Annotated in this window: 43 protein-coding genes and 2 tRNA genes (2 of these 45 only partly in view); 18 read left to right on the top strand and 27 right to left on the bottom strand. The window is 38.8% G+C overall.

The features are described 5' to 3' along the window. The 4 genes from trxB to infA form a co-directional block, all read left to right on the top strand. On the top strand, nt 1-260 hold the 3' end of the coding sequence (gene trxB / locus D172_RS07890) for a thioredoxin-disulfide reductase (RefSeq protein ID WP_007375668.1). 691 nt of this gene lie to the left of the window's left edge; the window shows 260 of its 951 coding nt (coding positions 692-951); its start codon lies beyond the left edge, outside the window; its stop codon occupies nt 258-260. A 97-nt stretch (nt 261-357) separates the two neighbouring features. After that, entirely contained in the window at nt 358-1,074 is a 717-nt protein-coding gene (gene aat / locus D172_RS07885) for a leucyl/phenylalanyl-tRNA--protein transferase (protein WP_007375667.1), read from the top strand. Further along, the gene (locus D172_RS07880) at nt 1,067-1,771 is read left to right on the top strand and encodes an arginyltransferase (protein WP_033015719.1); all 705 of its coding nucleotides are present in this window, start codon (nt 1,067-1,069) and stop codon (nt 1,769-1,771) included. The genes aat and D172_RS07880 overlap by 8 nt, the downstream gene beginning before the upstream one ends. Before the next feature lie 90 nt (nt 1,772-1,861). After that, nucleotides 1,862-2,080, top strand: a complete 219-nt coding sequence (gene infA / locus D172_RS07875; RefSeq protein ID WP_002962494.1) for a translation initiation factor IF-1 — start codon at nt 1,862-1,864, stop codon at nt 2,078-2,080. Nucleotides 2,081-2,293: 213 nt separating this feature from the next. Here the strand turns inward: infA and clpA are convergent, their stop codons facing one another. Continuing rightward, nucleotides 2,294-4,555 carry an ATP-dependent Clp protease ATP-binding subunit ClpA gene (clpA, locus tag D172_RS07870; protein WP_007375664.1) on the bottom strand — a complete coding sequence of 754 codons (2,262 nt, stop codon included), beginning with the start codon at nt 4,553-4,555 and terminating at the stop codon, nt 2,294-2,296. 95 nt (nt 4,556-4,650) lie between these two features. Next, a complete protein-coding gene (gene clpS / locus D172_RS07865; protein ID WP_007375663.1) occupies nt 4,651-4,959 on the bottom strand; it encodes an ATP-dependent Clp protease adapter ClpS in 309 nt (102 codons plus the stop codon). 209 nt (nt 4,960-5,168) lie between these two features. Between clpS and cspD the strand changes: the two genes are divergently transcribed. Beyond that, complete coding sequence (gene cspD, locus D172_RS07860) at nt 5,169-5,387, top strand: cold shock domain-containing protein CspD (RefSeq protein ID WP_002962500.1); 219 nt, start codon at nt 5,169-5,171, stop codon at nt 5,385-5,387. Between the two features lie 517 nt (nt 5,388-5,904). Beyond that, nucleotides 5,905-8,127, top strand: coding sequence for an NADP-dependent isocitrate dehydrogenase (locus tag D172_RS07855; protein ID WP_007375662.1), 2,223 nt, complete (start codon nt 5,905-5,907; stop codon nt 8,125-8,127). A gap of 291 nt (nt 8,128-8,418) precedes the next feature. Here the strand turns inward: D172_RS07855 and D172_RS07850 are convergent, their stop codons facing one another. The 3 genes from D172_RS07850 to D172_RS07840 all read right to left on the bottom strand — a co-directional run bounded on the left by D172_RS07850 (nt 8,419) and on the right by D172_RS07840 (nt 11,947). Further along, a complete protein-coding gene (locus D172_RS07850; RefSeq protein ID WP_007375661.1) occupies nt 8,419-9,666 on the bottom strand; it encodes an amidohydrolase family protein in 1,248 nt (415 codons plus the stop codon). A 12-nt stretch (nt 9,667-9,678) separates the two neighbouring features. Continuing rightward, complete coding sequence (locus D172_RS07845; RefSeq protein ID WP_007375660.1) at nt 9,679-11,061, bottom strand: amidohydrolase; 1,383 nt, start codon at nt 11,059-11,061, stop codon at nt 9,679-9,681. A 100-nt stretch (nt 11,062-11,161) separates the two neighbouring features. Further along, nucleotides 11,162-11,947: a hypothetical protein gene (locus D172_RS07840; RefSeq protein ID WP_007375659.1), complete on the bottom strand. Its 786-nt coding sequence runs from the start codon at nt 11,945-11,947 to the stop codon at nt 11,162-11,164. Nucleotides 11,948-12,197: 250 nt separating this feature from the next. On the opposite strand from D172_RS07840, the gene D172_RS07835 reads away from it, so the two are divergent. Beyond that, a complete protein-coding gene (locus D172_RS07835) occupies nt 12,198-12,557 on the top strand; it encodes a DUF3718 domain-containing protein (protein ID WP_007375658.1) in 360 nt (119 codons plus the stop codon). A 58-nt stretch (nt 12,558-12,615) separates the two neighbouring features. On the opposite strand, the gene D172_RS07830 is transcribed toward D172_RS07835, so the two are convergent. Further along, nucleotides 12,616-13,308, bottom strand: coding sequence for a hypothetical protein (locus D172_RS07830; RefSeq protein WP_007375657.1), 693 nt, complete (start codon nt 13,306-13,308; stop codon nt 12,616-12,618). 124 nt (nt 13,309-13,432) lie between these two features. On the opposite strand from D172_RS07830, the gene D172_RS07825 reads away from it, so the two are divergent. Beyond that, nucleotides 13,433-14,305, top strand: a complete 873-nt coding sequence (locus D172_RS07825; protein WP_007375656.1) for a fructosamine kinase family protein — start codon at nt 13,433-13,435, stop codon at nt 14,303-14,305. A gap of 115 nt (nt 14,306-14,420) precedes the next feature. Next, the gene (locus tag D172_RS07820) at nt 14,421-14,624 is read left to right on the top strand and encodes a CPXCG motif-containing cysteine-rich protein (RefSeq protein WP_007375655.1); all 204 of its coding nucleotides are present in this window, start codon (nt 14,421-14,423) and stop codon (nt 14,622-14,624) included. Between the two features lies 1 nt (nt 14,625). Here D172_RS07820 and D172_RS07815 read toward each other — a convergent pair whose 3' ends face one another. Continuing rightward, entirely contained in the window at nt 14,626-15,252 is a 627-nt protein-coding gene (locus D172_RS07815; RefSeq protein ID WP_033015721.1) for a riboflavin synthase, read from the bottom strand. Nucleotides 15,253-15,380: 128 nt separating this feature from the next. Here D172_RS07815 and D172_RS07810 point away from each other — a divergent pair, with 128 nt between their 5' ends. From D172_RS07810 to D172_RS07795, 4 genes are all read left to right on the top strand, one after another. Next, nucleotides 15,381-16,736 carry an MATE family efflux transporter gene (locus D172_RS07810; RefSeq protein WP_007375653.1) on the top strand — a complete coding sequence of 452 codons (1,356 nt, stop codon included), beginning with the start codon at nt 15,381-15,383 and terminating at the stop codon, nt 16,734-16,736. Continuing rightward, nucleotides 16,714-17,766 carry a DUF3080 family protein gene (locus tag D172_RS07805; RefSeq protein ID WP_007375652.1) on the top strand — a complete coding sequence of 351 codons (1,053 nt, stop codon included), beginning with the start codon at nt 16,714-16,716 and terminating at the stop codon, nt 17,764-17,766. Before D172_RS07810 ends, D172_RS07805 begins: the two co-directional genes overlap by 23 nt. Before the next feature lie 112 nt (nt 17,767-17,878). Beyond that, nucleotides 17,879-17,955, top strand: a tRNA-Val gene (locus D172_RS07800). A 357-nt stretch (nt 17,956-18,312) separates the two neighbouring features. Next, nucleotides 18,313-18,389, top strand: a tRNA-Val gene (locus tag D172_RS07795). Nucleotides 18,390-18,538: 149 nt separating this feature from the next. On the opposite strand, the gene D172_RS07790 is transcribed toward D172_RS07795, so the two are convergent. The 4 genes from D172_RS07790 to D172_RS07775 all read right to left on the bottom strand — a co-directional run bounded on the left by D172_RS07790 (nt 18,539) and on the right by D172_RS07775 (nt 23,528). Further along, nucleotides 18,539-19,306: a hypothetical protein gene (locus D172_RS07790; RefSeq protein ID WP_007378513.1), complete on the bottom strand. Its 768-nt coding sequence runs from the start codon at nt 19,304-19,306 to the stop codon at nt 18,539-18,541. 473 nt (nt 19,307-19,779) lie between these two features. Then, the gene (locus tag D172_RS07785; RefSeq protein WP_033023827.1) at nt 19,780-20,733 is read right to left on the bottom strand and encodes a hypothetical protein; all 954 of its coding nucleotides are present in this window, start codon (nt 20,731-20,733) and stop codon (nt 19,780-19,782) included. 80 nt (nt 20,734-20,813) lie between these two features. Beyond that, a complete protein-coding gene (locus D172_RS07780; protein WP_007378515.1) occupies nt 20,814-22,016 on the bottom strand; it encodes a family 16 glycosylhydrolase in 1,203 nt (400 codons plus the stop codon). Between the two features lie 243 nt (nt 22,017-22,259). After that, entirely contained in the window at nt 22,260-23,528 is a 1,269-nt protein-coding gene (locus tag D172_RS07775) for a helix-turn-helix transcriptional regulator (protein ID WP_007378516.1), read from the bottom strand. Nucleotides 23,529-23,831: 303 nt separating this feature from the next. Here D172_RS07775 and D172_RS07770 point away from each other — a divergent pair, with 303 nt between their 5' ends. The 3 genes from D172_RS07770 (at nt 23,832) to D172_RS07760 (ending at nt 28,354) form a co-directional block, all read left to right on the top strand. Beyond that, nucleotides 23,832-26,663, top strand: coding sequence for a TonB-dependent receptor (locus D172_RS07770; RefSeq protein WP_007378517.1), 2,832 nt, complete (start codon nt 23,832-23,834; stop codon nt 26,661-26,663). Nucleotides 26,664-26,813: 150 nt separating this feature from the next. Then, nucleotides 26,814-27,551 carry a FadR/GntR family transcriptional regulator gene (locus tag D172_RS07765; protein WP_007378518.1) on the top strand — a complete coding sequence of 246 codons (738 nt, stop codon included), beginning with the start codon at nt 26,814-26,816 and terminating at the stop codon, nt 27,549-27,551. 68 nt (nt 27,552-27,619) lie between these two features. Next, nucleotides 27,620-28,354 carry a FadR/GntR family transcriptional regulator gene (locus tag D172_RS07760; RefSeq protein ID WP_033023829.1) on the top strand — a complete coding sequence of 245 codons (735 nt, stop codon included), beginning with the start codon at nt 27,620-27,622 and terminating at the stop codon, nt 28,352-28,354. Nucleotides 28,355-28,451: 97 nt separating this feature from the next. Here the strand turns inward: D172_RS07760 and D172_RS07755 are convergent, their stop codons facing one another. The 10 genes from D172_RS07755 to D172_RS07710 all read right to left on the bottom strand — a co-directional run bounded on the left by D172_RS07755 (nt 28,452) and on the right by D172_RS07710 (nt 39,857). Next, the gene (locus D172_RS07755) at nt 28,452-29,072 is read right to left on the bottom strand and encodes a 2-dehydro-3-deoxy-6-phosphogalactonate aldolase (RefSeq protein WP_007378520.1); all 621 of its coding nucleotides are present in this window, start codon (nt 29,070-29,072) and stop codon (nt 28,452-28,454) included. Next, nucleotides 29,063-30,070 (bottom strand): 2-dehydro-3-deoxygalactonokinase, encoded by a 1,008-nt coding sequence (locus D172_RS07750; RefSeq protein ID WP_007378521.1) that lies wholly within the window; start codon nt 30,068-30,070, stop codon nt 29,063-29,065. Before D172_RS07750 ends, D172_RS07755 begins: the two co-directional genes overlap by 10 nt. 18 nt (nt 30,071-30,088) lie before the next feature. After that, the gene (locus tag D172_RS07745) at nt 30,089-31,252 is read right to left on the bottom strand and encodes a mandelate racemase/muconate lactonizing enzyme family protein (protein ID WP_007378522.1); all 1,164 of its coding nucleotides are present in this window, start codon (nt 31,250-31,252) and stop codon (nt 30,089-30,091) included. 10 nt (nt 31,253-31,262) lie between these two features. Further along, complete coding sequence (locus D172_RS07740) at nt 31,263-32,690, bottom strand: NAD-dependent succinate-semialdehyde dehydrogenase (protein ID WP_007378523.1); 1,428 nt, start codon at nt 32,688-32,690, stop codon at nt 31,263-31,265. Nucleotides 32,691-32,812: 122 nt separating this feature from the next. Continuing rightward, complete coding sequence (locus tag D172_RS07735; protein WP_007378524.1) at nt 32,813-33,751, bottom strand: hypothetical protein; 939 nt, start codon at nt 33,749-33,751, stop codon at nt 32,813-32,815. Nucleotides 33,752-33,797: 46 nt separating this feature from the next. Then, nucleotides 33,798-34,577 (bottom strand): SDR family NAD(P)-dependent oxidoreductase, encoded by a 780-nt coding sequence (locus D172_RS07730; protein WP_007378525.1) that lies wholly within the window; start codon nt 34,575-34,577, stop codon nt 33,798-33,800. An 11-nt stretch (nt 34,578-34,588) separates the two neighbouring features. Then, complete coding sequence (locus D172_RS07725) at nt 34,589-36,160, bottom strand: sugar porter family MFS transporter (RefSeq protein ID WP_007378526.1); 1,572 nt, start codon at nt 36,158-36,160, stop codon at nt 34,589-34,591. 200 nt (nt 36,161-36,360) lie between these two features. Further along, complete coding sequence (locus tag D172_RS07720) at nt 36,361-37,236, bottom strand: SMP-30/gluconolactonase/LRE family protein (protein WP_007378527.1); 876 nt, start codon at nt 37,234-37,236, stop codon at nt 36,361-36,363. A 16-nt stretch (nt 37,237-37,252) separates the two neighbouring features. Further along, entirely contained in the window at nt 37,253-38,416 is a 1,164-nt protein-coding gene (locus D172_RS07715) for a mandelate racemase/muconate lactonizing enzyme family protein (RefSeq protein ID WP_007378528.1), read from the bottom strand. 19 nt (nt 38,417-38,435) lie between these two features. Beyond that, a complete protein-coding gene (locus D172_RS07710; protein ID WP_007378529.1) occupies nt 38,436-39,857 on the bottom strand; it encodes a sulfatase in 1,422 nt (473 codons plus the stop codon). A 345-nt stretch (nt 39,858-40,202) separates the two neighbouring features. On the opposite strand from D172_RS07710, the gene D172_RS07705 reads away from it, so the two are divergent. Both D172_RS07705 and D172_RS07700 read left to right on the top strand, forming a co-directional pair. Continuing rightward, nucleotides 40,203-42,338 (top strand): multiheme c-type cytochrome, encoded by a 2,136-nt coding sequence (locus D172_RS07705; RefSeq protein WP_007378530.1) that lies wholly within the window; start codon nt 40,203-40,205, stop codon nt 42,336-42,338. Between the two features lie 348 nt (nt 42,339-42,686). Further along, nucleotides 42,687-45,218, top strand: coding sequence for a TonB-dependent receptor (locus D172_RS07700; protein WP_007378531.1), 2,532 nt, complete (start codon nt 42,687-42,689; stop codon nt 45,216-45,218). A 63-nt stretch (nt 45,219-45,281) separates the two neighbouring features. On the opposite strand, the gene D172_RS07695 is transcribed toward D172_RS07700, so the two are convergent. From D172_RS07695 to D172_RS07670, 6 genes are all read right to left on the bottom strand, one after another. After that, the gene (locus D172_RS07695) at nt 45,282-47,210 is read right to left on the bottom strand and encodes a CRTAC1 family protein (RefSeq protein ID WP_058230548.1); all 1,929 of its coding nucleotides are present in this window, start codon (nt 47,208-47,210) and stop codon (nt 45,282-45,284) included. A 12-nt stretch (nt 47,211-47,222) separates the two neighbouring features. Then, complete coding sequence (locus D172_RS07690; RefSeq protein WP_007375138.1) at nt 47,223-48,263, bottom strand: family 16 glycosylhydrolase; 1,041 nt, start codon at nt 48,261-48,263, stop codon at nt 47,223-47,225. Nucleotides 48,264-48,414: 151 nt separating this feature from the next. Continuing rightward, the gene (locus tag D172_RS07685) at nt 48,415-50,202 is read right to left on the bottom strand and encodes an Ig-like domain-containing protein (RefSeq protein WP_007375139.1); all 1,788 of its coding nucleotides are present in this window, start codon (nt 50,200-50,202) and stop codon (nt 48,415-48,417) included. Between the two features lie 62 nt (nt 50,203-50,264). Next, nucleotides 50,265-53,975: a TonB-dependent receptor gene (locus tag D172_RS07680; protein ID WP_007375140.1), complete on the bottom strand. Its 3,711-nt coding sequence runs from the start codon at nt 53,973-53,975 to the stop codon at nt 50,265-50,267. A gap of 623 nt (nt 53,976-54,598) precedes the next feature. After that, nucleotides 54,599-55,729 carry an SMP-30/gluconolactonase/LRE family protein gene (locus tag D172_RS07675; protein WP_007375141.1) on the bottom strand — a complete coding sequence of 377 codons (1,131 nt, stop codon included), beginning with the start codon at nt 55,727-55,729 and terminating at the stop codon, nt 54,599-54,601. Between the two features lie 92 nt (nt 55,730-55,821). Continuing rightward, on the bottom strand, nt 55,822-57,671 hold the 3' portion of the coding sequence (locus D172_RS07670; RefSeq protein WP_007375142.1) for a CRTAC1 family protein. It continues 22 nt past the right edge of the window; 1,850 of the gene's 1,872 nt are visible here — the last part of the coding sequence; its start codon lies beyond the right edge, outside the window — the gene reads right to left on this strand; its stop codon occupies nt 55,822-55,824.

Genomic DNA, 57,671 nt, shown 5'->3' with positions numbered 1-57,671 from the left:
CTGAAGAACTAGATTTAGCCGGTGTATTTATTGCTATTGGCCATAAGCCAAATACAGATATGTTTGTTGGCCAACTAGAAATGAAAGATGGCTACTTAGTTGTAGAGTCTGGATTGAACGGTAACGCGACTCAAACAAGTGTAGAAGGCGTTTTTGCTGCTGGTGATGTATCTGACCACATTTACCGTCAAGCAATCACATCAGCGGGTACAGGCTGTATGGCTGCCCTTGATGCAGAACGTTTCTTAGATAATTTATAAGCAATTAAATAAATTATTATAGGGCTGATTATTCAGCCCTTTTTTTATGCCTAAAATATAGTTACACTTTTACGATCAATTATAAGATAAGTACTGTATGAGAAATCAGCTATACCAATTAAGCGAAAACGATATAGCATTCCCCAATCCGGAATACGCATTAGAATCCCCTGATGGCTTACTCGCAATTGGCGGAGATTTAAGTTTACCTCGCCTAAGTAATGCCTACAAAAGCGGAATATTCCCTTGGTTTAGTGAAGATGAGCCTATTATGTGGTGGTCGCCGAGCGAACGCGGGATTTTTGAACTGGATGATTTTCATATAAGTAAGAGTCTGCGTAAGCATTTAAAAAAGCACCCTGTGAGAGTAACCATTAATAATGCCTTTGAAGAGGTGATAGAAGCATGTCGCGATCAACGCCTTGACACCGATGGTACCTGGATCACTTCTGACATGCTCAGCGCTTACGTTAATGCACACAATGCGGGCATTGCTCATAGTTTAGAGGTGTGGAGTAACGGAGAGCTTGCAGGAGGCTTATACGGTATTATGCAAAATGGTGTATTTTGTGGCGAGTCGATGTTTCATCATCAAACCAATTGCTCTAAGCTTGCGATGTGGGCACTGGTAAATTGGCTTAAACGTCACAATGCGCATTTTATTGATTGCCAGTTAGAAAACCCTTATTTAATGACCCTAGGTGCACAAGTAATTCCTCGCTCAACATTTTTGACTAAACTAAAAGCTGCACATAACTATATCGTTAACCCTATTATGTGGGAGCCACAAGAACTTGACGCAATCTATGAATGAACAACTTCCTGCACGTGTTGGTTTAACCCAAGAGTTTGACTGTAGTTATTTGCCCAACAGACAAGAACAACTTTTAGTTATTCTAGATCCTAGTTGCTACAGTACCGACAAATTTGAGTCATTATTAGGTTTGGGGTTTCGTCGCAGTGGTAACCAAATATACCGTCCGCATTGCCCAATATGCAGTGCATGTAATTCTGTACGTGTATTAGCACAAGACTTTATCCCCTCAAAATCGCAAAAACGTAAACTAAACAAAGCAAAAAGCCAGTTTGAAGTGAAATATTCGACGCAAGAGCGACCTGAGTACTATCCGCTTTATAGTAAGTACATAACAATGCGTCACCAGGATGGAAGTATGTATCCTCCTGAAAAAGAACAGTTTCAAAGCTTTTTACTTTGCAGTTGGCTCAAAATCACATTTATTGAACTATGGCACCAAGATACTTTAGTCGCAGTTGCCGTAACTGATTGTATGAATAGCGCTATTTCTGCAATCTATACCTTTTTCGACCCCGATTTTGAACACTATAGTTTAGGCTCTGTGATGATATTAGAGCAGCTTAGATTTGCAAAAGAGCAAAATAAGCAATACGTGTACTTGGGCTATCAAATTGATGAATGCAACAAAATGAAGTACAAAACTCAGTTTTTACCAGCTCAAAAACAGCTTAATGATGAGTGGGTGGCTATTTAATTTGCAAATATAGCCCCTGCGCCTTTACTTATTGGTGTATTTTGGGCAAAATCTGCAGCGTTTAACTATTAAAGAGGTGTTACGCTAAACATGGCGAAAGAAGACGTAATCGAAATGCAAGGGACAGTCCTTGATACTTTACCAAATACAATGTTCCGAGTTGAGCTAGAAAATGGTCACGTAGTTGTGGCTCATATTTCAGGCAAAATGCGCAAAAACTATATCCGTATTTTAACCGGCGATAAAGTAACGGTAGAAATGACTCCTTACGATTTATCGAAAGGTCGTATCGTATTCCGTGCTCGCTAAGTAAGTGCGTAAACGAGATTTAGTTTTTGGCTAGTGTTTTACTAGCTTTAAGCGTTTATTAAATGTAATTGATAGACATTGACTAGCAATTACATTTAATAAACAAAAAGCCCAGTTTTTACTGGGTTTTTTGTTGCCTATAAAAAGGGCAAAAAAATGGCCCGCTATTATGTAGCGAGCCATTTTATTTAACTAAACTTTTTAATTAACGTTTTACGCTGGTGTTAAGCTACTCTCGTAATCAAACCGAATCTTCTTGTCTTTAACCGATACTTTAACCGTACCGCCATCAACAAGTTCACCAAACAGTATTTCGTTAGCTAATTGCTTTTTAAGCTCTTCTTGAATAACACGTGCCATTGGTCGTGCACCCATTGCTTTATCGTAGCCTTTATCTGCGAGCCATTCACGCGCTTTAGACGTAAGCTCAAGGTTAACCGATTTTTTATCAAGCTGGGATTGCAGTTCCACAATAAATTTATCAACCACCATTAAAATAACTTCACGTTCAAGGTGATTAAACCAAATGATGTTATCTAAACGGTTTCTAAATTCTGGCGAGAATACTTTATTAATTTCGCCCATTGCATCATGCGTGTGATCTTGCTCTGTAAAACCAATCGACTTGCGTGTGGTTTCTTGCACACCAGCGTTAGTTGTCATTACCACAACTACATTTCTAAAATCGGCTTTACGACCGTTATTATCGGTTAACGTACCGTGATCCATTACCTGTAGTAGGATGTTATAAATGTCTGGATGCGCTTTTTCAATCTCATCTAAAAGTACAACTGCATGTGGGTTTTTAATAACAGCTTCTGTTAATAAACCGCCTTGCTCAAAGCCAACATATCCTGGTGGAGCACCAATTAGCCGACTAATAGCATGGCGCTCTACATATTCAGACATATCAAAACGAATAAACTCAACACCCATGCATTTAGCAAGCTGTTTAGTGACTTCTGTTTTACCTACACCGGTAGGTCCTGCAAATAAGAACGAGCCAACTGGTTTTTCTTCGCTTGATAAACCAGAGCGAGATAAACGAATAGCTGATGTAAGCGCGTCAATAGATTGATCTTGCCCAAACACAAGCATTTTAAGATTACGGTCTAGGTTTTTAAGCGTTTCTTTATCTGTTGACGATACGCTTTGCGCTGGGATACGTGCCATTTTAGATATAATTAGTTCTATATCTGCCACTCCAATGGTTTTTTTACGTTTAGAGCTAGGTTGCAGGCGCTGACTTGCACCAGCTTCATCAATTACATCAATTGCTTTATCTGGCAAGTGGCGTTCATTAATGTATTTAGCACTTAGCTCTGCTGCTGCTTTTAATGCTTTTTGAGTATAACGAATACCATGGTGCTCTTCGTAACGCTCTTTTAAGCCATTTAATATTTTGGTGGTATCGGCAACACTTGGTTCAAGTACATCTATTTTTTGAAAACGACGTACTAGTGCACGATCTTTCTCAAAAATATTTTTATACTCATTGTAAGTTGTTGAACCCATACAACGTAACTTTCCACTTGAAAGCAGTGGTTTAAGCAAGTTTGATGCATCCATAACGCCACCAGACGCTGCGCCGGCACCAATTATGGTATGTATTTCATCAATAAATAAAATAGACCCAGGCTGTGCTTGTAGCTCTTTTAATAAGCTTTTAAAGCGCTTTTCAAAATCTCCACGGTATTTAGTACCCGCAAGCAATGCCCCCATATCTAGCGAGTACACAACTGCATCTGCAATTACTTCTGGTACTTGCTCGTTAACAATACGATACGCTAAGCCTTCGGCAATTGCTGTCTTACCAACACCTGCTTCACCAACTAGTAATGGGTTGTTCTTTTTGCGACGACACAATACTTGTACCGTGCGCTCTACTTCGCTGTCGCGCCCGATCAGTGGATCTATATTACCTTCACGTGCTTGAACGTTTAAGTTGGTTGTAAAGCTGTCTAGCTTGCTTGCTTCTTCATTTTGAACTTCTTGCACTTCTTCATGAATATCATCGGTGTCATCCCCTAACTCATCATCGGCTTTAGAAATACCGTGTGAAATAAAGTTAACAATATCTAAACGCGATACATCGTGCTTTTTAAGTAAATAAACAGCTTGGCTCTCTTGCTCAGAAAAAATAGCAACTAGCACGTTTACGCCAGTAACTTCATTTTTACCTGACGATTGCACATGAAACACCGCACGCTGTAATACACGCTGAAAACCAAGCGTTGGCTGAGTTTCACGTTCTTCTTCTAGATCTGGGATGACGGGTGTTGTTTCGTCAATAAATTCTAATAATTCGGTTTTTAAGCCAGAAAGATTAACACCGCACGCATTTAGGGCTTCTCCTGCTGAAGGATTATCTAACAGCGCAAGTAAAAGGTGCTCTACGGTCATAAACTCATGACGGCGAGTGCGCGCTTCACGAAACGCGGCATTTAATGTGAGTTCTAAGTCTTTGTTTAGCATTGGCAACCCCTTACTGAGATAATAATTTATACCACAACAATCGGATGTTTGATCACCCTAGATTGGTATTTATACCAATTGTATAAAATTGGTATTTATTCCTGCTCACAACTACAAAGCAGTGGATGCTCGTTATCACGCGCGTAGCGGTTAACTTGTTCGACCTTAGTATGGGCTACATCGGCGCTGTAAACACCGCAAATACCCTTACCTTTTTCATGAACCTGAAGCATCACGTCGGTTGCTCTATCGCTATCCATATTAAAAAACGTCGTTAAAACTTCTATTACAAAGTCCATCGGCGTGTAGTCGTCGTTATTTAAAACAACTTTATATTTTCGCGGTGGTTGTAGCTTTTGCTTTTCACTGTCGCGAACTGTGTCAATTACACCTGAATCTTTCATACCACTCATAATTAAATATAGTCTTGTCTTTGTAACTCAAGCAAACTTGAATAAAAAATAAATAAAATGTTAAAAAAATAACTCAAAACACTTGACTGGTTGGCTAAATAAACTACAGTCAAACATAGATTGATTAAACCTTAATCAGTCTAGCAAATTATACGGTTTAGAATAACTAAATTAGTCAACTTATTGAAGGATGTAGAAGTATGGCTTGCGGTAAAGTTAAATGGTTCAACAACGCCAAAGGTTTTGGTTTCATCGTAGAAGACGGCTGCGAGAATGATATTTTCGCTCATTACTCAACTATTGTAATGGACGGATATAAAACACTTAAAGCTGGTCAAGATGTAACTTTCGAATTAGAACAAGGGCCTAAGGGCCTCCACGCTAAGAATATTGCCCCTGATGGCGACATTATAGAGTGAACAATGTTCTGTTCGACTAAAGCGAGTGACCTTTTTAGATCCTCGCTTAATTCCTTAAGCATACTTTTTATCTCTTCATCCTTATTTATTGCCTCTTTTTGTCCAAATTCAACCCTTTTCCTTGAATTTATTTTATATACCCCAATGTTCTAAGAGTTAATTGTTTAACTGAGTATTGAGCTCGTTCATACTCTAGCCCTTTTTATTTAAGCTTGTTACACTCTTAATGCTAGAACAGCGCATTAACACAACAGTTATCATACTTTTGCCAGTTTTAAATGTACTAGGCTAAAGGCTGATTTATTTTTGTTGATTTTTTAGCTATAAATACAATTCTAGTTCGTCAGGTGTGACTATTCTGCTTTTATAAAAAAGCAACGCTGAGTACCAACACCTAACAAACTATTCATTACGAACGTACGTGTTTATTAACTTGTTTAATAATATTTACTCATTAGTAATGATTTTCTTTGCATTGTTGAATAAGACCTTATCGGTCGACTATCTAGGAATGATGATGACATCAAAAATTATCTATACAAAAACGGACGAAGCTCCGGCACTAGCAACTTACTCGTTGCTACCGATCATCCAAGCATATACAAATGCGGCCGGTGTTGAAGTTGAAACTCGCGATATCTCATTAGCAGGTCGTGTAATTGCTAGCTTCCCTGATTATTTAACACAAGAACAACGCATTGGCGATGCACTTGCTGAACTTGGCGAGCTTGCTAAAACACCAGAAGCGAACATCATCAAATTACCAAACATCAGTGCATCTGTTCCACAGCTGCGTGCTGTAATTAAAGAGCTTCAAGCAAAAGGTTACGCGCTTCCAGAATACCCTGTTGAACCTAAAAATGATGAAGAAAAAGCAATTCAAACTGCTTACGACAAAATTAAAGGCAGTGCAGTAAACCCAGTACTACGTGAAGGTAACTCTGATCGTCGCGCACCAGGTTCTGTAAAAGAATATGCACGTAACAACCCACATTCAATGGGGGCGTGGAGCAAAGATTCTCAGTCTTACGTTGCAAGCATGAGCGAAGGTGATTTCTTTGGGTCTGAGCAATCAGTCACTGTAGATACAGCCACTGATGTGCGTATTGAACATGTTGCAACTAACGGTGACGTTACTGTTCTTAAACAAAGCACACCTCTTTTAGCTGGCGAAGTAATTGATGCATCAAGCATTAGCGCTTCTAAGCTTCAAGCTTTCTTGGCTGCTGAAATTGATGCTGCTAAAGAAAAAGGTGTTTTATTCTCGCTTCACATGAAAGCGACAATGATGAAAGTATCTGATCCAATCATCTTCGGTCATGCTGTAAAAGTATTCTACAAAGATGTGTTTGCTAAACACGGTGAGCTTTTTGAAGAGCTAGGTGTTGATGTAAATAATGGTTTAGGCGACGTATATTCTAAAATTCAAACATTAGACGATGCTAAGCGCAAAGAAATCGAAGCAGACATTCAAGCTGTTTACGCTAACCGCCCTGCTATTGCTATGGTTGATTCTGACCGTGGTATTACAAACTTACACGTACCAAGTGACGTGATCATCGATGCATCGATGCCTGCAGCAATCCGTTCAAGCGGTCAAATGTGGAATAACGATGGTAAATTACAAGACACTAGCTTTGTAATTCCTGATCGTTGTTACTCAAGTGTTTACCAAGCAACTATCGATTTTTGTAAAGAAAATGGCGCGTTTGATCCAACAACAATGGGTAGCGTTCCAAACGTTGGCCTTATGGCTCAAAAAGCTGAAGAATACGGTTCACACGACAAAACATTTGAAGCTAAAGCGGACGGTTCTATCCGTGTTGTTGATGCAAATGGTAATACATTACTTGAGCACAGTGTTGAGCAAGGCGATATCTGGCGTATGTGTCAGGTTAAAGACGCACCAATCCAAGATTGGGTTAAGCTTGCAGTAAATCGTGCTCGCGCAACAGGCGTTCCAGCTATTTTCTGGTTAGACGAAAACCGTGCACATGATGCGCAGCTAATCAAAAAAGTAAACAAATACCTACCAGATCACGATACCGCTGGCCTAGATATTCAAATTTTAGCACCGCTTGAAGCAACATTGTTCTCATTAGCGCGTATTAAAGAAGGTAAAGACACGATTTCTGTAACAGGTAATGTATTACGTGATTACCTTACAGACTTATTCCCAATTTTAGAGTTGGGTACGAGTGCTAAAATGCTTTCAATTGTTCCACTTATGAACGGTGGTGGCTTATTTGAAACTGGCGCGGGTGGTTCTGCACCTAAGCATGTTCAACAATTCGAAAAAGAAAATCACTTACGTTGGGATTCTTTAGGTGAATTTTTAGCACTTGCTGCATCACTTGAGCACCTTAGCGTAACTACGGGTAACAACAAGGCACAAGTACTTGCTGATACGCTTGATAAAGCGACTGGCACATTCCTTGCTGAAAACAAGTCTCCTTCACGTAAAGTGAAAGAAATTGATAACCGTGGTTCTCATTTCTTCCTATCTTTATTCTGGGCACAAGAACTTGCTAAGCAAAATGATGACAGTGAACTTAAAGCACAGTTTACTCAAATTGCTAGCGACCTTGAGTCTAATAAAGAGCAAATCGTAAGTGAGCTTAACGATGCGCAAGGCCCTGCAGTTGATTTAGGCGGTTACTTCCAGCCTAACGATGATGCAGCCTTTAAAGCGATGCGTCCAAGCACTACATTTAACGATATTCTTGCTAAATTAGTATAAATATCGGTTTAAATTTAAAAGCCGCTTACTTGCAAAAGTAAGCGGCTTTTTTATGTCTAAACTTTACAAAAAAAGGCCGCTATTTATAAAATAGCGGCCTTTGAATAATTAAATTTATTTATTTAATTAATTAATTATTTAGTATCATACCAATTCGCTTAATTAAGTGATCAACTTTGAGGCAAGAAAATCTTGTCGATAACAAGGCAAAAATTTCGTTATTTAGTTGCTCTATATCAGAAATTTTTAACGCAGTTACCGTCAGATTTAATCCCTCAAATTGATTAAGTATTATTGCGGGTTGGTATAAGCACGTGGCATTTTTGAATCTGTCGTATAGCGGTCACGCAGTTTATCTTGACGAGATTGTGTAGATACCTCAACCCCATTGATAAACATTTTGCTCACATGACTGCTTAGTTCAAACGGGTCATTACTCCACATTACTACATCAGCGGCTTTACCAACTTCAAGGCTACCTGCATTAATACCAAATACATCAGCAACGTTTGATGTAACCGCTTTTAACGCACCTTCTTGGCTCATACCGTACGACACAGCATTACCAGCATCAAAACGTAGCTGATAAATGTTGTGGCTTGCATCGCCGCCTACTGTTAGTAATACTTTAACGCCCGCTTTTTCAAGCACACTAGCATTATCTAAACTCGCATGAAGCGAATCAAAGCTTCCTGGTAAGCTATCCATTGCACTAATGATCACTGGGATATTTGCTTTAGCAACGCGCTCTTTAACTACAACAGCATCTTGCGCACCGTTAAGCACTAAATTAATGCCAAATTGCTCTTTTACTTTAATGAGCTCAATAATATCAGCCGCACGTGATACGCCAACCACTAATGGCATTTCGCCAGTGAGTACTTTTGCCATGACTTTATCTTCAGTACTTGGTTTGTCATCATCTTTTTTGGCTTTTTTACCAGCTTTAGTTTTGTGCTCATCAAGCTTATTAATCAGTGTTTGCAAAGTAAAAGCACGAGAGCCTTTGCTGCGCTCACCTAAGTAAACAATTAAAGCGGCCTGTTTTTGTATGTCGCTGTCAAAACTACCACTTAAATCAACAACACTCGCAAGGCCTGAAAAAATGCTATCGCCGCCATGTGGAGTAATTACATCGCGTGTTACGCCGCCTTTACGAGCATAAGGCACTAAGCTTGAATGAGCGTTGTAAGCCAAGCTTACGTCAAAATCGATACCGGCTTTATCCTCGCCTGCATCGCGTGAGCCCGCAACTGCACTTACTTCAACTAAACCAAGTTGATTAATACTTGCAATAAAGCCAGGGGTTACAATTTGACCTTTTGCATCAATAACCTTATCGGCTTTCACTTCAGTTGGGTTAATCGCGGTGATTTTACCATCTGTCATTACAATGCTTGCCGCTTCTAATACACCTTGATCAGATGACGTATGTAATGTTGCATTAATAATTGCTAGCGATTGTGCGCTTACAGCACCAGATGCTAATAATCCTGCAGCAACCAGAGAAAGCGAAAACGAACGTGATAAATTTTTCATTCTGGGTGCTCCTTATTGTTGACCTAACATAAAATCACTTACTGCTTGATACGCGCTGTCGTTTCTATCGTAAACTTTTGCACCATCAACAAACACTTGTTCAGCTTTAGCATAAACACTAAATGGGCTTTGATTCCAAATAACAACATCGCCCTGCTTACCGGCTTCTAGTGAACCTGTTTTGTCATCAATACCTAACGATTTAGCAGCGTTAGACGTGATCCATTTAATAGCGTGTTGCTCAGAAATATCAAAACCATTTTCGTTAGCGCGGTACATAACCTTGCCCGCTTCTTGGTTTAAACGCTGAATAGTAGTATCTGAATCTGAGTGAACAACTGCACACGAGTTTTTAACCGCATCAACAATAGCCACGTTTTCTTGTACCATATCGTAGGCTTCCATTTTAAAGCCCCACCAGTCTGGCCAAAGTGCAGCACACGAACCATTTTGGGCAAGTAAGTCAGCAATTTTATATGCTTCTACACCGTGATGAAAAGTACCCGCGTGGTAACCAAATTCTTTTGACAGGTCAATCATCATTGCCATTTCTTCAGCTTTATAACAATGATTATGAATCATCACTTCGCCTTCAAGCACACCGCGTAGCGTATCGTGTTTAATATCACGTACTGGTGCTTCTGGGTTTAAACCTGCCGCGTAATCGGCATCGTACTTATCCCATGCACGTTTGTATTCAGCAGCCTCAGCCCATGCCATACGGTAACCAGCCATATTACCCATACGAGTTGAAGGCAGCACGCCTTTGCGACCATAAACACGTTTAGGGTTTTCACCACATGCCATTTTTAAACCATACGGCGCGCCAGGAAATTTCATGCCTTGCATAGTGTGTGCAGGTACATTTTTAAGCGTAACACCGCGACCACCAAATAAGTTAGCTGAGCCTGGTAAAATTTGCAGAGAAGTAATGCCGCCTTCGCGGGCGCGGTTAAAGCCTGGATCTTGTGGCCAGACAGAATGCTCAACCCACACTTCTGCAGTGTTAGGGCTGGTCATTTCGTTACCATCTTGATGCGACTCAACCGACGGGCTTGGGTATGCGCCTAAATGTGAATGTACGTCAATAATACCCGGTGTTACCCATTTGCCTTGTGCATCAATTGTAATATCAGCAGTGGCTGTTAAGTCTTTACCGACTTGTTGTACTTTGCCGTCAACAAGTAATACATCTGTTTCATCTAAACGCTCACCAGTACCTGTTAAAACGGTGGCATTGGTAATTAATGTGCTAGATGTAGAAACTGGCTGATAAGTACTTGGGTAAGGGTTTTTGTTAATTGTTATTTTATCGTCTTGCGGGCCGTTTTCTTGGCAACCTACAAGTGCAGCAGCTAAGCCCACTGCTAATAAAGAAGGTGCAAATTTTTGCATGTTGTTTGGATCTCCTGTTTTTTTGCTACTTTAGCGAAAGCTAAGGAATAAAGCCAAAAAAACAGGTGAAAACGCAGTTAATTAAGATGAATATCTGTAATTATTTCTTTATATAATTGTTATACAACTTTTCAAGCGCACCTTCGGTGGTAAGCGAGGGGTCTTTGCTTATAAAGTGCTTTACCGTACGCGTCACAAAATCAGAGTTTTGCTTATGTAGCTTTGAAAAATCTTTAATAAGTGTATTACCGTCTTTAGCTGCAGTTACTTTGTCATGACGGTGACGATACTGGCTCAATGCTTTATTAAAATCACCTTGGTAGTCTTCAACCAAAATTTTATAAAAGTCACTTTTTTGTACGTTTAAATCATTAATGCAGTAATTTAGCGCTTCTTTAAAGTCGGTAAATATCATGCCCTCTACATCAAACTCTTTCGTTTTTTCACGCACAGCTACTTTGGCATCTTCTGTGGCATAGCTAAAACCCGTAAAGGCTAAACGCTCAGCGGCTTCTTTTCCTAATTTCATACCCGCTTGAATACTATGGGCAAACTCGTCGCTAATGTCGCCAAGTTCGCTTTCTTCCCACATGTTATAAACGCGCAGTGGTTTAGCATATTTATTTGAGAGCTTTTTTTTAAGCTTGGTAAAACGCTCATCAATCGTCATCAGTCTTTCGTTATGTAAAAGTGCATGACACTCATAACACGCAGGGATAGAGATAAAGTCAGCCTCTTCACCTAAATCAACAATGCTTTGTAGCATATGCAATGGTGGACAATGGTCGCGCTCTGTTGCTTCACAACCACAATAAAAACACTGGTTAAAATGCTGCTGATCGCAAGCGTATGCTTGCTGATAATAACTGGCTAACGTTTTGCTCACCGTTGCTCCTAAAAAAACACGACTAAATTATGGGGGCGATAATAACAGCCTGAAAAAATAAATCAGCTGTAATAAAAAAATTTATATAAGTGTGTCAAAAAACATACTTAAATTGCTATTAATTCATACATCTAATTATAAGTGTGTATTAATCACATACTTGCTTACAGCTTGTTGCATTTGGTTAACAGCTTTTTTATTCAATTCGTTTAATACTTACCCTGCACCCGCAAATAATGAGGAATAAATTATGAACATATTAAAAGCAACTTTATATACTGGCTTAGTATTAAGCGCGGCACTTATTACAACGCCAACTTTAGCAGCAAAATTTGTTGCTGCTGATACAAGCCCAGGTACACAGGCTTGTATGGCTGTTGCGTCTAATAAAGCCTATAAATTGCGTGCAACACTGCGTGATTTACGTACCAGTAAAGCCGCCATCAACAAACTGCAATGTAATAACTTACCAATAACAGAATTTGTATCACTTTATAATTTAGATAAAAGCGCTAATTATCTAAATATTGAAGCGACAACACGCACATCAATTAAAGATTTAGCCAAAGTAAACATGCCTACAGTAACTATTATTACAAGCCCTAAATAAATGGCAGCTAAAAAGCAATTAAGCAGGCTGTTAAACCGCTTGCTTAATTCATTTTAAGTTAGATAATCACCGCTATTAAGCCAAATAAACCACCAAATACACCGCCCCACACAACAAGCCAGCCTAGGTGCTCGCGGATCATAGTTTGAATAATCTCTTTCACCATCTTAGGGGTAAGCTCATCTAAGCGCTCATCAACTAGTTTAAGCACTGTTTTATATAAACTCTCTGCGCTGTTACCTTGTGAAAGTGTTTGGGTTACTAATGCTTTAAAATCGTCAGTTTGAGAGATCTCACCAAGCGACAGTTGCATTTTTTCAATAAACTTTTCACGCATTGGCTCTATTGCCGCTGTACCGCCAAACATTCCTAGCATACTGCCAAACTGAGATTGCTCTATTACTTCTAACAAATTGTCAAAAGCAGGGTTTAAATCAACATTGCTAATTATTGGCTCAAAGTCGATATTTGGCTGTGCTTTATTTAGTAAATTATTAATTTTTTGCTCTGAAAAAAACTCCGTTAATATTAAGTTTCTTATGGCCACTTTAAAACTTTCAAATTTAAGTGCTATAACGCCTGAGCCATATAAAAACGGAACCTTTTCGAATAACATATGAATAGCCAATAAATTAGTTACCGCACCAGAAAGTGCAAATAAACCAACAGATAGCACAATTGCTTGGTTAAACACAAAACCTACAACAACACATAAACCTGCTAGCGAATTGGTTATTAAACTTTTGTTCATTCTTACTCCATTACAGTAAATGTAGTTTTATGCAATATAGCCGTTAATTTTACAACGTTTAGATTGTTAAATTAATTCCTTTTTGCCATAGTTTAACTATCTGTTTAAAAGGTGAGCAATTGTTATGTGGAAAACAGTAAACGAGCACATCAGCCAAGCTATTCATTATGATTTTAAACACACCCACAAACGCCAACTACAAAGTTCCAGCTCCGATAAACTATTTCATTTAAGTAACGGTACACAAAACTACTTAGTAAAAGTAGCATTAAAAAATGAACTCGAACGTTTTGAAAGTGAAGCTATCGGTTTAGAACTTTTAGCACAAAATAGTGTATTTATGGTGCCCGATTGCATTGTAACAGGTGCAAACATAGAATTTTCGTTTATCGTTTTAGAATGGCTAGTACTTGATAAACAACCTCATGATACGTGGTCTGCTATGGGTAAAAACTTGGCTAAAATGCACACCATACATGAACAGGCTATGTTTGGTTTTGATGTAGACAATTATTTAGCTACAACCATACAACCTAACCGCTGGCATAAAAAATGGGACGTATTTTATGCCGAAGAACGTATCGGCTGGCAATTACAGTTACTCGCTGAAAAAGGCATTAACTTTGTTGAACCCGAACGCTTAATAAATACGATAAAAGAACAACTCCATAGCCATCAAGTAAAGCCATCATTACTGCACGGTGATTTTTGGCGCGGAAACATGGGGTTTATCAATATGCTTCCAACCGTATTTAATCCAGCTTGTTATTATGGTGATCGGGAAGTTGATATTGCGATGAGCGAGTTGTTTGCCCCGCTCCCTGAAAATTTTTATACTGCCTACAATCAGCAATATCCGCTTTCGCAAAACTATCAAAAACGAAAATTGATTTATCAATTATACCCAATTTTAAATCACGCTAACATTTTTGCTGGACACTATCTCACTGAAGCAAAACAACATATAGAAATGCTCACAGCAACCAATGTAAAATAAGTGTCACAATCCTCCAGACCGACTATATTTAGTAAAGTAAGGAGTTCAGCTTTGATCCATTAAGTTTTTGCTAGAGTTATTTGCAACCACTTAATTATTTATAACTGGAGTGATTATGAAAGACTTTTTGTCACAACGAATCGCCTGCCCACATTGCGGACACCACATTCATTTAGACTTAGATGCAAGTATGGGCGATCAAGATTATATAGAAGACTGTGCAGCCTGCTGTAACCCAATTCATTTAAACATGCATATAGACTATGCTAACAATAAATTAGAGCTACACGTAGACAGCGACGACGAACAAATATTTTAATTTAAACTTGATGGCGTAAGTAATTTTCTACCGTGTTTACAATAGTATAAGTTTGCTGATCTACTTCAATATTTAGCTTATCACCTACTTGTGCTGCACCAATGTTTGTAATAGCGAGCGTTTCGGGAATAAGGTGTAACCAAAATCCTTGCTCGTCAATTTCACCCACGGTTAAGCTTGCGCCATTTATAGCAACAAAGCCTTTATATAACACATACTTTTTCCACTCTTTTGGTAAGCTTAATTGAATTTTACAGTTATTCTCAAGCTTCACAATTTGAGAGATTTGTGACGTACAATGAATATGCCCAGACACTATATGCCCACCCAATTCAGTACCAAACGTAACTGAGCGCTCGTAATTAACTAAGCTGCCTAGCTCAAGCAACCCTAAATTAGTTAGCTTTAGGGTTTCGTCAATCACATCAAAATGTACTTGCGCCACCACATCATGGTTACTTAGTTCAACTTGCACAACAGTTAAGCAACACCCGTTAATAGCTATACTTGCGCCTAAATCTAGGTGTTTTACATATTCATCACTTACCGATATAACTAAACGTAGAACGCCGGCTGTTTGAGTTTTAGAAACCACTGTTGCTTGCGTTTGCACTATTCCTGTAAACATAAAATCACTTAAAATTATTACAAAGTGATAGTTTAACGTATCAACTAATAAAATCATTCACAACTGAGATTTTTATTTGAAACACAATAGATTACAATTGTGTTCTGTTTTATTAAATAGCTGTTTTTATGACCTTTTGTAATTGGGAAGCTAAACGCTTACTCTCTCTTGCTCTTCCTGTTTTTTTAGCTCAAGTTACCCTTGTTTTAATGTCGGTGGTCGACACTATTATGGCCGGTCAAGTAAGTCCTACAGATTTAGCGGCACTGTCTATTGCCACAGGTATTTGGAATCCTTTGTTACTTGCATTACAAGGCATTTTATTAGCGCTCACCGGTATCATTGCTCAGTGCGCAGGTGCGAATGACAAAAAAGGTATTAGCCATTATTTTCAACAAGCCCTTTATTTAACCGTACTATTGAGTGCTATAGGGTTCGGTATCACTTATCTAGCCGACATAATTATATTAAGGCTCGATACCAGCCCAGCAATTGCAAGCCTTGCTTTTGACTACATTCATTTTGTTAAATGGGGTGTATTCGGCTTTTTAATTTTTACCACTTATAGAAACATGACCGAAGGCATGGGCATGACTAAACCCGCTTTTTACATAAGCTTGCTGGGTTTAGCTGTGAATATTCCGGTAAATTATATTTTTATAAATGGTTTGTTTGGTTTACCTGCCTACGGCGGCGCGGGTTGTGGTATTGCAACAGCAATTGTTTTAACTGTTATGGCAATTGCACAAGTGACTTACTGCCAACTAAGTAAAAAAGTAGACGCTAAAGGCCTGCTTACTCCATTTGAAAAACCTAACCTAGCCACCATTGTAACTATTACAAAATTAGGTATTCCAATTTCATTAGCCACCTTTTTTGAAGTAACCTTATTTGCCTGTATTCCTCTATTTATAGCGCATTTAGGCGCTGTGGCTGTATCAGGTCATCAAATAGCAGCCAGTGTAACTACATTATTGTTTATGATGCCGCTAAGCCTTTCTATCGCTATTAGTATCCGTATTGGTAATCTATATGGTCAAAATCATTTAAAGCAATTAAGGGTCGCCGTGTCGACCAGTTATATTTTAGCGATTGTTATCGCACTGTTTTTAGCACTTATTACATTTACAGGTCGTGATTTAATTAGCCAGTTGTACACAGATAGTCCCGAAGTAATTGCCCTTGCTACCTCAATTATGATTTTAGCCTGTGTTTATCAACTACCTGATGCTCTGCAAGTAGCAGCAAACGGTGTATTACGGGGTTTAAAATACACAGCACCTATTTCCTATATCACCTTTATATCGTATTGGTTAATCGGCTTTAGCTTAGGTTACGTATTGGCAAGAACAGACATAATAGTGCCAGCAATGGGGCCACACGGTTTTTGGGTCGGAATAATAGTCGGGCTAACCGTTGCCGCCGTATTGTTGATGCTCACAGTAAATAAGCGCTTTAAACGTGAACCATTCATTACCGAGTAAATTAATAATAAAGCGCTCACTACCAGTCGTTATATTGCTGTTAGTGAGCGTTTTTACGCTAACTAGTTGCAGTAAAGCACCTAGCTCAATAAATAATACCTACATAACGCGTTTAAGTGACACACTTAACACCTCACCCATTACACCGGTAGTGCTTGAGCAATTAAAACTAACAAGACCGTCAGTGCTCAGCGAGAGCAAAATTACCCTAAGCATAGTTGAATTTGCTGGGCTTACCCGCTGTAGGCTTAATGTACTTATAAGCGAGCACAATAATCAACTTGGCAAAACAGCAACTGCGGCGAGCCAACTAAAGTACCAAATAAATTTCATTCAAAGCGCTGATAATTGCTTAAATACACTTGATGACAATACCGCTATTTATAGCAAAATAAGTGACGCAAAAAAACAAAAGCAAGCACACTTAATGCACTACTTTAATACCATGCTATTTAAAGAGCCTGAGCTCAACCGCACTTGGTTACTCACATCAAACGAGCTTTCAATGCAACCTGCAGGGTATAGCGACACTGTAGAGGCGCTTACGCAACTTGTTACTATAAAAAAACAGATAAAATCTCAGCAATTTAGTCAAGTTAATACTGACAGCCTGTTTAATGCATTAGAGCAACTCAACAAATACAGATTTAACCAAGCGCTTATTCAATCCGCTAGGCAACAAATAGCACTCAACAACAGCGCAACACAGTTTGTAAAAACAATAAGCTTCGGCGATCTTTGCCCTACGGGTAAAAATAAAAAAGAAGCTAAAATAATAAGTAATGTATTTCAAAAATATTATTTAAAACAAATTCAGCCATACCAAGCACAACTGACCGGATACCTTGAAGTATTACAACCACTTTACAACCGACTTTGGTTTGAAGAAAATATAACGGTTAAGCAAATTAATTATTTAATAGATGAAAACTCACCCAACAATTTACTAAATCAATTAAAAGGCTCAGCAGTAGATCATGTAGTTTGGTGGCAAAAATTTTATAAAACGTGTGAAATAAGCCCAATATGAATAAAAAAACGGCAAATAAACTCAAAAATAACAAACTTGCTTGATTCACCACCCGCCACGCTATATATTAGCCGCCGTTGTTAAGTAATTAACAACTTACTTAAACAGTAATACGACTGTAGCTCAGTTGGTTAGAGCACTACCTTGACATGGTAGGGGTCGGTGGTTCGAATCCACTCAGTCGTACCAACATTGATGAAACGTATAATTGAAGGAAAGAGCACTACCTACTCTTGACCACCCGGTCCAAGGGTCAGTAACTCGAATCCACTCAGTCGTACCAACATTTAAGTAAAATAAATAAAAGTACATCTGAAGGAAAAAGCACTACCTACTCTTGATCACCCGGTCCAAAGGTCAGTAGTTCGAATCCATTCAGTCGTACCAACGTTTAAGTAAAATAAATAAAAGTACATCTGAAGGAAAGAGCACTACCTACTCTTGACCACCCGGTCCAAGGGTCAGTAACTCGAATCCACTCAGTCGTACCAACATTTATTCTTAACTTAAAGAGTAAATCTATTTAAGTTAAACCTCAAAAATTGTACGACTGTAGCTCAGTTGGTTAGAGCACTACCTTGACATGGTAGGGGTCGGTGGTTCGAATCCACTCAGTCGTACCACTTCAAAGTAATAAAAAACCAAAAAAACACTTCCCACTCTTGATCACCCGCTCCAAAGGTCGATGGTTCCAATCCACTCAGTCGTACCAATTCAAAGTAATAAAAAACCAAAAAAAGCACTACCCATAGGTTCTGCTTTAGGATTTGCTCTAATTATTAGAAACAAATTCGACTTTAAACTCGCCTAAACCTTCATATTTAATTGACGTTACCTCATTTATATCTAACTCCATCACACCGTTATAAGAACCGGTAATGAAAATTTGATCTGTTTTTAATTCAAAGCCATTAGCCGCTAAGAAATTTATAGCCCAATAAAGTGGCTCCTGTGGCAAGTGAGCTGGGTGTTTACCAATATGATTTGACTCCCTATCGCCTTGCTTAACAGTAATATGTATGTTGCTGCTCTCATATACTTTTTTAATGTCTACTTTAGGGCCTAAATAAACACCTTGATTAGACAAACCATCCGCTAATTTTTCGAAATGTGTAGCCGAATAATCGTCTGTGAATCTATTTTGAATAAGCTCTAAAGCAAGGTGGGCACTACCAATTGCATTATCTACCTCTTCATTTTTATATTCTTTAAAGATATCTAAATTTTTATTCAACACAAAGGCAATTTCAGGCTCCATTAATGCTTTATCGTTCTTTGTAATAAGCTCGCAATGTTCGATCGATTTAATTGGCATGTGAAGAAGAGGAGCTAAAATGTATGCACCATTGTCTAATGGCAACATACATTTCCAGCCATAAACCGTGTTATTATTTAGCTTAATCATTAATTTTTGTACATTAATTACGTCATTCATTGAGCTAATAGTCAGGTTTTCAGGGAAATCTGAAACTTCATTATTGTGCCCTCTTTTATTCAATAAATACTTTGCAATACTGGTAAACTTTGATGAGTTAGTCATTTTATTCCTATTAAATCAATTTATAACAAGGCTTAATCACGGCGTGAAGTTTGTAACCTAGTGAGCTCGATAACTGCTCCTGCGTTACTCTACTGGCTTACATTCATGTAAGAATAAGTAAAAACCGAGTAAAGCTTCCGTGTCCTGCTCACGCCCCTTATCTGCATCAATATAAGCAACAAAGAGTTAATCATCCCTAGAAAGAACCCAAGGGCGCGAATGTTTGGTATTTATGCTGCGTTATCAACTATTTATTGGGAATAACCACACTACACAGGCTCTGCGCCGCCTAAAAACCAAACAAATTGCTGTAAATTCAACCTCCCAAGTTCAACACGACCTAAGCATTTTCTATTCAAAGTACGGCTTTTAGATTAAGTATTTCCTGATAATCATGCAGCAACATACACACCAAAACATACTACATTTACATACATTAAGTGTATTGTTTAGCTTTGCTTATTATAGGTTTATTACAATTTATCAAACAAACGGGCACGCAATGTTGGGTTGTGAATTTGCTCTATTAGCGGAGTAAGGCCAACTATGGATGAGCCTGTATAGTCAATATAGCTCTGTATCGCGTAAAATTTTGCTTCCTCACCCTCTAACATATGTATCCATTCTAGTGCCTTATTAAGTTCACCTTCTGGCCATTGACTAATAATAGAGTACGCTAAATCTGGCTGTAATAATGATGGGTAAGTATAAAATTCATCTTGTAGCTTTTGTGGGTTTTGACTCGTTAATTGTAGCGCTAGTTCATGTTGAATTAGTTTACGATCATTCGCTTTTATTTGTGTATTTATTTCAAGGTATTCTAGTAACTGAATAGGATCGTGTTTTGCCCACACTTTTAACAAGCTGAGTTCAGCCTCTTTTTTGATATTGGAATTATCTAATGCATTTAGCCAATCAATTGCATAATAAGGATTTACTTTCGCCTGTGCATTTAAGTATTCGTTAACAATATTCAAATTTGAATAAAACTCTTGTGTACTTAAGATGATGTCACTTGCTATTGATAAATTTTCTGAGATTAATATACGCATTACTTTACTGATATATAACGTACGTTCCTTAGTAGCACGTTGCTGATTAAGCCAACTCAAACAAGAATAAGGCGCTTTTTTTATCCACATTTTTAAAATGTCGCTTATTTTTTCTATACGTTGTTGTTGAGCGCCTATTAATAACGCTTTATTCAACATAATTATATATTGCGGCTTTTTAACTATAGACTTAGAGGCACTGTTGCTATTAAGTATTTTTTTTGTAAAACGTGGGGGAACGTCTACTTTATAAAATTTAATATTACCATCTTCTATTGGCTTATCATTAGGGCTATTTGCCAAATGTATACATACACAAGCTATTATTAAGCACATAAAAGTAAGACCCAAGCGGCGTAAATTTGTATTCGTCATATTATTAAGTCCCTAAAATCATTGCTCTGCGACTTGAAAATAGCATGCCTCAAATCCTTTTGAGGCTAATTAGTTTTAATTTATATTACACTCACGGCTAAAGTATCTATTTTGCCTTTATTTTTAGTTTTAACCGTAATTGTCGCGCTGCCTTTATTTTTGGCTTTAACAACTCCGGCATTATTCACGGTAGCTACATTTTTATTGCTAGTAGAATAAATAACATTTTTGTTCGTTGCGCAGGCAGGTAACACCGTCGATTCAATCGTTGCTGACTGGCCTTTTCTCAACGCTTGTGTTGGTGAACTTATACTCACACTGTTAACACCAACCCACGTATCAGGGCATGAATTCCCGCCCTGAGAATCCCCTCCATCTGGATTTGTATTATTCCCAACTTTTACCCATGATCTAACATAATCAACTTCCATAGACGTTGGAAAACCTTGCTCTGAGTTATTAGCTGATGGATAAAATTGATTACACTTCCACTCGGTATGCGGGGCGCGAAGACCTTGCGATAGAGTTAGATTCATTTGGCGATGCCAATAAAGATTTTTTTTCTGACCTACAACAACGCCATCTACATACCACGTAATGTCATCTTTAGTTACATTAACTCCATAGGTATGAAAATCATTACGCGGATCAAAAGGTAGGTGGTAGCCGCTATGGTTTGTATCAGGAAATGTACCAGGGCGCATCCAAGTAGGCTTGCCATTTTTTACTACAATATTATGCAGATCATGGTCTGACTCTCTTACCGAGCGTTTTTGAGTTAGCTCCACTACATCTATTTCGCTGTACTGCACATCGCCTTCTTCAGTTAAAGAGCGGTCAATTGTGCTGTACATCCAAAATGCAGGTGAAACACCAGGAAACGTACTTGCGCCTTTAATGCGCGCTTCATAATATCCGTAGTTGCCTGTAGCTCTAGACTTAGCTACCCCTGATGTATAATAAAGTGGATAATTAGTCAGTTGTTTTTGATTACATCCATCCCAAAAGTTACGCTGATGCGTTTCACGCTTAGTTGTAAGCTTTAATTTTCCATCGGAGACGGTTGCATTTTCATTCTTCCAAGACCAAACACCGTAGTTTTCAGTTTGAAAATTCCACTTAGTCGCGTCTTTTACATCGAACTCATCCGAGCGCTTAACTTGTAAAATCCATGTTTCGCCAGGTTTTGCTATAGGTGGTTGCATGTCTGCTTGGGATGCTGAACTTATTAGTAGCATACCTAACGCTGATACCGGTAAAATTACTGTATTTGTAAGGTTCATTATTTATCCATTAGTTGTCAGTATAAACCGAATCTGTAAACACATAAAAACTGTGTACAGAATTGCGTGGTCAGGCATTAATTTACACAGGGAAACAAGGTTATTTAACTGCATAATTTAATGCCTAACATCAGCCGATAAATTGCACGAATGCAACATGGCCGATTAGCTAATTTAATATGAAAATAATGGTATAAACCTCAAAATATGGGTACTAAGTTCTCTAAAAACGGCTTTTACCCATTATTTAGTTGTAGTTTTCCCAGTAAAAATATCTTTAAATTGCCTCGGGGTAAAGTTTGTTCTTTTTTTGAAAACCGTAGCAAAATAATTTGAATTATTAAAACCAACCTCAAAGGCCGTTTCTGTTACGGACTTTTCAAGCAACATAACCTTTGCTTTTTCTATTCGTATATCAATTATTTGATTGTTAATTGTATTACTTGTTGCCTGCCTAAATTGCTTTATTAAGTAAGAACGACTTACTCCAATGGCACAGGCAATTATGTCAATGTTAATGTTTTTAGAGTAATTTTTGTCGATATATCGCTGCGCAGCTCTTACAACATCTTCATTAACACTAACCCCTTTGGTATTAGTGTTATGCTTTACTAAATGTTTGTCGGATAGAAAAATGTAAGTAACTTGGGAAAAATATTTATTAACGTATTTAAAGACCGAGGCTAAGTAACGTTTATTTAGCTGTGATTTTACGACGCCGAAACATACTATTAAATTAGCTTTTTTAAGCTTATTCTTGAGCAAAAGAGAGCTATTTATAAACTTATTTTTATCCAATGTATGATTTTTTTCAGGTTTAAAGAGTGACGCTGGCGCAGTATTTAACCTAAGCGCGTTATTTGTAATGTATATATCTTTAAATATTGCTGCAGCCCAAATTAGACCACAAACACTTGTACCCGCATAATAGAATACCCAATGCTGGTAAACACTCCCTAGCACAGCGACAACACCTAAACATAATGCACTGTATATATAGCCATGGTTTTTCAGATTTTTCCCATGCAAAAGCAAATATCCACATGGCAAAATTAATAACATCATAATAGCCACTACCTGTAAGTAATAAACATGGTTTATTACCAGCCAAGTAAAAGGTCCAATAACGACCCCAAAATCTAAAAGCACGTTTATTTTAGGGTGAGTCAAATCAGTTAATACCAAATAACTAAGTGAAAATACAAAGCCAAAAGCGTAGCTGAAATATTGTACTGCATGGGGCAGCAATATGTCTGATTGTCTAAAAAGGGCAACCAATAAAGAAGGAAGTCCGAACCAAAAAAATAAAATAGTACGCCCGAGCTGCAGGTAAGGTTTAGTATGCTCAATAGGAAGTGCGTTAAGTAAAGGCCCGCACAAATAAAAAATAAATGTAATAAAAAATATTACATAATAGTTATAGGCAGTACCAAAACGTTTACGTACGAGAGAGAAGTAAACCAGTGCCATAAAAAATATATTAGCTACCAATAACGGAATAATACAACGCATAAATATATCCCACGTTAATAGGTTTTCTATCAAACTTTACCCTACCTTTTATGTATTCAATTAACTAACATATTATGTTTATATAAATAACACAAATAAGCCAGTTTAATTTTGTGTTTAAGTAGCATGTGGGAACTAAAATCGCGAATACAAAATGTGTTTTACAAATTTAACTTGACGCCAATACATGTGATGTTTAGATTCGTATGACGTAACATTGCTTTAAGTTTATTTATCAAATATACGGGGTCATTAGTAAATACCTTTAATCTGACACAACTACACACCAATATGGAGATCACTATGTATCATAAGAAAAAGATTGTGCTTGCTATTTTAGCTACCCTTTCAAGTTGCTCTTTTGCACAAGCGGCTACACAAAGCGAAGGTAAAGGTGACACTGAAATAATTGTAGTTACGGGCGTTCGCTCAAGTTTAGAGGCCGCGTCCTCATTAAAACGTTACAGCGATAGTGTTCAAGATAGTATTGTTGCTGAAGATATTGGTAAGTTTCCAGATCAAAACGTTGCCGAATCCTTGCAGCGTATTCCAGGTGTTTCAATTAACCGTGTAAATGGTGAGGGCTCAAAAATAACAGTTCGTGGTTTCGGCCCAGAATTTAACGTTGTTACTTTAAACGGACGTACATTAGCAACCTCTGAAATTGGTCGCTCATTTGATTTTCAAGTATTAGCAGCAGAGCTAATTTCGGGGGCTGATGTAGTTAAGTCTCCCACCGCTAAAACGCCTGAAGGCAGTATTGGTGCTTATGTTAACGTTAAAACAGCACGCCCTTTAGATAATCCAGGATTGCATGTGCTGGGCTCTATAAACGCTAAATACAGTGAGCTTTCTGGCGAAACAAGCCCTGAATACTCTGCATTATTTAGCAATACGTTTGCTGATGAAACATTCGGGTTTAATATTGCTCTTTCGCAACAAAAAAGTGATAACCGATACGATTCAATGGGTACAACTCGCTGGTTATTACTTAATAATGAGCCAGGTGTTATTGAAGGCGACATTCATAATTTAGATGGAAATGTGGTGACGCCGAGCATGCTTCGCCATGCAGGTCGAATTGAGTACGCATTAGGACAAGAGCATCGCGAACGTATTGGTATTAATACCAGTTTTCAGTGGGCGCCAGATTCAAGTTTCACTAATACATTTGATTACATGTATACCGACCTCTCGGTAGAAACTCAAACTCAAGGTTTACAAGCCGGTTTACAATATCCTAATTGGCGAAATGTGGTCGTGTCAGACAAGGGTACAATTTTATCAGGCACTAAGTTTTCGGGAAGAACACTGGGCGGAACCGGTGACAATGTAGATTTTAGAATTGATGGTTTATTTCAAGAGCTTGAATCAAAATCAAAAACACAGGCGTTTGGATTTAATTCTGTAAAAGAGTTTGATGTATTAACGCTTGAGTTTGATATAAGCCATTCAACATCTAAATCAACGCCGCGAAATGACTTATTAGTTCCTAATTATATCTCACCTGAGCGAAACGACAGTTTAGATTTTGATTTTAGAAACACTGATACCGTTAATTTAGACACAACCATTGATTATGCTTCGCCGACAAGCGTAAGAGCACATTGGAATCAAGTTTCACATTACGAATTGCAAGACACGATTACGGAGCTACAAACAAAAGGGAAATACCTACTCGACTTAGAGTTCACTAAAAGCCTAACCTTAGATTCAATCGATTTTGGTATTGCGTATTCAGATCGTGAAAAAATAAGAGATCGCTTTGAAACATTCCATGAAGATAACTGTGGCTTAGTAGCACCCGATGCCGATATTTGTGGCGAACTTAGAGACATGCCTGATGACATATTTTCAGCAAGTCCCTATTCAGATTTTTTAAGCAGTGAGCCGGGTAATTTTCCGCGTGACTTTTTGTTTGCTGATATAAATAAATACCATAGCGCTATTCGTGATATGACCAAAAACCCAAATTGGCCAAACGAGCAATATAACGAAATTGCATCATCAAGTGTGAAAGAAGAGAAAATAAGTGCTTATTCGCAGTTGAACCTAAGCGGCTTAATTAGTGATTACGATTGGCGCGGTAATGTAGGAGTTCGTTACGTAAAAACTGATACAAGTTCAAGTGGTTACGGTAAACGACGTTTAGGTTATACCGGTGAACTTGATAATGGCCAACCTTTACTAGTAGTTGATTACACAGACCCAGGAAGCCTTAAAGCAAAAAATAGTTACACTAACTGGTTACCTAGTGTTAATTTTAGTATTAATTTAAGTGATAATTTATTGGTAAGAGCCGCAGCTGCTAAAGTAATGTCGCGCCCTGCCATTGACGACATTGGTGTACAAACAACGTATACAGATATGCAAGCAGGTAGCTTTTCTCAAACAGGTGGCAATCCTTATTTAGCACCCTATAAGGCTGATCAATACGATTTATCTTTTGAATATTATAGTGATAGCGGCGATGCTTACGCAGTTAACTTTTTCAAAAAGGATATATCTAGCACAATTGCACAAATAACTTATTTAGATAATACACCCGACATTTGGGATGGGTCGCAATATATTGATTCATCAGTAAGTATTGATGGATACGGCAATGTAAACGAAACCATTAATACGAAGCAAAACCAATCAGGCGGCTCAATTAGTGGGGTAGAACTTGCTGTACAACATAACATGGATTATTTACCGAGCTTTTTAAATGGCTTAGGTGTGCAAGCAAACTATACATGGGCTGATACAACAAATAAAAACACACAAAAAATAGAGCTTCCAGGTGTCACCGACCCTGGTGATAAATTGGAGGGATTTGCCGAAAACTCTTATAACATTGTTGCCTACTACGATAAAAATGCATTTCAAGCGCGTTTAGCCTACAACTGGCGAGATGACTTTTTAAGTAGCCGAGCAGGTATACGCAGTGGTGGATTACCAGAGCATACTGCAGCCTATGGTCAGCTCGACTTTAGTATGTCTTATGTGGTTAACGATAACTTTACGCTTACGGGCGAAGCAATAAATATAACTGATGAACGTACCTACCAATATGCCGATGTAAAAGAGCGTGTAATTAATACCCAATATACTGGTCCGCGCTACCGTATAGGTTTACGCGCTAAGTTTTAACGCTTTATTGCAGTAACCCAAATTGTTATAAAGATCGCTCATCAGCGATCTTTATTATATTCCCACTATGCAACGTTTAAAATTAGTTACCCCCCCTATTTTGTACACATTACATTGACCAGCCAAACATAATATGTTTATATTGAAGGTATGAGCGAACTTATATATTACGACCTAAAACAAACATCAGGAATGGCAGCGAGCCTTTCTGTTCAAGTGGCTAAAGAAATTGGCAGACGCATTGTGTCTGGATCATTTGAAGCCGGCAGTTTAATTGATGATGAAGATGCACTCGCTAAACGCTACCAAGTAAGCCGTGTGGTAGTACGCGATGCGGTAAAAATCTTAGTAAGCAAAGGTCTACTTGATGTACGCAGAGGTATTGGCACGCGTGTACTACCTCGAGATAGATGGAACATGCTGGACGATGACGTATTAGCATGGCATTTGTCAGCACCACCTAATCGTAAGTTTTTAGAGCAATTAATGGATGTTCGTTTGGCTTTTGAACCAAAAGCTGCTCGCTGGGCTGCAGAACGCGCACGTCCCGAAGATTTAATTGAAATTGCAGCTGCATGCGATCGCATGGCTGAAACAGATAATAGCGCAGAAGATTTTATTATTGCTGACTCTTTATTTCATAAAGCCATTATAAAAGCAGCTCAAAATAGCTTTTTAGCCTCAATGGAAGGCGTTATTTATTCTGCACTTTTAGTCAGTATTAAAGTAACAAATAAAGACCCCCGCGATAACGGTGCATCCATTCCATTTCATCGTGAAGTCTACGAAGCAATTGCTGCAAAAGATGCCGATAAAGCCGAATTACTCACCGAAAAACTCCTCAAAGATGCCAGCTTTCGTCTTTCTGCTACAGTAAATAGCAAATAGCCATTGTTTATTGTCGCAAATTCGTATAAATAGTATGTATAAATAAATAATACGGACACTAAGATACTATGAGCGAATTAACGTACTACGATCTAAGACGCAGCAGCGCCATGTCACCCAGCTTACCGGTGCAGGTAGCTAAAGAATTAGGCCGTAGAATTGTTGCTGGCACATATACTCCTGGCTCGCTAATTGATGATGAAAACCGTTTAGCTGAACGCTTTCAAGTAAGTCGAGTTGTTGTTCGTGATGCAGTAAAAATTCTTGTCGGTAAAGGACTTTTAGATGTCCGCCGAGGCATTGGCACTCGTGTAAAAACGCGTGATAACTGGGCTTTACTTGACGATGATGTTCTTGCATGGCATTTAAGCGCCCCACTTAACCCCGAGTTTTTAACTCAATTAATGGAATTTCGATTAGCATTTGAACCAAAAGCAGCCAGTGTAGCAGCCCAACGCGCAAAGCCTGAGGATATTAAAGCAATTGAAAATGCATTAAATGAAATGCAAAGTTCGGTAAGCGATTTAGATAAATTTGTTATTGCTGATGCACATTTTCATGGCGCTATTTTACGGGCTTCTCATAATGAATTATTCATTTCGATGGAATGCGTTATTTTTTCAGCGTTACTTGTCAGTATTAAAGTAACGAACCAAAGTGCACAAAGTAATCATGCTTCAATTCCATTTCACAGAGAAGTATTTGATGCTATTGCTACGGGTAATAGTGAAAAAGCTCAAGCCCTTACCGAAAAGCTTTTAGCTGATGCTAAAGCCAATTTAGCTAAGTTAATGGATATTTAATTTATTCTAAATAGCACCGCTAGCTCATCATTTAAAGTGAGAGGAATGATGAGCTAGCGATGCAAACACAACAACGTTTTTTATAAATTCAAATTAACTAAAGGTAATATGCAGCGTACTTTTTAGCATTAGCCGTAAACTCTTCTAAACCCATTCCTACTTTATATAAACCACTCCCTAAACCAAACCCTGATGCGCCTGCATCAACAAACTCATCTTGATTCTGAGGCGACACGCCACCGACAGGATAAATATCAATATTGGAAAGTACTGTGGTAATCGCTTTTAAACCTTTTGGACCTGCGGTATCTGCCGGAAAAAATTTAAGTGCGTCTGCACCAGCATGAAGTGCGGCAAAGCCTTCAGTCGGTGTATAAAATCCTGGTACGCTATACAGTCCTTTTAATTTACTAAAACGGATTAGCTCTACATCGCTATGCGGCGATATAATAATACGGCCACCCGCTTTAATTACTTGATTAACTTCGTCTTTGGTAACAACCGTACCTGCGCCAATAATGGCTATATCTGCGTACTTATCACTTAATAGCTTAATACTTTTAAATGCATCAGGAGAATTAAGTGGCACTTCAATTACGCGGTAGCCAATATCAATAAGTACCTCTGCATAATCAAGCACTTCGATTGGAGTAATACCTCGTAAAATAGCAACCAGTGGTAATTGTTTCATAGCGTGAGTTAACGAAATTAATGACATAATTGAGATTCCTTTTCAGTGACTAAACCCGCATTTATAGCAAGCGTAAACATGCCTTTAGTTGATGCTGTTGCACTGCTTAAAATAGAAGAAGTAAAGCCAAGTTCTTTTAACGCTTCACAATAGAGAGTGTTCAAGCTCGAGTTACCAATCAAATAAACATGCTTAATGTCATTTAACTTACTTCTAATACCCGCGAGCTCAGCGCCAATAAGTAAACCAGATATGTAACTTGGGACGTTTTGTAGCGCTAATTGTTTATCTAACTTCAAAGTACGCGCACTAAATAATGCACTTAATAAACTGCTTTGAACCTGACTAACCCCAACGCCTTTTAAAAAGCTGGGCATGTCTGTTTGAGTGCTAACTAGTGACTCTAACCCTTCACCTAAAATGCTTTGTTTAGTCAATAAATCAAACATTTCACCGGTCATGAAGGTGGTAAGGCTGGTGATTACTGTTTTATTTTGAGTATCTTTAGCAACTTCTACCCATTTAGAGTGTGTGCCTGGTAAGCAAAACATAGTCTCACCCAAGGTTTGATTACTTAGCTCACCCGCTGTTTGCTCTACATCTAAAACGGCGCCAAATACTTGTACTTCTTCACCACGCATTACATCACATACGTTATTTTCCATAACGTATTTAATACCCGGCACAATGCTAATTCGTAGATCTGCTTTATTATTTGCTTTGCAAAGGCTTACGCTCATACTGTCAAGGTTGGCTGGCGTATTTACATAGCCTGTATCTTGCCAACCAATTGCGCCGCCTACCATTCCAGCCATAATAATCGGCATTTTATATTCTAATAACCAATCTGATATATAGCTAAGTAATACGGTTTCTAAACAACCATTTTTAATCGAAAGTACGCCCTGCTCACCATTGACAGTATCTAAAATCATGCCTTTGTTATCGACTAAGAAAGCTCTAAAGTTGGAGCTTCCCCAGTCAACAATAATTAATGCTGGTAAGTTGCTTTTGTTATTACTCATGAACTCTGCCCTTAATTATTAAATTGATACTTCGTAATGTTTAATAAAATCAAGATCAGGCTCAATACCAAGGCCTGGACCTTGTGGTAGCGCAACAGTTCCGTTGTTATTTTTAACTTGCTCGTTAATGTTTAGAGACTCTTGCAATAGCTGCTCTCTAAATAAGTTTGGCGTTGTATCGTACTCAAGCATAGGCTGTACTGGGTGTGCAGCACCAGGTAAATCAGGTAATGCAGCCAATAAATGTAGGTTAGTGCCAACCGCAATAGCCGAACCCCACACATGGTTTATAACAGGAACAAAATGCGCGTGCGCCATCGCTAATACTTTTTGATACTCGGTAATACCACCTAGTGCACATACTTCTGGTTGCAATAAATCGACGCAGCGGTTTTTAATTAAATCTCTAAAGCCCCAACGAGTAAATTCAGCTTCGCCACCAGCAATGCTCATATCAAGTGCTTCACATAAATCGCGGTAGCCTTGATGATCCTCTGGTGCGACCGGTTCTTCGAACCAGTACACGCCTAAATTTTGCAGCTCTCGACCTAGCGGAATAGCTTCGCGCGCGGTGTATGCATGGTTAGCGTCAACCATTAGCCGCATATCGCGACCAATGCCTTTTCGCACAGCTTCAACAAGCTTTATATCGCGATCTGGTGAAAGGCCTATTTTCATTTTCATTGCCGTAAAGCCCATTTCTTTAATACGTTGGCTTTCTTCGGTAAAGCGTTCTTCTAGGTTAGGAAACTTTTGTAGCATCATTCCGTAACCATAAGCAGGAATGCGGTCTCTAAAAGCTCCCCCTAGTAACTTATAAACGGGTTGATCTAAAAACTTACCTGCAATGTCCCACAGAGCAATATCTACCCCTGATAAGGACTGAATAGGCATACCTTTTTGACCATGATCGCGCAGTAAGTTATAAACTTTATGCCAAATTACTTCTCTGTCGAGTGGGTCCATTCCCAAAATCATGGGTTGAATAACATGCTCAACAATTGTTTTATTAGCAAATGCCACGCCACCACCGCCAAAACATTCGCCCCAACCTGTAATACCTATGTCGGTACGAACTTCAACTAAATGCGCAGTGCGTTTAGCGTAATATTGCTGCGAATAACCAAGTTCTTCGTCTAGGTCATATTGTAAAACGTGGCTAATAATTTGAGTGATTTTCATTGTCTGTTCCTTAAACCTTTAACGCACGTGAAACACGTTTATATGCAAGGTAGTCATCTAAAGCTAATAACGAGCAATCAGCCCCAACACCCGATTGTTTAATGCCAAAGTGCGGTAAATTAATACTGTATTTAATACCGTTTACTTGTACTTCGCCAAAACGTAAATGCTTTGCAAAGTGAGATATTGTGTCTTCGTTGCTGCTAAAAATAAATGAGCTCAAACCAGCATCGGTGTCGTTCGCATCTTTAAGTACCTGTTCTTCATCGCTAAATGTAACAATGCTAATAACCGGGCCAAATATTTCTTCTTTGTAAATTTTCATGTTCGAGTCAATATTGGTAAGCACCGTTGGCTCGTAAAAATAGCCAATAACACCTGCGGGCTTTTTACCACCACACTGTAATTTAGCGCCATTTTGCTGTGCATCTTTGACAAGATCATCAATACGCTGCCATGAGTTAGCATCCATAACGGGGCCCATATCAATGGCCTCGTTTTTATCAAAACCAACTTTTACTGCTTTTGCACGAGTAAGTACTTTTTCAATAAATTCATCAGCAACGCTTTCGTGTACAAATACACGATTTGGAGTAACACAAATTTGCCCTGCGTTGGCAAACTTAACGCCACAAATTACATCTGCTGCGTTATCTAAATTTGCATCGCTACATACAATGGCAGGTGCATTACCACCAAGCTCCATTGAATAACGCTTGATTGACGTAGCACCTGTTGCAATTACATGCTTACCCACATTAGTAGAACCAATTAAAGTAAGTACAGAGGGAATAGTTGACGCTGAAATAGCATCACCTACGGTGCTATCCGTGCCCGAAAGTATGTTAACCACACCAGCTGGCAAGCCGATTTTTTCACATAATTCGCCTACAGCATAAGCAGACAAAGGCGTTTTACTTGACGGCTTTACTACAAGCGGACAACCAGCAGCCATTGCTGGGCCTAATTTATAAGCTAAGTTTAATAATGGAAAGTTCCATGCTAAAAATGCTGCAGCCACACCAACAGGTTCACGCGAAAGAACGTGGCTGTGCGTACCTTCATTATCTGTTAATTCTTCATCGGCGATATTAACAATGGCATCAGCGTAAAAATTAAGGCTATCAACTAACATTTGAAAGTCGTCAACTGTTGACTGCCATGGTTTAGCCATTTCTAAATGCACACATTCACGTAAATGTTGCTCGTTTGCAATTACCGCATCACGCAGTTTAAGCATCCATTGAGCACGCTCTGTTGCAGGCGTTGTAGACCAACTTAAAAATGCTTCTTGCGCAGACTCTAAGGCCATGTTTGCCTCATCAATACCTGCAGCCGAAATTTCGCCTACAACTTCGAGTGTTGCAGGATTAATAATTTCAGTCGTTGCGTCACTCGTTATTAATTTTCCACCAATATACAATTGTTTAGAAAGCATTCTGTCGCTCCATTATTATCTACAACACCCTAAGGGCTAAATGATTAAAGTAAGACACTTGGCCTCAATACATAATAACTATTTAAACATATGATGTTTGATTGAGCAAACACAAAATACATTTAATTAACAAAAAAACTCATATGCCAAGATTTATGAGCATTGCCTCTAATTAAGCCTTCATCTTCACTCGCTATGGCTTTGTGTAAAGAATCGTTATTGCCTATGCAAGGTTCTATCCCAAGTACAAAAGGGGGTATATGCTCATTGGCAGACCAACCATTGTAATTAAACCAAAGCCCTAAGTGACTTATGCTTGTTGATGAAAATTCAAACCCGCAGCTTTGATTGGCTTTATCATCAACCAGTTTTACAATTATATTTTGATCTTTATGAGTGCCCGTATTTAAGTGTTTGCTAAAAACCTTACTTGCAAAACCACTGTTATACGGCATGACTTTGCTTAGCGGCGGGACTCTAGTTGAGCACTCATTCCAGTCAACAAACACACTATTAACGTTATAAAAACGACTAAGCCCTTCATCAACTTTAAACTCCATCTGTTTGTTATTTATTAAAATACGCATCTCTGGCTTTATGGCAAAAATAGGATGCGCTGACCAAATAAAAGGGAGATTATGAGTTGTGTTATTTTTTACGTGGTAATCAACAAGCAGCCGCTTATTGTGTTTTTTTAAAGTAAACGTTCTTATAAATGTAAAAGTAGAGTCAAAAACCTCAGCTTGTAAACTAAGTATTATTTCTTCATCGCTGATATGGGTATTCGTTATCTGCCATGACTGGCACCACAACTCCCCATGATCATGTGAAAAATGCGCTTTATCGGGGATATAATCATACAATTGAGGAGAAATACTCGGAAAACATTCATCCCAGCCACCACTATCATGCTCAGAAAAATCATTGTTTTTTGAAGGTTTTAAAGTAATTTGTTTATCGTGTGCAAGCCACTCTCTATTGTGATTTAAACTCACAATAGAGATGACTTTTGCACCCAACTGAGGAATGACTGTGATAGCAAGCTCACTATTTTTTAGCAAAATAGCCTCAAACCCATGAGCTTTACAGTGTGTTAAATTAAGCACTTTAATCGTGATAAATTACAGAACGGCCACCATCAATAATTAAGCTTTGCCCTGTCATAAAACTCGAATCTGAACTGGCTAAAAATACGGCTGGATAAGCGATTTCTTCAGTTGTTCCATTTCGTTTTAAAGGATGTACATCGCCCATTGCTTTGCGTGAAGCTTGCGGATCGTCTGTTTGCTCCCACGACTTAAACGCCATAGGTGTTTCTATCATGCCTGGGCAAAGTGCGTTTACTCGTATGTTGTGCTTTGCGTATTCAACGGCCAAGTTTTTAGTTAACCCTATAACCGCATGCTTAGTTACCGCATATGGAAAATATCCCGGTACAATTTTATAAGAATGTACTGAACCTACATTTATAATACTGCCACGGCCTAAGTCTTTCATATGCTCAAGTACAGCTACAGCACACTGCCACATACCTTCAACATTAACCGCAAAGCTATCCCGCCACATTTGTGGAGTAACGTCATCTACGTTGCGCCCGGGGCTAATTAAAGCCGCGTTATTAACTAAAATACTGGGCTTGCCGAGTTCATTAACTACTTTTTCAACCATGCTTTTTATAGCCGTTTCATCACTAATATCGGTATGAGCAAAAATAGCATCAAAACCTTTGCTTTTTAGCTCTGCTACAACACTTTCACCCATTTCTTTATTTATATCAGCAACACACACTTTAGCACCTTGCTCACAAAATACGCGTGCAACTGTTTTTCCAATACCATCGGCTGCGCCAGTGACAATAGCAACTTCGTTTAATAATCGTGATGACATAGTCATATTCCTTATTTATTGAACCCAGGGACCAAATCGCGTTCAATGGCCTCAATAGACTTGCCCTTAGTTTCGGGAAGTATGAATGCCATAACAATACAGCCTACAATAGCGACGCCTCCGTAATATAAAAACGTGTTTGCTGCGCCCATATTCTCTAACTGCCAAGGGAAAAACTGCTGAATACTCCAGCTAGAAATACTCTGTACTAAGGCAGCAAATGGTAGCGCAACGCTGCGTACTCGGCTTGAAAATATCTCCGAAAATATCACCCACATTATTGGCCCTATCGACATATTGAAGGCCGCTAAAAATGCAAATAATCCAAATAAAACATACGCAGGACTAATATTTATAGAAGCATTAATAATTGCACCAGTAACAACTGGTAGCTCTTTTTTACTGTAAATAGTGGCAAGATCTGCTTTTAGAGCAACATCGGTGCTGTATATTTTATTTTCGAAAACGTGCAGCTTTATAATATCTACTTTTTGCTCTTCAACTTTGGTTATTGCTTCACTGTTAAGTGAGTACGTGGCATTTTCAAAGCCATACCAAATTGATACATGCGCAACAGCAATAAGCAGTAAACCGGTAATCGTTAATGTTCTTCTGCCGAGCTTTTCAACAAAGAATATGGCGACCAATGTAAATAATACAGATACCGCACCAAGTACTATTGTTTGCAAGAATGAGTTTTCGACGCTCATACCTATTTGTTCAAATACCGTAGGTGCATAAAACAATACCGCGTTCATGCCGGTTGCGCCCTGCACTACTGCGTAACATACAGCAAGTAATACAACAAAACGCATAGGCTTACTAAACAAGACTTTAAGTTGTTCAAGCGCACTGTTTTTTGAATCTTCTTGAATGGTTGCTTTAATATCATTAAGTACTACTTCGGTATCGTTGTTATTGATTCCCATACCTTTGAATACGGCGCGTGCTTCTTCATCACGTTTTTTGCTCATTAACCAGCGCGGAGATTCAGGAATAGTCATTAATAACGAAAACCAAATAATATTAGGCACAATTTCAAAGCCAAGCATATAACGCCAAATATTGGCTTCATTTAACCATTCAATTGAGCCCATGTTTTTAACAAAAAAGTAATTAACAACAAACGCAAATAAACTACCTAACGTTATAAGCAACTGATTAACTGATACAAATTGGCCTCGTTTATTAGCGGGTGCAATTTCACCAATATACATGGCTGAGACAGTTATAGAGGCAAATGCGACCCCTCCTATAAAGCGTCCAACAACCAGCATGGGGTAACTTACTGCAAAAGCAGAAATAACCGTAGAGAGTGAATACGTTAAAGCAATGCCAATAAGTACCTTTTTACGACCAAATTTTTGACATAAAGTACCTGTAAAAAACAGTGCGATGATTACGCCAACAATGGCGCAACCAACAACATTACCTGTTTGCAAACTGGTTAGCTCAAACTGCGAGCTAACATAGCGTAACGCCCCCGATATATTGGCCGCGTCTAGGCCAAATACAAATCCGCCAAATGCTGCAATGAGGGAGTACTTAATTGCTTTTGTTGATTGTGTGTGTGTGTCTTTCAATGTATTACCCTTAGTTTTATTTTTATACTTTTACTGTGTTGGTAATGAGTGCTCTACAACATATAAAAGAATAACATTGATAGAATTAGTAAAAACAATATAAACATATGATGTTTATCTGTGCAATGTGTTTTTCCTCTCACATCTAATTAATGTAAGAGGAAAAACACAAAATTAATATTTAAAGTAAATACTTAAAATTAAAAGCCGTCTATTTTAACGCAAGGCTCAAACACGCCTTTTACCGCATTTTTAAATGCAAGCGTAGTGCCGTGAGGTATGGCATCAAATGGGGTATCTTCTAGGCCACATTGTGCTGACGTTACGTAAAGTGTTGTACCGTCATCGCCAAACGCTGGGCAGGTAGGGCGAGGTGTTTGAGTCGCTAAGCTTTCAATTACCTTTGCTTCGGGTGATATGCAATCTACACGCGCGCCATCCCAAAGTGCAATCCACATGTTGCCTTCGCTATCAATTACAGCCCCATCAGGTGATACAGCTGAACTTGAATAGTCAAAAAACAACACACTCTCCCCTATTGGCGAACCCGTAAGTGAGTCGACGTCAAATCGGTAAATTTTTTGCGTTTTCGAATCTGCGTAATAAGCTTTAGCACGCGACTTATCAAAACAAATACCGTTGGGTATCGTTAAATCACTAACAACCTGAGTAAGTACTCCGTTGTGAAAACGATATATAGCCCCTTCGTTTTCTTTAGCATCGCCATGCATTGTGCTTATCCAAAACCCACCCCACGGATCGGCACGTCCGTCGTTACTTCTGTTGTCAGGTTTATCTGCTTCAACACTGCACAAGAAAGTTTGCTTATGCGTACTGGTATTATAGGCACTTAGGCCTTTATCACTTGCTAGTAATAGGGTTTCCTTGTTTACCCAAGCCAGAGCGGTAACCATATCATCTAAGCGTTGCCCAACTTTATGGTCGCCTTTTTTGCTGTACAAAATATGATTTGGAAAATCAACCCAATAAAGCGTTTGTGTGATCGGGTGCCACAAAGGGCCCTCGCCGACAAAATTTAGTGTGTTATCAAAAACAGTCGCTGTAAGTGTATTCATTTAACTCTCTAACTAGTTACCAGTTGGTATGTGAACCATCACGCTTTGATAAATGCGGCGCTTCGGTTTCTACTGGGGTTGCCAATCTAAAGGCGGCTTCGTTCACTTCAACACCTAAACCTGGTACTTCAGGAATAGTAAATTTATTGCCTGTTAATACATGCTGCTTCGGAAAAAGAAGTGGATCATGGGCGCCAAATTCACTAAACGGACCTTGGTGTGTTTCCATTAAGCCTAGGTTTGGTAGTGCTGCTGCAAAGTGATTTGTTGCTGCTGTACACACGGGACCAAGCGGGTTGTGTGGCATAACATCTATATAATGTGCCTCAGCCCAACCAGCCACTTTCATTGCTTCTGTTAAGCCACCAATGTTACACACATCAACACGTAAATACTGCGTAAGCCCCTGTTCTATATAAGGCTTAGCTGCCCATTTAGAGCTAAACTCTTCACCAATTGCAAAAGGAATATGCGTTAAAGTACGCAGTGTTTTATAGGCATCAGGAGATTCATGACGAATCGGTTCTTCAATAAAATCGAGTGTGTCGGGCTTTAAACGTTGGCAAAACGAAGCGGCCTCAGCCACGCTTAATCTGTGATGGTAATCAATACCGAGTGTAATATCAGGCCCCAGTACTTTTCGTAATTCATTTAAGCAACGCGCTGTTCGCGTTATAGATTCTTGTGGTTCAAAAAACTGTAAATCGTCAAAACGACTCGGTATGACTCTTATTGTTGTCCAGCCGAGCGCGATAAGCGCTTTTGCTTCTTTAACTAAATCGTCAAATTTATCAGGATCTGCTTCTGTATAACAACACGCAAAGCACGCTATGTGCTCGCGTTGTTTACCCCCTAACAACTGATAAACAGGCACTTGTAATGACTTACCTAAAATATCATAAAGTGCAATATCAATTGCCGAAATAGCAGCCGTAATTACACGGCCCCCTTCAAAATAATGACTACGATAAAGCTCTTGCCAAATACGGCCTATTTTACGCGGATCTTGCCCTTTTAAAAAACCCGAAAAGTGCTGTATTGCGCCAATAACTGCCTGCTCTCGATTTGATAAACCCGATTCGCCCCAGCCAACTATGCCACATTCGGTTACTACTTTTACTAATAGCTGATTACGTTTTCCTACGCAGCCTAAAAGCGCTTCAACGGATTCTATTTTCATTATTATTACCTATGCGTTATTAAGGTTGAGTTGCTGGTAAACGGTATTTATCCATGCGGTCTATATCATATTTTTCATATTTTCTTTTTAATAACCAGCGCGGGCGCTCTAACGTTAATTCCCATTCAAACAATGATTTAAACATAGTTTTAACACGTTCAGGATTTTTTGCTGCTAAATCTGTTTGTTCACTAATGTCAGAGCTTAGGTCGTATAGCTCTGCTGGTCTGTCTGGGTAACGAATGAGTTTCCAATCGTTATCGCGTATTACAGCTCTGTTTTCTTTTTTCCAGTACATCACTTTATGTGGGCGTGCTGTGTTTTCACCTTGAATATAAGGGAGTAAATCAACGCCATCAATATCACTACCTAACGCTTTACCTTTAGCTGCACTGTAAAAAGTAGGCAGTAAATCGAGTGTGCTTACTGGGTAGTCGTAAGTCGAACCTGGTTTAATATGCTTTGGCCAACTAATTAAAAATGGTACACGAATTCCCCCTTCTAACTGGTTTGATTTAGTACCTGCAAGTGGTGCATTATTTGATGCGTTTTTATCAGATGGGCCACCGTTGTCGTTTGAAAAAACTACAATAGTATTGTCATCTAAGCCTAGCTCTTTAAGTTTATCAAGTACGTAACCACTGGCTCTGTCTAGACCTAGGGTCATTGCAGCAAGTTCTTTACGTTTACCTGTTAAGTTTGGAAACTTAGCTAAATCTTTAGGATCTGATTCAAGCGGAGTATGTACTGCATTAAAAGCTAAGTAGATGAAAAATGGTTCGTCTTTGTTTTGTTCAATGTATTTAGCGGCTTCTTTACCTAACACATCGGTTAAGTACTCTTTTGGCTCTTCGTAATTACCAAAGTCGCGTTCTAATTTTTTATCAAAAAAATGTTTGTTTCCATTTTTCATTTCTTGTTCTGAATAGTTAAAGTAGCTTCTGTCGCCACCTCTAAAACCTAAAAAGGTATCAAAACCACGTTTTAAAGGATGAAATCTATCGGCGTCACCTAAATGCCACTTACCAAATACCGCTGTTTTATAACCCTGCTCCTTAAGGTAATCGCCCATTGTTTTTTGATCTAATGGCAAGCCCATATCTGCACCTTTAAGTGCCGAGTTATCACTCATAAAACCCGGTACATTAATTTCTTCGTAACCAAAACGTTGCTGGTACTTACCTGTCATTAAACCTGCGCGTGAAGGACCACAAGTAGAATCACTCACGTAACCTTGGGTAAAACGGACACCGCTTTGGGCGAGTTTATCTAAATTAGGTGTTTTAAGCTGCGTACTACCTTGAAAGCCAAAATCACCAAAACCTGCGTCATCAGCAAAAATTAAAACAATATTAGGTTTTTCTGTTTGTGCTTTTGCCATTGCATTAGCACTAACGCAAAAGCCTAAACATACAGAAAGAAGAACAAGTAGCTTATTCATCACAGTTTCCTATTTAATATAATAGTTAAGCACATAGCTAAAAAATATTAATTACACCATAGCTAACATATTGGTTATATTAGACTATTACGGCTAGTTAATTTTATGGTTGAGTTGTAAATAATGCGTTTATAAATCACAATATCGCTACACTAAACAAAACATAACAATATTGCAAACATATGATGTATGATATTTTGAAATTAATTTTTCAATTTCTTACTATTACTTAAGCCTAATTAATAGTGTCAGTTTAAAGGCAAAGCCTATTTACTGAGTGCTTAGCTGCGGCCCGTTATTTAATTTTAAGTATGCATTGGTGTGCTATTAAAGGTGAATTCTAAAATGATAAATATAAAAAACAGCCTTTTTGTTGTTCTTTTTTTATGCAGTTGTTTTTCAGCGATTGCAAATGAGGAATGCCAGTCTTGTCATCAACAACAAACCCATGATTGGAAACAGTCAGACCATGCAAACTCAATGGCTTTAGCCAATGAAGATACCGTGCTTGGGGATTTTAATAATATAACCGCGACCCATTTCTCTCAAAAAGCCGTGTTTTATAAAGAAAAAGATGCCTTTTTAATTGATTTGACCGAGCAAGGCACTAAAAAAACGTACACCGTAAGTTATGTATTTGGCTTTGACCCGCTGCAACAGTATTTAATTGAAGTTGAAAAAGGTAAGTACCAAGTATTTCCTTTTGCATGGGATAGTCGCGCCAAAGCACTTGGCGGGCAGCGTTGGTATGCAAACTACGCTAACGAGGATGTAAAACCCAACGACCGCCTCCATTGGTTGCAACCACTGCAAAACTGGAACGGTATGTGCGCCGATTGCCATTCGGATAATTTAAAGCGTAATTACAATACTGAAAAAGAAAACTTTGATACGCACTTTTCAAATATAAATGTGGGCTGTAAATCTTGCCACAACGATATAACGGACGAACATAAAACTAAAAAAATCATAAAGGCAGCTCAAACAAGCCCGACCAATACGTCGCAGTGGAAAATTATCGGTGATGATAAAATTGCCACTTGGCAAGGTGAGCCCCGCGATAACAGCTTTATGCAAGGCTGTTATGCGTGCCACTCGCTTAGAAGCCCGCTTACTGATGGTTTTGATAACAACCAAGCGTTTTTGGACCAATTTAGTCCTTCATTTTTAGAACCTAATTTGTATCACGCCGATGGTCAAATTAAAGAAGAAGTGTATGTGTTTGGCTCTTTTGCACAAAGTAAAATGTACAAAGCCGGTGTTAACTGCGTTGACTGCCACGATAAACACACTATGAAAGTTAAAACAAAAACGAATGGGCTGTGCTTGCAGTGTCACAGTGCCAGTGAATACAACAAACCCGAGCATCATCGTCATAAAGAACAATCAACCGGTGCGCAATGTGTTAATTGCCATATGCCTACAACTAGGTACATGGGCGTTGATGACAGGCGCGACCATAGCTTTAAAATTCCGCGCCCTGATATATCAATAAAATACGATACACCCAATGCGTGTGTGCAATGCCACGACGGTCAAACAAACGAATGGGCAGCAAGCACACTTGAAAAATGGCATGGTAAAGCACCGGCATTAAGTGCAAGCGAGCACAGTATGCTTGAGTTACGCTCACTCAAAGCCATATCGCAAAATGCACATATGCGCTTGATTAATGACTTTTCGTTAAACGAAATAGATCGCGCCAGTGCAATTGCTTATTTAGGCAATTCAGGAGCTGAGCTAAACGATGCCACAGTAAAAAGTTGGGTTAATTCACCGCTTCCGCTTATTCGCTTGGCGATTGCTAAAGTAGGCTTTTTGCTGCCCGAAGCAGAGCGCTTAAAAAGCTATAAGCAACTATTAACCGACGAATTAAAGTCGGTGCGTGTTGCTGCAGCGCAAAACCTAAGCCAAACAACAGCGCAGTTAAATGGGCTTAATCAATCAATTATAGAGCTTGCACACGCTAATACTGTAAATACATGGCGCGGTGAAGGTAACATTAATCAAAGTATGCTCGCGCTCAACAAGCAAGACATAAACGGCGCCATTGAATCGTTACAAAATGGCATTAGCGTTGACCCTTACTTTGATGCAAGTTATGTAAATCTAGCCGACATTTATTACCGACTTGGCCAAACAGAAAAAATGCAAAGCACGTTGAATACAGGTTTAAAAGCAGTGCCTACCTCTGCGCCGCTACATTATGCAAACGGTATGGCGCTTATTAGAAACGGTAACAAACCCGCTGCTGTTGACTCGTTTAAACACGCAATGGCACTTGAAAGTAACAACGTGCAATACGCCTATTTGTATTTTTTAGCGCTTGATAGCATTGGGCTAACAACACAAGCTTTAGATGAATTAAAAGTACACATTGCGCACTATAATAATGCAAACCAACTTAAAGGGTTAGGCATTAGCTTTGCTCAAAAAAGTAAAAATAGAGATGCTTACCTCTTTTTTGTTACGTTAAAGTAGATTTTTAAATATATATTATATTTTATTCTAAAATTCACCTTTAAATTTAAAGTATTTACTTTCAACAACCTAAGTTTCATCTTGGCTATTTACACATAATAGAACAAGGTGAGACTTCACCTATTTTAAAGAAACATTTAATAAACAACAATTCAACATATTGCAACCATAAACATCATATGTTTAAATTGTTAACATGAATATGATTTGATAAAGCTTATTTCACTTGTTGTCTGTAATACAAAATACAGTGGTGAGTAACATTTTGTTAATCTGATTCTAAAAACAGGTAATGCCGTCGCAATATCTGCACACACATAGTAATTATAAAGAAACGGAGTAGTTAAAATGCTTAAACACAGTAAATTGCATACAGCAATATTGCTTGCATGTTGTTCTTTATCGGCTTTCACATCGACCGTATACGCACAAGAAGAGTCAGTTAAAAAAAACACAGATGACGATTTTGAAATTATTGTAGTAAGCGCACAAAAGCGCGATCAAGCACTTAAAGAAGTTCCTTCGTCTATTGAGGTGCTTAGCGGCGATTTAATTCAAGAAATTGGCATCGATAATGGGTTTGATCTAGTGACCTACTTACCTGGTTTTGGTATTGATGATAGTAGTGAAATAAGAACCACCACATTAAAAACACGTGGCATAGGTACTTTTACAAATTCAATTGGCTTACAGTCTTCAAATTTAGTCGTTATAGATGGCGAAGTGCTACCGCGCCAATCAATGCTCAACTTGCCTATTTCAGATGTTCAACGTGTTGAAGCTATGCGTGGGCCGCAAGGTACACTCTTTGGCCAAAATACATCTACAGGCCTATTACATTATGTAACTAAAAAACCTCAACTAGATGACAGGGTTTCAGGTACGGTTAGAGCACAAGTTACTGAGTTTGATGGCACTGATTTTAGCGGTACTGTAAATGTACCACTTAACGAAAACTGGGCAGCTCGATTTAATGCACAATACAGTGATATTGATGGCTGGATAAAAAACACCATGCCTGGTGAAGAAGACTACACTATTGGCGCAAAAACAACAAAAGCAGGCCGCGGCCAACTTTTATACGATAACGGCCAAGAATTAAATGTACTATTTCGCTTAGAATATTCAGAAACAGACACAAACTGTTGTTCACTTACTCGCTTAGGTGGCATTAACCCAGATTTTGGCCCACGCCCAATCGTTAATGTAAAAGACGATGGCACTATTGAAGGCACCACTTATAACCGTGTTAATCCTGAGTCTACTTTTGAAGAAGCTGGCGGCCCGGTTACATCACGAAACGCTGAAGGTAACTTTGGTAGAACAGAGAACTTTGGCTTTTCAATATCTGCTGATTACTACCTAAATGATGAAATTACGCTTAGCTACAATGGTAGCTACAGAGACTTTGATTTATATAACAGCTCAGCATTTTTCACTATTAATTTTCCTGTAGAGCGAACCGCCTTTGGTGGCAACGAATCGGTTGATGTACTTCAACAAGAATTTCGTATCTCATCGTTTAACAATGAAAAGTTTGATTGGGTATTAGGCCTTTTTTACCATGATACCGACGGCCAACGCTCAGAGGTTCGCGATGGCTGTATTGCAGGTAACCGAGGATTTATTGAAGGAGGCGAATTAACTGGTTGTTATTCAAGACAGTCAACAGATGCTTTTTTAGCTAACTATGCAGCCACTGGCGATGACGACCGCTCATTATTGACGCCATCTCGTTTACTAAATAGTGGTGATTTTACAACTGGTTTTGAAAACGTCGCTATTTTTGGACAACTTGAATATCAAATAACTGAGCAATTAGATGCTACTTTTGGCTTTAGATTATTACACGAAAAAAGTAATGCGACCTTTGCCCGTACAGATTTGGCAACACCTTCTACGGGTGTTGGAATGGAAACATTCGATGAAGTATTAGAACTTGCTCAAACTGATCCATCGCTTATTTTACGCCAAGACGCGCCAACTAAGTTTGATAACTCAGACACAGCCTTTATCTATAAAGCAGTTGTTGGATATGATTTTACCGATGATATTCGCGGTTATGTAAATTATTCTACCGGCTATAAAGGCGCATCTTATTTTGTAACAACAAATACAGATCCTGCGGACGCAGACAACTTCCCTACCGATCCTGAAAACTCTTCAAACTTTGAAGTAGGCCTGCGTTCAGCGTATTTTGATAACGATTTACTGTTTAACTTTACCTACTTTGATATGAGAGTTGACGATTATCAAGTACGTGCCAGCCGTGTAATAGATGAAGAAAATAACATTATTTTTGCAGGCTACGTGAACGCAGCACAAGCGCGTTCAACCGGTATTGAAGCCGATGTAGTGGTTAAAATATCAGATAAATTGAAGTGGTCATTTAACTACGCTTATTTTGATGCACGTTACGAAGACTTTGCTGATACACCTATAAATTGTCCTGCTGGTGATGGTGGTTTACTTGCTTCTCGCTGCACTACTGATTCAACAGGTCGTCAGAGCTTTGATCAAACGGGTTTATCTTTCCCTAATAATGCTGAGCAACAATTTTTAAGTACTATTTCATACAATACACAAATTGCTGATACTGGCTGGAAAGCAAATACTAGTGCAGTTTGGCGTTATAATGGTAGCCATACGCAATCAATTAATGAACTTGCCTTTGGCGAATCAGCTAACCCATCGTCAAGCATTTGGGATGGTTACTTGAGTGTAAGCAAAGATAACCTTCAGTTTAGTGTCTTCATTAAAAACTTATTTGATAAGTCGTACACTACTCGCCAACGTATAAACTCTGAAGGTTTTGGGGAAGCATTCTATCCTCGTGACTGGAGTCGTTATGTGGGTGCAAGTGTTCAATATAGCTTTTAATTAAAGTATCAATACAAAAAATAGCGCTTAATAAGCGCTATTTTCTTACTTACACTTAATTACTTACAACGGCTCTTTTCTACCAACTAACTCCCCGTTAGCATCATTTATAACCGCATTACTAATATCTATATACTCATTATTACTCCAACGAACCGATACATTATTTATCTGTGTACACGTACCTAAACCAACGTGTAGCTTGTTATTTTCACTTTGTGAAAAACCTGCACCCGTTGAGCCTACAACACGCTTATAAGTATGCCCACACGCTTTTATAGTAGCAGTAGCTCCCAATGCAGACACGCCAGCGTTAGGTGAGTAACCAATATTAGTGATCAAAAAATTATGCTGTGCATCTAAAACACTGTTATTAGTAAATAGGTGCCAACGGCCCCGCTCGTTTGAGTAGATTAAATCAAGGTCGCCGTCATTATCGTAATCAAAGGCCTGTGCACTCCCCCCGGTTGCTCCAAGTTCAGTTGAAATAAGACCATGATTTTGTAAAGCCTCAAATCCTTGACCGTGCTGATTTAAATACAGTACCTGCTCGTTAGCTCTTGCTGGATTACCATAACGTAATACAATTAAGTCGCTCCAACCATCGTTATTAAAATCCCCGGCTACTGCACTGGTTGTAGGCTCGCTAAGATTAATATTTAGCTTGGCTGTTGCATCAACAAATTTACCTTGCTGGTTTTCTAATAATACCGCTGGTAATGGCTCAAGCCCTTTTACGTTGGGTGAATTAATCACTCTTTTAATAACACCCGCTGTAGGCGATTTAGTATCCCCCGCGACGCGCCAAGTATCATTACCTAAGTAACCTATATATAAACCTTTTTTACTTAAATTTTTAGGCCAGCCGGTTGCTTGCTCTTTTTTTACATGTACCGTACGTTCACTGCCGCCGTGCCCTTTTAATATTAAAGGAGCGCTATTTTCTCCAATAAACACATTAAAATGAGGGTAAGCCATTTGCAGGTTTTCTATTTCAAAGTCACCCGATATTTTAAAGTCTTCAAATTTAAATGCTTCGTTACGAGCAAAAAAAGCAAAGTTTTGAGATTGAGCATCGTAAAAGGTGTGTTGTTCAAATTGATGTTTAGCGCGCGTTAAAAATAAATCAAAATCACCGTCATTATCAAAGTCGATTTCGGTCATGCTACTTACATGACTAATATTACGGTTATTCCCTAATACAGCCTTACTTTTATTTTTATAGCCTAAATCAGATTTGCTCTGCACTGCAACAATGTCATCTCCACCGTAAAAAAATAAATCATCGTGCCCGTCATTATTAAAATCACTTACTAAGGTTTTATAACCAAGCCATTTAGCATTAGGTAAGTAATCGACAAACTTAAAATGATTATGTCCTTCGTTTTTGTATATATGGTTCGCTCCTTTTTTTTGCCTATTTAATGGAAAAGCAGAAAGTACTAAATCTAGTACGCCACTGTTATTACCATCAACTAATTTAACCGAACGTCCGCGTGTGCGTTCAAAATCATCAAACGTTTTTCCGCCTTCAACAGTGCGGTCATGATTTATTTGAAACGACACAGGTAAACGAGGTTTTAAGCCACCACCACCTCCTTGGGCAATTATTAAATCCATACGACCATCTAAGTCGTAATCAGCAACAGCAACACCATGTGTGTCGCCTTTAATAATTATCTGTGGTGCTGAAAAGGTATTATCTTTGTTATTCCAAAAAATTTTTACTGCGTGGGTATGCTCAGTAATTAATACATCTTGATAACCATCTTTATCAAAGTCTACAATCAGCGCGCTATCCCACTTACGGCGCGATAGGGGCTCAAAAGGTATAATGTTTTGCGATTCTCTAAACATTAATTTATTACTGCGGTTGTCGCTTAGTGTTTCATTGCTTACCCTTTGAGTAGTGTTACATCCACAAAGCAGAATACTTGTAGCAATCAGTGATAAACAAAATAATGTGCTTGCTGGCTTAGTATTTTTTTTCATTTAACCCACTCCTTACTTAACTGACTGTATTGGTTTTTGCTGCCAAACACGGATGTATTCAATTTCAAAGTCGACTACACCATCATCTTTTTTACCTTCAGGGCTATTACGTTCAAGCTCTTCTTTACTTTTTGGTACGCCATGCCAAGGAAAAGTCTCCTGATCAAGCCATAAAAACAGTGGCTTAGTGGCTACATAGCCTGTATCAACCCCACGATGCTCTTTAGCCCAGGCATCAGCTTGTGCTGCAGATACTTCGCTAAATAATTTACCGTCAACATAGTATTTAATTCCATCAGCACTCCAATCGATTCCATACACATGAAAGTCATCAGCCACTCTAAAACCTAAGTCTTTTCGCTCTGTATAAGTGGGCTTGCCCATCACCTTTTTATTCCAATCGCGGATTGACCACCATAATTCACTGTCTATGTGATCTTTTTTAGGATCAAGCGAGTCGCCAAATAATTCAAAAAAATCAACTTCTAACTTTTCACCCATCGACCAAAATGCACTGCTTATTTGCGCATCAGCGGCTTTACTTTTAATTTCTATGTACCCGTACTGAAATGACTTTCTGCCAATAAAGCATGCCGTTGTCAGGTTTTCGTATTTAAGTGCATCGCCAAACACGGGCTTATGTATTTTTTCTTCAAATGGAAAGTCTGGCTCCCAACGTGTTTCAAGCTTTAGCTTACCATCTTCTAAACGGTAGTTATTACCCGAAAATTGCGAAGGTGCTCGGCCTTTCCATACTTTTTTATTTGGCTTATCTGGGTGCTTATAAACGGGTTTACCCTTTTCTAGTTTACCCACAATGTACCAACGTTCTTCATCAATAGTGCTGGCTTCAAATTCATCACTTACTTGAGTGTTTAAAACCCATGCGCCTTCATTTAACGGATCGGTTAGTGGCAATACATTTTTAACACGCAGGCTCTTTTGCGTATTACTCGCGGAATCACTACTGCAACCGCCAAGAGTTATTACCGATAACAGTGCTGCTGTGAACGTCAATTTATGCGCTTTTATATTTTTTAATTTGTAGTTCATGATGTCTCATTATTTGGTATATAAATTAGTGTGAAAGTTAGAAGTTGGTGTATAAATAGATTTTTCATCGAGGCTTATAAGCAAACAAAGCGACTTTAAACTTATTTAGTTTAAAATCGCTTTAACAAATACTATTTTGTACACGTGTTACCTAAATGTCGGTACGAATAACAGCATAATCATCTATTAAAAGTGAATTCCCTGTTGGTAATCCATACACTTCCCAAAGAGTAAACACATCGGTTACTGAGCTCCACGTTGCTGGAATAGCCCATTCACGTGTACTAGTTGAATCCTCTTCAAACTCGATATATTGCCACTGCGTAGTGGCTGCGAGTGCTGCGCTAAATAAGCCGGCTTCTGAGTAACGACCTGTAAATCCATTTGCATCCTCAGGTATGCCGTCATAAACCCACGGTACAACAACATGACGTAACGTAACGGGTTCAACTGGCACTTGATTTAACTTAACCCACACGGCATAACGGTATGTTTTACCAACAGATTCAGCACCACGCCCATAGTTGGCGCTATACCAGTTACGTTGTTTATTCCATACTTGCTGAGTTGCAAAAGAGTACGGTGTATTCGCTTCACCTTGAGTAGCAGTGCCCGCTGTAATTTCAAGCGATCGACCATTACCCGACACAGAGGTTGCCGATACGCTATAAGTGGCATTGCCTTTATAAGGTGCGCCTTCACCATTGAGGTTAAAGTCGGTGTTAAAGCCTGCTTCGTGTTCAGACACACCCGGCTCACACATTTGGTTATTAACAGTATTAACCGTAATACTTTTTTGCGAAATGAGTGATAAAGGTGTGCTTGCTGTATCGCCATCAATAAGTTCAACCGTTACCGTATTTGAGCTGTCTATTGTTGTAGGTGCTTTAACGGCAAGTACTTCTCCAAAGCCACTTTTAGCGGTTAAGCTTTTAGTAAATGAAACCTCATCACCAAGTGTCCAATCAAAAGTATATTCGCCACTTAACTCTGCGTTTAGTAAAGCAGGCTGCACTTTTACACCACTGGCCACACAGATTGGAACGTCCTTGTTACCTGAAGAAGCGCCTAACTCGTTTTTATCGTCGTTTGTTATTGCAAGACTAAAAGCACCTGTCACTGTAAGTGTGGCGTTTGCTGAAGCTTCGGGGTTATCAACACTTGTGGCTGTAATAGTCGTTTCACCGGTATTTTTAGCGCTAATAAGGCCATTTTCATCTATAGTTGCGATATCTTCATCTACAATTGAATAAATAAGTGCGGGGTTACACGCGTAACTTGGTATCGCTGATGCGAATACACTTGCTTGACCACCAGCAGGGATTTCAATCGGCGAGACGCTTACTTCAGTTACAACGTCATCAATAGCATTGACAGTTAATTGTAATGTACGAGTAGGCAGCGCACCGCCCGGAGCAATAACTGCACCATTATTGATAGAATATGTAATGTTATAAATAACTTGACTCGGAAAGTCTAAGTTACCATCAGCAATAGGGTTACCATCGCCATCTAAAGCGCCTCTTATATCGGTTTGGTCGCATTGTCTTAATGCCGCCGAAAACGCATCGGTATTTATAACTAATTTAGTGCTATCACTTGATTGCGTGAAAGGTGAAATTCGGTGTGATGCAATAGTATTAGCACTTGTTTGTGGGGTAGTGAAATTATTATTAACCACAAACTCTAACTCACTTACGTTTATGGTTGCACCTGACTCAGAGGCTGGTTTACCGTCGATTGTTACGCCTTGCAGTAAATCAATTTCTTGAACTCCGGACTCCTCATTTAATGTGCTCGTGATCACCGCGGTATCGATTACAAGAGCTAAATCAGATTTAAACTGCGGATCATAACCTTCATCCGTTCCGCCGCACCCTGTTAATACTGAAAATATAACACTGCTAATTGCTGTTTTTATTAGTAAGTTATGTTTCATCTTACTCTCCAAGATTTGTAAGGCAGCGCGCCTAACGTGGCCCGCTGCTAATAGTTTCTCAATTAAAAGGTACCGCGAAGACCAACACGGAACTGACGACCTGTTTTCCAAACTGATGCTGTACGCGAAGTAGTTACACTGCCATCTTCAATTGCATTACCTTCATCAAGCACAACCTCTTGCGAGTTAGCTTCAAACGCATTACGCGTAAATGAACTGGTGTAATAAATTCGGTTAGTTTCATCAGTTAAGTTAAGTGCCTGAAAAGTTAAGCTAAAGTTTTTATTAATTTTATAACTTGAGCTAAAGTCCAAACGATGGGTTGCCTCTTGCCATGTAGCACCGCCAACTAAACCTCGGTTAACTAATTGCTCCCCGGTATAGCGACTCGCTAAACGTAATTGAATCCCTTTTTGTTCCCAATACAGTGTTGTATTTAGGGAATGCTTTGGAGTGTAAGGTTGTGGTAGTGGTTTTAAAAATATATCGGTATTACCTACCTGCTGACGATCAGATTCTGAATCTTGATAGGTATAGTTCATGTTTAAACCTAAGCCACCCCAATAACTTGGTAAAAAGTCATAGTTTTGGTTGTAACCTAGTTCAACACCTTTGATATCTGCGCCTTTGCCATTGGTTACTGTGGTTACGTTTACAACGTCACATTCAATGCGCCATTGGTCAAAAAAGCCCGCAACTTGCCTAAGTGGCATACAATCTTCTTCGCCACCTGGTGTTCTATTCTCATCGTAATCAAGTAATAAATCGGCTGTTTGTAAATCGTATTCAGTCCTAACGTCTTTGTAGTGATACGGAACCACAACCGTTTCTTCAAAGTCTTTCATATCCTTGTAAAAGAACGCTGCCGAGAGCAAGCCTGAATCACTAAAGTACCACTCATAAGACAAGTCGAGATTGGTTGATTTAAGCGGTTTTAAATTTGCATTTCCTGCTGAGCCATTAGCAGAGTCCCATTGTTGTTCAAAAATTTGTGTACGTGGGTTTAATGAATCAAAACGAGGACGTGTCATTGTTCTACTAACAGCAAAACGTGCAATCATTTCTTCGTTAACTGCATAGTTTAAGTTCAAGCTAGGTAAATAAGCGTCATGTCCGCCTTTTTTAGTTACCCATGCAACGCGGTCTTGTACTTCACGTCCGCTACCTTGTGTCCCTGTAAATGAGGTTGTTCTGTCTAAAAACGGCCAAATTTGTCCGTTGCTTGCAAAGTGTGCCCACGCATTAGCTGACGTTGGAACTAAATTTCCGTTGCTGTCGTAAATTAAAGAAGGTAATGCATTGTTAGCTATAATGTTGCCATTTTCATCTACAAAAACTTGCTGATTTACACCCAGTCCGGTGTTGCCATCAGCCCCAGGAATTACAAACTGACCCGTTTGCGGATCAACAGGGAAAGTAGCCGGGTTTGAGCGGTTATACGCATGGGTGATTTGCCATGCCCAACAGTTTTGTAGCTCAGCATCGTTTGCTGGTGTGTAACGATGATCAGGCTGACCCGTGTCAGATACCCCCATAACAGCTGCCGGACAGGCATCTAAATTTGTATTTGCTAAACCGCGCTCAACTAACAAATTGTACGCATCAACCATTTGTGGAAAACGCGTATAGTTAATACCGCCTACACCAGTTGCTGTTGTGTCATCTTTTACATACCTAAGGCCTAAGTTACCTGTTAGCTTGCCATCCATCAGCTCAAAGTTTGCTTTAAAATAAGCGGCTTTTGTTTCGGTTTCAATATTACGACTGCCTGTAATGGTTTCGCGTATACCTACTTCACCTGCATCTTTGCCTGAAACAATTTCAAGCGCTTTTTCGGCATCAAGTAACGGCCAGCCATTAAAAAACTCTGCAGAGCGGTCTGATTGAATATCTTCACCAAAATTATCGTAAGGATAGGCACTATCAGCGATTATATCGGCTAAGCGAATTGTACCAAGCCCACGTACTTCAAAAGCTTGATCAGGGTCTTCTAAATCTATTAAGTCACTGCCATTTGTGGTTGCTCTATTTTGAATAGAGACATCTTTTTTACGATTTGACCACTTAACTCCAAACTCGATCGATCTGATAAAGTCACCATCAAGCGCATAGTCAAAATCAACAAACAGTGATTTGTTTGTATCCGCTAATTTATTTTTACGCAGCACTAAACTACCTAAGTGATTGTGCTGCATGTCATACGGGTTAAAACGGCTGTATACCGCATTAGACGTACCATCAAAGGCATCAAACTCACCTGGAGTAACGCCAGTTGAGTAACTACATTCTCCACTGCCGCCACAGTCGTAACCAACCATTTCGTGGCTGCCATCCGGCATTGATTCAACTATTTGACGACCTGCCGTGCCCCATGTAGCTGTACTAATAGAGATAAAACGATCTTTCTCATCATCGTCTGGTGTTTCATCTGTTGTTTTAGAAAAACCAGCTCTTACATTCATATTTAATGAATCAGTTACCTGATAATCAATATCAAGTGACGCTACATTAGTATCAATTTCTCTAAGTCCGTAGGAGCGAACAAAGTTACCGCCTGTAGAGCGGCTACTTGATTGCTGTAAGGTATTGGTCGATAAATCAACCCCGTTTAGTGCTGTATTGTCATCACCGGCATAAATTAAAGGTGTTACAGGTCCCATGTTTAAACGCAGTCGTTGACTGTCGGTTAACACATCTTGCTCTGTATGAGTTACATCTAGCTGAATATCAAGTGACTCTGTTGGTTGGTATTGAAAACCTGTAGATACTGACAAGCGATCTCGTTGGTCATTATTTAATGTAAAATCAATAACCTCACGCGCTAAAACAAATAAATCACCTTCATGTAATATTTGCGTTTCAGGGTCGTAATTATTAAGTGAACTCAGTGGGTTTAATAATGCTTCTCCATTCTCACCAAAAAGCTTATTTCCATCAGCATCACGTTGATTGCCAAGTACCCTAATTGCTTTGCCTGTAACGGTGTCATGTGCTGTACGGCCTGTCGCATCATCTAAATCAACGATAGGAATTGCGCCGTTAGCCCAATCGGTATTGATACGATCTTGTCGTGTTTTTTGTGTATCTTTAGAGGCGGTGATAATAAAGCCAAAGGTGTCGTCAAAGTATTTATCAGAAAAGCTAAAATTAATGCGTGAGTCACTTTCATCAGAAAACTCGTTGTAGCGCCCTTCAACCGTAAAAGAACGACGTGGTTTGTTTAAATTTAGCGGTTTTACAGTTCTCAGTACAACACTTGCGCCGAGTGAGCCCTCATCATTATCAGCAGAAGATGTTTTAATTACATCGATAGATGACAATATATCTGACGAAAAAGAGCTTAAATCAACACTGTTATCGTTAGTCGCGCCCGCACTAGAGCCATCGGTACTTAGCCCGCCGGTAAGTGCTACACCATTCATTGATATTTGATTTAAAGAAGGTCCGGCACCACGAATTGATATACGTGTTCCTTCACCGCCTTCTTCTTGAATACTCACCCCTGTTACTCTAGATAGTGCATCAGCGATGTTTTGATCTGTTGATTTACCTACATCTTCAGCATGAATTGAGTCACTTACGTTGTCGGAAAAGCGCTTTGCGTTTACCGCTTTTCGTAAGCTACTTTTGATCCCTTGGACTTCAATTATTTCGATATCTTTTTGTAGTTTTATTTTCTCTTTTTCTTCATCTTCTTGTGCAAAAGCAGATGATGAAATAAGCGAAACAATAATAGCTGCAGAGACTGCTGATAACCTAAAGTTATGCTGCATTGTGTGCTCTCCTGTTTATCGGCATCCTTTTTCTCAATGCCAGTGTGTGATGATGTTGTCTGTTTTTATTGTTAGTTAAGCGCCACAGATAAAATGAATCAACGTCCTGGTATCCTAATTTCGTTTCATAGTGTTGCTTAACTTGCGATCAAGTTAAACATATGATGTTTGTATTTACAAGTTGTTTACTTTGCTTTTTACATTTTTGTTTCTTTTTCAAACGAATAAATTTAAGTTATTGTTTTAAATAATTAAAATTCATTAATATTTAAGTAAAAGTGGCGTAGATATTTTATTTTTTTATACAAAGCAAAAATAAAGAGACAGAAGCCCTATTAATAAATAAAAAATGTTGTTCAAAATGACCAAAATTGAGTTGTTTAGAAGAAATTTATAAAGGTTTAAACTATTAATTTATGCGGATTAGAGTGTTACAGCTACCAAAAGCTACCAAAAGCTACCAAAAGCTGCCAATTAGTAGCTTTTGATAGCGATAAACCAAATGTATTGCCCATAAATCTTAAGCTCAGACATTACATGGCAATACACACGTTTTTAATTTACAGGTAATTTAAAGAGATAGCTTAGAAGCAAATTTATGGTGCTAACCTAAAGAGTAACTGTTATTGATCGTATAACTTAATTTCACTTACTGTATAAGGCTTACTATGCCCAGTATTGGTAATGCCTGGGCCTGTAAGCAAGTCAAAATTCGACATAAGCAAAGAGCCTTTATAATAAATAATATCGGCAGGTTGGTCTAACTCGCCATTTTCTGAATTGTTATCGGGGTACGATGCAATAACGGTTACATTTTGGTTTGTATCAATTTTTATAACTTGATTAGTTAAAAAACCTGCAGCGTATAAATTACCTTGAGGGTCTATAGTAAGGCCATCAGGTCCGCTTCCTTTTGGAAGTGTTGCGTAGGTACTTTGGCTAAGCAGGTTATTGTTTGCATCAAGCGTTAATTTATAAATTAAGTCGTCACCTAAGTTGGTCACAAACAAGTTACCCTGTGCGTCAAACACTAAGCCATCAAGTCCAAATTTACGTTGCTTATTAACAGTTTTAGCTAAAAACAATAAATGTGGATCATTTATATTGTTTGTCACTAATATATTCGTATCTGTGGCCTTAAAACGATATATCCCACTGAGAGTCTCGGCCTTATTTTTACTTGGCACACGCAATTGAGTTACGTAAATATAGCCATTTTGATAGCGTACACCGTTTGGCGAACTCATGCCTTTGGCAACGACTTGAGTGTTAATAACTGCATTATTCTTTAAGGTAAGTTTAAGTAATCGGGCTCTGCCAGCGCCTTGGTTATCGGCTACAAATAACGAACCATCGGGGGCATAGGCAAGGCCCATAGGACGACCCTTCCCTTTATTATTTGGCCCCGATAACTGGGCTATTTTAGTAAACGTGTTGTCATTATTAATATTAACCAGCACACCCGCTTGTAGCCCTTTATTGGCATAGTTAACGCACGATAAAGTAAGTTCTCCTGTAGGAGAGACAGCAAAAGCGTCTGGGGTTGGGCAATAATCAGGGAGTGATGCAAATAAACTCGCACTATTAAGCATTGTATTAGACGTTTTAACAGACGCTAAAGATGCACTTACTTCCCCTTTATTTATGCTTTTATTATTGCTTTGAGCCATGTGAGTACTGCAACCAAACACAGTAAATAAGCACACTAAACCCGCTAATTTATTTTTAAGATGAGTGATGTTGTTTTTATTCATTATTGCTCTCTTTTGCTCTTAATTTTTGCGAAAAAAAAGCAAGGCTTGTTACCAAACCTTGCTTTTTACCTCTCATAGTTAACTCTTTTGCATTAAAGATTGGTTACTTTATCTATACCAATCTTAGATTTACTTATCACTTCGCCATTGCTGTAACGCACACTCACGTTATCTATTTCGTTGCACTGACCCAAACCAAAATGAACCACGTTATCAAATGATTGTGTATAAGGTGCTGCATCAGGCGATACTCGCTTTGTTAGGGTTTTACCACAGCCTTTAAGTGTCGCTATAGCACCAATTGGGCTTGTATTATGCTTAAGTGAATTACTTATACGCAGTAATGCATAGTGATTACTGTTATTGGCTTGATTACTAAATAAGTGCCACTGACCTCTGTCGTTATTCATAATAATATCGATCTGGCCGTCTAAGTTGTAATCAAATACATTTGCGCCTGAACCAATGGTACCTAAGGTATTTGTAATTAATCCCGAATGAGTAGCTTGGCTAAATGTATTATCGCCATTATTTAAATACAGTATTTGCGACGTAGGGGTTACCAAGTTACCTTGTTTAACAACAAATAAATCTTGATATCCGCTGTTGTTAAAATCACCTACACTCACTCCCGTGGTATTTAAATTGGTTTTAACACCGGCTTTATCACTTACATCAACGAATTTTCCACTTTCATTTTTTAATAACAAATCTGATGGTGCCACTGGCTTTTTATTTTCTGCATAGTGCTTAACACCGGTTACCACTCCCGTAGTCGGTGAAAACGTATTACCCGCCATGCGCCACTTATTATTACCTATATAACCAACATAAAGTCCTTTATTAGGTTGAGTATCAGGCCATCCTAAGCCGTTACTGCTAACAGTATTAACGTTTTGACCGCTGTGCCTTTCACCTTCAAATTTGTATTTATAGGCACCTTCTCCTACAAACACATCTTGATTCGGATAAGGGGATTGGTAATTAACTATATTGAGCGTGTCGCCAATAAGTAAGTCGTTGAATTTAAATGACCCGCGTTTAGTATAAAAACCAAATGTTTTGCTTTTAGCATCAAAAAACGTATCGCCTGCTTGTAATGGGTTAGCACGACTTATATATAAATCAAAGTCACCATCGTTATCAAAATCAATTTCGCTAACACCCGTCGCATCCATTATTTTATTAGGTAAAATGTTGCCGGTTACGTCACTAAAGGTAAAGTCGCCATTGCCTTTTAAAATACGTAAAGCGCCGTCGCCGTAAATCACTAAATCGTCAACTTTATCGTTATTAAAATCGGTAATAAGGACTTTTTGACCGTCTCGATTAGTTTTTGGTAAATCAGTTGCGTGGGTTATATTGCCAGTACCATCATTTTTATAAATAAAATTACTGGTTTGTTTACCGCTATTAGCCTGCGGGAATCCCATTAGTAATAAATCTAAGTTGCCGTTATTATTGGCATCAAAAAACTTACTAGTGCGCCCACGTAACGTTGGCAATTTGGGTGAAAAATCACCGCCTTCAATAATTTCTCTTTTGTTAAAGTGAAATAACTTAGCATTACGCGCGTTATCGCCAGAGCCACCACCACGCGAAAGCAAAATGTCCATTTTGCCATCTTTATCGTAATCGCCTACGCCAATACCGTGCATATCACCCACAATAAGATCGCGCCCTTTGTCGTAAACGCCTTTATTGTTCCAATACAAACGAATGGTATAACCATGATCAGTAAGTAATAAATCAGGGTAACCGTCTTGGTCTAAATCGCTTATTAATGCGTTATCCCATTTACGGCGGTTTTTGTTTTCTAATTTAATTGCTTGGTGTTGCTCAGTAAATAATGTGCTGCTAGTTGTTAGCTGAGCGCCCGCTAGGGCACTCGCTCGTTGACAACCTAGTAAGCTTGCGCTCATGCATAATAAAGAAACATGCC

Origin of the sequence: Pseudoalteromonas sp. Bsw20308, assembly GCF_000310105.2 — a bacterium.
Taxonomy (GTDB): Bacteria; Pseudomonadota; Gammaproteobacteria; order Enterobacterales; family Alteromonadaceae; genus Pseudoalteromonas; species Pseudoalteromonas fuliginea.
This window is presented reverse-complemented; position numbering and strand designations above follow the sequence as displayed.

Coding starts and splice junctions, on each gene's coding strand:
- aat (WP_007375667.1), top strand. CDS start 358: ATGAGAAATCAGCTATACCAATTAAGCGAAAACGATATAGCATTCCCC.
- D172_RS07880 (WP_033015719.1), top strand. CDS start 1,067: ATGAATGAACAACTTCCTGCACGTGTTGGTTTAACCCAAGAGTTTGAC.
- infA (WP_002962494.1), top strand. CDS start 1,862: ATGGCGAAAGAAGACGTAATCGAAATGCAAGGGACAGTCCTTGATACT.
- clpA (WP_007375664.1), bottom strand. CDS start 4,555: ATGCTAAACAAAGACTTAGAACTCACATTAAATGCCGCGTTTCGTGAA.
- clpS (WP_007375663.1), bottom strand. CDS start 4,959: ATGAAAGATTCAGGTGTAATTGACACAGTTCGCGACAGTGAAAAGCAA.
- cspD (WP_002962500.1), top strand. CDS start 5,169: ATGGCTTGCGGTAAAGTTAAATGGTTCAACAACGCCAAAGGTTTTGGT.
- D172_RS07855 (WP_007375662.1), top strand. CDS start 5,905: ATGACATCAAAAATTATCTATACAAAAACGGACGAAGCTCCGGCACTA.
- D172_RS07850 (WP_007375661.1), bottom strand. CDS start 9,666: ATGAAAAATTTATCACGTTCGTTTTCGCTTTCTCTGGTTGCTGCAGGA.
- D172_RS07845 (WP_007375660.1), bottom strand. CDS start 11,061: ATGCAAAAATTTGCACCTTCTTTATTAGCAGTGGGCTTAGCTGCTGCA.
- D172_RS07835 (WP_007375658.1), top strand. CDS start 12,198: ATGAACATATTAAAAGCAACTTTATATACTGGCTTAGTATTAAGCGCG.
- D172_RS07830 (WP_007375657.1), bottom strand. CDS start 13,308: ATGAACAAAAGTTTAATAACCAATTCGCTAGCAGGTTTATGTGTTGTT.
- D172_RS07825 (WP_007375656.1), top strand. CDS start 13,433: ATGTGGAAAACAGTAAACGAGCACATCAGCCAAGCTATTCATTATGAT.
- D172_RS07820 (WP_007375655.1), top strand. CDS start 14,421: ATGAAAGACTTTTTGTCACAACGAATCGCCTGCCCACATTGCGGACAC.
- D172_RS07815 (WP_033015721.1), bottom strand. CDS start 15,252: ATGTTTACAGGAATAGTGCAAACGCAAGCAACAGTGGTTTCTAAAACT.
- D172_RS07810 (WP_007375653.1), top strand. CDS start 15,381: ATGACCTTTTGTAATTGGGAAGCTAAACGCTTACTCTCTCTTGCTCTT.
- D172_RS07790 (WP_007378513.1), bottom strand. CDS start 19,306: ATGACTAACTCATCAAAGTTTACCAGTATTGCAAAGTATTTATTGAAT.
- D172_RS07785 (WP_033023827.1), bottom strand. CDS start 20,733: ATGACGAATACAAATTTACGCCGCTTGGGTCTTACTTTTATGTGCTTA.
- D172_RS07780 (WP_007378515.1), bottom strand. CDS start 22,016: ATGAACCTTACAAATACAGTAATTTTACCGGTATCAGCGTTAGGTATG.
- D172_RS07775 (WP_007378516.1), bottom strand. CDS start 23,528: ATGCGTTGTATTATTCCGTTATTGGTAGCTAATATATTTTTTATGGCA.
- D172_RS07770 (WP_007378517.1), top strand. CDS start 23,832: ATGTATCATAAGAAAAAGATTGTGCTTGCTATTTTAGCTACCCTTTCA.
- D172_RS07765 (WP_007378518.1), top strand. CDS start 26,814: ATGAGCGAACTTATATATTACGACCTAAAACAAACATCAGGAATGGCA.
- D172_RS07760 (WP_033023829.1), top strand. CDS start 27,620: ATGAGCGAATTAACGTACTACGATCTAAGACGCAGCAGCGCCATGTCA.
- D172_RS07755 (WP_007378520.1), bottom strand. CDS start 29,072: ATGTCATTAATTTCGTTAACTCACGCTATGAAACAATTACCACTGGTT.
- D172_RS07750 (WP_007378521.1), bottom strand. CDS start 30,070: ATGAGTAATAACAAAAGCAACTTACCAGCATTAATTATTGTTGACTGG.
- D172_RS07745 (WP_007378522.1), bottom strand. CDS start 31,252: ATGAAAATCACTCAAATTATTAGCCACGTTTTACAATATGACCTAGAC.
- D172_RS07740 (WP_007378523.1), bottom strand. CDS start 32,690: ATGCTTTCTAAACAATTGTATATTGGTGGAAAATTAATAACGAGTGAC.
- D172_RS07730 (WP_007378525.1), bottom strand. CDS start 34,577: ATGTCATCACGATTATTAAACGAAGTTGCTATTGTCACTGGCGCAGCC.
- D172_RS07720 (WP_007378527.1), bottom strand. CDS start 37,236: ATGAATACACTTACAGCGACTGTTTTTGATAACACACTAAATTTTGTC.
- D172_RS07715 (WP_007378528.1), bottom strand. CDS start 38,416: ATGAAAATAGAATCCGTTGAAGCGCTTTTAGGCTGCGTAGGAAAACGT.
- D172_RS07710 (WP_007378529.1), bottom strand. CDS start 39,857: ATGAATAAGCTACTTGTTCTTCTTTCTGTATGTTTAGGCTTTTGCGTT.
- D172_RS07705 (WP_007378530.1), top strand. CDS start 40,203: ATGATAAATATAAAAAACAGCCTTTTTGTTGTTCTTTTTTTATGCAGT.
- D172_RS07700 (WP_007378531.1), top strand. CDS start 42,687: ATGCTTAAACACAGTAAATTGCATACAGCAATATTGCTTGCATGTTGT.
- D172_RS07695 (WP_058230548.1), bottom strand. CDS start 47,210: ATGAAAAAAAATACTAAGCCAGCAAGCACATTATTTTGTTTATCACTG.
- D172_RS07690 (WP_007375138.1), bottom strand. CDS start 48,263: ATGAACTACAAATTAAAAAATATAAAAGCGCATAAATTGACGTTCACA.
- D172_RS07685 (WP_007375139.1), bottom strand. CDS start 50,202: ATGAAACATAACTTACTAATAAAAACAGCAATTAGCAGTGTTATATTT.
- D172_RS07680 (WP_007375140.1), bottom strand. CDS start 53,975: ATGCAGCATAACTTTAGGTTATCAGCAGTCTCTGCAGCTATTATTGTT.
- D172_RS07675 (WP_007375141.1), bottom strand. CDS start 55,729: ATGAATAAAAACAACATCACTCATCTTAAAAATAAATTAGCGGGTTTA.